At 66.3% G+C, this 55,258-nt stretch carries 53 protein-coding genes and 1 riboswitch (2 of these 54 only partly in view); of the genes, 31 read left to right on the top strand and 22 right to left on the bottom strand.

What is annotated here, in order from left to right:
• Both GBZ48_RS16455 and GBZ48_RS16450 read right to left on the bottom strand, forming a co-directional pair.
• Positions 1 to 168: the 5' portion of a hypothetical protein gene (locus GBZ48_RS16455; RefSeq protein ID WP_174471994.1), read on the bottom strand. 75 nt of this gene lie to the left of the window's left edge; the window shows 168 of its 243 coding nt (coding positions 1-168); it begins with the start codon at positions 166 to 168; the stop codon falls past the left edge of the window.
• A gap of 69 nt (positions 169 to 237) precedes the next feature.
• Positions 238 to 417, bottom strand: a complete 180-nt coding sequence (locus tag GBZ48_RS16450; RefSeq protein ID WP_098739756.1) for a hypothetical protein — start codon at positions 415 to 417, stop codon at positions 238 to 240.
• A gap of 227 nt (positions 418 to 644) precedes the next feature.
• Between GBZ48_RS16450 and GBZ48_RS16445 the strand changes: the two genes are divergently transcribed.
• The 8 genes from GBZ48_RS16445 (at position 645) to GBZ48_RS16410 (ending at position 6,615) form a co-directional block, all read left to right on the top strand.
• A complete protein-coding gene (locus GBZ48_RS16445) occupies positions 645 to 1,673 on the top strand; it encodes a S1C family serine protease (RefSeq protein ID WP_174471993.1) in 1,029 nt (342 codons plus the stop codon).
• Positions 1,674 to 1,771: 98 nt separating this feature from the next.
• A complete protein-coding gene (locus GBZ48_RS16440; RefSeq protein WP_174471992.1) occupies positions 1,772 to 2,383 on the top strand; it encodes an NUDIX domain-containing protein in 612 nt (203 codons plus the stop codon).
• 151 nt (positions 2,384 to 2,534) lie between these two features.
• Complete coding sequence (locus GBZ48_RS16435) at positions 2,535 to 3,536, top strand: cysteine synthase A (protein WP_109446393.1); 1,002 nt, start codon at positions 2,535 to 2,537, stop codon at positions 3,534 to 3,536.
• Between the two features lie 17 nt (positions 3,537 to 3,553).
• Positions 3,554 to 4,261 carry an alanyl-tRNA editing protein gene (locus tag GBZ48_RS16430; protein ID WP_174471991.1) on the top strand — a complete coding sequence of 236 codons (708 nt, stop codon included), beginning with the start codon at positions 3,554 to 3,556 and terminating at the stop codon, positions 4,259 to 4,261.
• Positions 4,262 to 4,314: 53 nt separating this feature from the next.
• Entirely contained in the window at positions 4,315 to 5,202 is an 888-nt protein-coding gene (locus GBZ48_RS16425) for a sulfurtransferase (protein ID WP_174471990.1), read from the top strand.
• The gene (locus GBZ48_RS16420) at positions 5,199 to 5,633 is read left to right on the top strand and encodes a GNAT family acetyltransferase (RefSeq protein ID WP_209798142.1); all 435 of its coding nucleotides are present in this window, start codon (positions 5,199 to 5,201) and stop codon (positions 5,631 to 5,633) included. The genes GBZ48_RS16425 and GBZ48_RS16420 overlap by 4 nt, the downstream gene beginning before the upstream one ends.
• Complete coding sequence (locus GBZ48_RS16415) at positions 5,609 to 6,226, top strand: GNAT family N-acetyltransferase (protein WP_174471988.1); 618 nt, start codon at positions 5,609 to 5,611, stop codon at positions 6,224 to 6,226. Before GBZ48_RS16420 ends, GBZ48_RS16415 begins: the two co-directional genes overlap by 25 nt.
• Positions 6,227 to 6,372: 146 nt before the next feature.
• Entirely contained in the window at positions 6,373 to 6,615 is a 243-nt protein-coding gene (locus GBZ48_RS16410; protein WP_246307237.1) for a hypothetical protein, read from the top strand.
• 320 nt (positions 6,616 to 6,935) lie between these two features.
• Here the strand turns inward: GBZ48_RS16410 and GBZ48_RS16405 are convergent, their stop codons facing one another.
• The 5 genes from GBZ48_RS16405 to GBZ48_RS16385 form a co-directional block, all read right to left on the bottom strand.
• A complete protein-coding gene (locus tag GBZ48_RS16405; protein WP_174471987.1) occupies positions 6,936 to 8,021 on the bottom strand; it encodes a pyridoxal phosphate-dependent aminotransferase in 1,086 nt (361 codons plus the stop codon).
• A gap of 162 nt (positions 8,022 to 8,183) precedes the next feature.
• Positions 8,184 to 8,969 (bottom strand): amino acid ABC transporter ATP-binding protein, encoded by a 786-nt coding sequence (locus GBZ48_RS16400; RefSeq protein ID WP_098739765.1) that lies wholly within the window; start codon positions 8,967 to 8,969, stop codon positions 8,184 to 8,186.
• A 92-nt stretch (positions 8,970 to 9,061) separates the two neighbouring features.
• A complete protein-coding gene (locus GBZ48_RS16395; protein ID WP_174471986.1) occupies positions 9,062 to 10,168 on the bottom strand; it encodes an amino acid ABC transporter permease in 1,107 nt (368 codons plus the stop codon).
• Between the two features lie 5 nt (positions 10,169 to 10,173).
• Positions 10,174 to 11,373: an ABC transporter permease subunit gene (locus tag GBZ48_RS16390; RefSeq protein ID WP_174471985.1), complete on the bottom strand. Its 1,200-nt coding sequence runs from the start codon at positions 11,371 to 11,373 to the stop codon at positions 10,174 to 10,176.
• A 215-nt stretch (positions 11,374 to 11,588) separates the two neighbouring features.
• Complete coding sequence (locus GBZ48_RS16385; RefSeq protein ID WP_174471984.1) at positions 11,589 to 12,608, bottom strand: amino acid ABC transporter substrate-binding protein; 1,020 nt, start codon at positions 12,606 to 12,608, stop codon at positions 11,589 to 11,591.
• A 403-nt stretch (positions 12,609 to 13,011) separates the two neighbouring features.
• Between GBZ48_RS16385 and metC the strand changes: the two genes are divergently transcribed.
• The 4 genes from metC (at position 13,012) to GBZ48_RS16365 (ending at position 16,535) form a co-directional block, all read left to right on the top strand.
• Positions 13,012 to 14,190 (top strand): cystathionine beta-lyase, encoded by a 1,179-nt coding sequence (gene metC, locus GBZ48_RS16380; RefSeq protein WP_174471983.1) that lies wholly within the window; start codon positions 13,012 to 13,014, stop codon positions 14,188 to 14,190.
• Positions 14,191 to 14,220: 30 nt separating this feature from the next.
• Positions 14,221 to 14,655 carry a phosphoribosyl-AMP cyclohydrolase gene (hisI, locus tag GBZ48_RS16375; RefSeq protein WP_174471982.1) on the top strand — a complete coding sequence of 145 codons (435 nt, stop codon included), beginning with the start codon at positions 14,221 to 14,223 and terminating at the stop codon, positions 14,653 to 14,655.
• Between the two features lie 573 nt (positions 14,656 to 15,228).
• Positions 15,229 to 15,912 (top strand): calcium-binding protein, encoded by a 684-nt coding sequence (locus GBZ48_RS16370; protein ID WP_174471981.1) that lies wholly within the window; start codon positions 15,229 to 15,231, stop codon positions 15,910 to 15,912.
• Between the two features lie 137 nt (positions 15,913 to 16,049).
• Positions 16,050 to 16,535: a PRC-barrel domain-containing protein gene (locus GBZ48_RS16365; RefSeq protein WP_174471980.1), complete on the top strand. Its 486-nt coding sequence runs from the start codon at positions 16,050 to 16,052 to the stop codon at positions 16,533 to 16,535.
• Between the two features lie 101 nt (positions 16,536 to 16,636).
• On the opposite strand, the gene GBZ48_RS16360 is transcribed toward GBZ48_RS16365, so the two are convergent.
• A complete protein-coding gene (locus tag GBZ48_RS16360; RefSeq protein WP_174471979.1) occupies positions 16,637 to 18,148 on the bottom strand; it encodes a TRAP transporter large permease in 1,512 nt (503 codons plus the stop codon).
• Between the two features lie 20 nt (positions 18,149 to 18,168).
• Positions 18,169 to 18,708, bottom strand: coding sequence for a TRAP transporter small permease subunit (locus tag GBZ48_RS16355; RefSeq protein WP_174471978.1), 540 nt, complete (start codon positions 18,706 to 18,708; stop codon positions 18,169 to 18,171).
• A gap of 509 nt (positions 18,709 to 19,217) precedes the next feature.
• On the opposite strand from GBZ48_RS16355, the gene GBZ48_RS16350 reads away from it, so the two are divergent.
• Positions 19,218 to 20,909, top strand: coding sequence for a methyl-accepting chemotaxis protein (locus GBZ48_RS16350; protein ID WP_174471977.1), 1,692 nt, complete (start codon positions 19,218 to 19,220; stop codon positions 20,907 to 20,909).
• A 49-nt stretch (positions 20,910 to 20,958) separates the two neighbouring features.
• Here GBZ48_RS16350 and GBZ48_RS16345 read toward each other — a convergent pair whose 3' ends face one another.
• The 4 genes from GBZ48_RS16345 to GBZ48_RS16330 all read right to left on the bottom strand — a co-directional run bounded on the left by GBZ48_RS16345 (position 20,959) and on the right by GBZ48_RS16330 (position 25,560).
• The gene (locus GBZ48_RS16345) at positions 20,959 to 21,708 is read right to left on the bottom strand and encodes an arginyltransferase (RefSeq protein WP_098739687.1); all 750 of its coding nucleotides are present in this window, start codon (positions 21,706 to 21,708) and stop codon (positions 20,959 to 20,961) included.
• Positions 21,709 to 21,778: 70 nt separating this feature from the next.
• Entirely contained in the window at positions 21,779 to 22,756 is a 978-nt protein-coding gene (locus tag GBZ48_RS16340) for an alpha-E domain-containing protein (protein ID WP_174471976.1), read from the bottom strand.
• Positions 22,753 to 24,135 (bottom strand): circularly permuted type 2 ATP-grasp protein, encoded by a 1,383-nt coding sequence (locus GBZ48_RS16335; RefSeq protein ID WP_246307243.1) that lies wholly within the window; start codon positions 24,133 to 24,135, stop codon positions 22,753 to 22,755. The genes GBZ48_RS16340 and GBZ48_RS16335 overlap by 4 nt, the downstream gene beginning before the upstream one ends.
• Before the next feature lie 288 nt (positions 24,136 to 24,423).
• Entirely contained in the window at positions 24,424 to 25,560 is a 1,137-nt protein-coding gene (locus GBZ48_RS16330) for a flagellar motor protein MotB (protein WP_174471975.1), read from the bottom strand.
• Between the two features lie 331 nt (positions 25,561 to 25,891).
• Between GBZ48_RS16330 and GBZ48_RS16325 the strand changes: the two genes are divergently transcribed.
• On the top strand, positions 25,892 to 26,383 hold the full coding sequence (locus GBZ48_RS16325; protein WP_174471974.1) for a flavin reductase family protein: 492 nt from the start codon (positions 25,892 to 25,894) through the stop codon (positions 26,381 to 26,383).
• A 22-nt stretch (positions 26,384 to 26,405) separates the two neighbouring features.
• On the opposite strand, the gene GBZ48_RS16320 is transcribed toward GBZ48_RS16325, so the two are convergent.
• From GBZ48_RS16320 to GBZ48_RS16310, 3 genes are read right to left on the bottom strand one after another with little or no spacing between them, the layout of a single operon-like run.
• On the bottom strand, positions 26,406 to 26,690 hold the full coding sequence (locus GBZ48_RS16320) for a DUF1488 family protein (RefSeq protein ID WP_109047522.1): 285 nt from the start codon (positions 26,688 to 26,690) through the stop codon (positions 26,406 to 26,408).
• A gap of 21 nt (positions 26,691 to 26,711) precedes the next feature.
• Entirely contained in the window at positions 26,712 to 27,368 is a 657-nt protein-coding gene (locus GBZ48_RS16315; protein ID WP_174471973.1) for a DUF6134 family protein, read from the bottom strand.
• Positions 27,369 to 27,413: 45 nt separating this feature from the next.
• Positions 27,414 to 27,716: an SCP2 sterol-binding domain-containing protein gene (locus tag GBZ48_RS16310; RefSeq protein ID WP_174471972.1), complete on the bottom strand. Its 303-nt coding sequence runs from the start codon at positions 27,714 to 27,716 to the stop codon at positions 27,414 to 27,416.
• A 170-nt stretch (positions 27,717 to 27,886) separates the two neighbouring features.
• Here GBZ48_RS16310 and GBZ48_RS16305 point away from each other — a divergent pair, with 170 nt between their 5' ends.
• From GBZ48_RS16305 to GBZ48_RS16275, 7 genes are all read left to right on the top strand, one after another.
• A complete protein-coding gene (locus GBZ48_RS16305) occupies positions 27,887 to 29,632 on the top strand; it encodes a long-chain-fatty-acid--CoA ligase (RefSeq protein ID WP_174471971.1) in 1,746 nt (581 codons plus the stop codon).
• Between the two features lie 114 nt (positions 29,633 to 29,746).
• The gene (locus tag GBZ48_RS16300; protein WP_174471970.1) at positions 29,747 to 30,139 is read left to right on the top strand and encodes a MerR family transcriptional regulator; all 393 of its coding nucleotides are present in this window, start codon (positions 29,747 to 29,749) and stop codon (positions 30,137 to 30,139) included.
• Positions 30,140 to 30,273: 134 nt separating this feature from the next.
• Positions 30,274 to 30,804, top strand: a complete 531-nt coding sequence (locus GBZ48_RS16295) for a thioesterase family protein (protein WP_174471969.1) — start codon at positions 30,274 to 30,276, stop codon at positions 30,802 to 30,804.
• Positions 30,805 to 30,843: 39 nt separating this feature from the next.
• Positions 30,844 to 31,593: an electron transfer flavoprotein subunit beta/FixA family protein gene (locus tag GBZ48_RS16290; RefSeq protein ID WP_174471968.1), complete on the top strand. Its 750-nt coding sequence runs from the start codon at positions 30,844 to 30,846 to the stop codon at positions 31,591 to 31,593.
• Between the two features lie 16 nt (positions 31,594 to 31,609).
• Entirely contained in the window at positions 31,610 to 32,548 is a 939-nt protein-coding gene (locus GBZ48_RS16285; protein ID WP_174471967.1) for an electron transfer flavoprotein subunit alpha/FixB family protein, read from the top strand.
• Between the two features lie 106 nt (positions 32,549 to 32,654).
• A complete protein-coding gene (locus tag GBZ48_RS16280) occupies positions 32,655 to 33,545 on the top strand; it encodes a VOC family protein (protein ID WP_174471966.1) in 891 nt (296 codons plus the stop codon).
• Positions 33,546 to 33,652: 107 nt separating this feature from the next.
• Positions 33,653 to 35,596, top strand: coding sequence for a PAS domain-containing protein (locus GBZ48_RS16275; RefSeq protein ID WP_246307236.1), 1,944 nt, complete (start codon positions 33,653 to 33,655; stop codon positions 35,594 to 35,596).
• Between the two features lie 23 nt (positions 35,597 to 35,619).
• Here GBZ48_RS16275 and GBZ48_RS16270 read toward each other — a convergent pair whose 3' ends face one another.
• Complete coding sequence (locus GBZ48_RS16270; RefSeq protein WP_343049560.1) at positions 35,620 to 38,109, bottom strand: hybrid sensor histidine kinase/response regulator; 2,490 nt, start codon at positions 38,107 to 38,109, stop codon at positions 35,620 to 35,622.
• Between the two features lie 302 nt (positions 38,110 to 38,411).
• Between GBZ48_RS16270 and murJ the strand changes: the two genes are divergently transcribed.
• Positions 38,412 to 39,986, top strand: coding sequence for a murein biosynthesis integral membrane protein MurJ (gene murJ, locus GBZ48_RS16265; RefSeq protein ID WP_174471965.1), 1,575 nt, complete (start codon positions 38,412 to 38,414; stop codon positions 39,984 to 39,986).
• A 51-nt stretch (positions 39,987 to 40,037) separates the two neighbouring features.
• Here murJ and GBZ48_RS16260 read toward each other — a convergent pair whose 3' ends face one another.
• Positions 40,038 to 40,895, bottom strand: coding sequence for an AraC family transcriptional regulator (locus GBZ48_RS16260; RefSeq protein WP_174471964.1), 858 nt, complete (start codon positions 40,893 to 40,895; stop codon positions 40,038 to 40,040).
• Between the two features lie 173 nt (positions 40,896 to 41,068).
• A riboswitch (SAM riboswitch) is annotated at positions 41,069 to 41,148 on the top strand.
• Between the two features lie 79 nt (positions 41,149 to 41,227).
• Here GBZ48_RS16260 and metZ point away from each other — a divergent pair.
• Together metZ and GBZ48_RS16250 are read left to right on the top strand one after the other, a co-directional pair.
• Positions 41,228 to 42,436, top strand: coding sequence for an O-succinylhomoserine sulfhydrylase (gene metZ, locus GBZ48_RS16255; protein WP_174471963.1), 1,209 nt, complete (start codon positions 41,228 to 41,230; stop codon positions 42,434 to 42,436).
• 85 nt (positions 42,437 to 42,521) lie between these two features.
• On the top strand, positions 42,522 to 43,037 hold the full coding sequence (locus tag GBZ48_RS16250; protein ID WP_174471962.1) for a phasin family protein: 516 nt from the start codon (positions 42,522 to 42,524) through the stop codon (positions 43,035 to 43,037).
• 4 nt (positions 43,038 to 43,041) lie between these two features.
• On the opposite strand, the gene GBZ48_RS16245 is transcribed toward GBZ48_RS16250, so the two are convergent.
• Positions 43,042 to 43,995, bottom strand: coding sequence for a cation diffusion facilitator family transporter (locus GBZ48_RS16245; RefSeq protein ID WP_174471961.1), 954 nt, complete (start codon positions 43,993 to 43,995; stop codon positions 43,042 to 43,044).
• Between the two features lie 171 nt (positions 43,996 to 44,166).
• Here GBZ48_RS16245 and GBZ48_RS16240 point away from each other — a divergent pair, with 171 nt between their 5' ends.
• Together GBZ48_RS16240 and GBZ48_RS16235 are read left to right on the top strand one after the other, a co-directional pair.
• Positions 44,167 to 44,586, top strand: coding sequence for an OsmC family protein (locus GBZ48_RS16240; protein ID WP_174471960.1), 420 nt, complete (start codon positions 44,167 to 44,169; stop codon positions 44,584 to 44,586).
• An 87-nt stretch (positions 44,587 to 44,673) separates the two neighbouring features.
• Positions 44,674 to 46,746, top strand: a complete 2,073-nt coding sequence (locus GBZ48_RS16235; protein ID WP_174471959.1) for a YjbH domain-containing protein — start codon at positions 44,674 to 44,676, stop codon at positions 46,744 to 46,746.
• 1 nt (position 46,747) lies between these two features.
• On the opposite strand, the gene GBZ48_RS16230 is transcribed toward GBZ48_RS16235, so the two are convergent.
• Positions 46,748 to 47,167 carry a hypothetical protein gene (locus GBZ48_RS16230; protein ID WP_174471958.1) on the bottom strand — a complete coding sequence of 140 codons (420 nt, stop codon included), beginning with the start codon at positions 47,165 to 47,167 and terminating at the stop codon, positions 46,748 to 46,750.
• Positions 47,168 to 47,511: 344 nt separating this feature from the next.
• On the opposite strand from GBZ48_RS16230, the gene GBZ48_RS16225 reads away from it, so the two are divergent.
• The gene (locus GBZ48_RS16225) at positions 47,512 to 47,676 is read left to right on the top strand and encodes a DUF1328 domain-containing protein (protein ID WP_085090676.1); all 165 of its coding nucleotides are present in this window, start codon (positions 47,512 to 47,514) and stop codon (positions 47,674 to 47,676) included.
• Positions 47,677 to 48,007: 331 nt separating this feature from the next.
• Here GBZ48_RS16225 and GBZ48_RS35975 read toward each other — a convergent pair whose 3' ends face one another.
• On the bottom strand, positions 48,008 to 48,823 hold the full coding sequence (locus GBZ48_RS35975; RefSeq protein ID WP_211105781.1) for an RNA polymerase sigma factor: 816 nt from the start codon (positions 48,821 to 48,823) through the stop codon (positions 48,008 to 48,010).
• A 666-nt stretch (positions 48,824 to 49,489) separates the two neighbouring features.
• Between GBZ48_RS35975 and GBZ48_RS16215 the strand changes: the two genes are divergently transcribed.
• The 4 genes from GBZ48_RS16215 (at position 49,490) to GBZ48_RS16200 (ending at position 52,287) form a co-directional block, all read left to right on the top strand.
• Complete coding sequence (locus GBZ48_RS16215; RefSeq protein ID WP_246307235.1) at positions 49,490 to 50,416, top strand: lytic transglycosylase domain-containing protein; 927 nt, start codon at positions 49,490 to 49,492, stop codon at positions 50,414 to 50,416.
• Between the two features lie 201 nt (positions 50,417 to 50,617).
• Positions 50,618 to 50,953 (top strand): hypothetical protein, encoded by a 336-nt coding sequence (locus tag GBZ48_RS16210; protein WP_174471957.1) that lies wholly within the window; start codon positions 50,618 to 50,620, stop codon positions 50,951 to 50,953.
• 129 nt (positions 50,954 to 51,082) lie between these two features.
• Positions 51,083 to 51,394 (top strand): hypothetical protein, encoded by a 312-nt coding sequence (locus tag GBZ48_RS16205; RefSeq protein WP_246307234.1) that lies wholly within the window; start codon positions 51,083 to 51,085, stop codon positions 51,392 to 51,394.
• A 71-nt stretch (positions 51,395 to 51,465) separates the two neighbouring features.
• A complete protein-coding gene (locus GBZ48_RS16200; RefSeq protein ID WP_174471955.1) occupies positions 51,466 to 52,287 on the top strand; it encodes a class I SAM-dependent methyltransferase in 822 nt (273 codons plus the stop codon).
• Positions 52,288 to 52,305: 18 nt separating this feature from the next.
• On the opposite strand, the gene GBZ48_RS16195 is transcribed toward GBZ48_RS16200, so the two are convergent.
• Positions 52,306 to 55,258 carry the 3' portion of a translocation/assembly module TamB domain-containing protein gene (locus GBZ48_RS16195; protein WP_174471954.1) on the bottom strand. The gene runs 1,400 nt beyond the window's last position, so only the last 2,953 of its 4,353 coding nucleotides appear in the window; its start codon lies off the right edge, out of view; the stop codon is at positions 52,306 to 52,308.

Raw genomic sequence — 55,258 nt, 5'->3', positions numbered from 1 at the left:
CTTCCATTCCCCACACCAGTCGGTGGACAGGGTGATCGGGAAGTCGCCTTCCGGGCTGCGCGGGGTCACCACCGGCGGGTAGCGCCGGCAGGTTCCCTTCGGCCCGCGCTGGCGGAGCCCCTGCCCCTCCCAGAAGCGGCAGGTGTAGCAGGTGTCGAGTCGCTTCATCGCGGACCGCTCTCCTTAATGATGGCCGGCTTTACGTCGGTCGGCCACGCGGACCCGCTTCCCCCTCCGTCAGCCGGTGGAGGGCGGCTTGGCAGGCCGCATCGTGTCTGCGCATCTGGCGTAGTACGACTTGATGTCCGCGTCCAGAACGCTGCGGCGGCGGCCCTCCTCGGACCCCTCCGGTGCGTCGCTCAGGCGCTGGAACTCCTGGACGGCCTGTTCCAGCTCCTGTTCGCTTTCGATGGGCATGCTGTCACCTTTCCCCTTTGATTGCGGGACCCGGACAAGACAACAACGGCCGACGGCGGTATGTTTCCATCACCATGGTCGCGCTCGTGGTGGACGACCGCGCGATGACGGCTTGATGAGCCGCGACTCGAACGCAATGTCATGCTTGTGTCACCCGAGTCGCGACGGACAGGGCCGCGCGGCACCGGGGGTGCCCTTGGCCCTGCCTTGCGCGGGAGTGCGGCGTCATGCGGGTCGTCTCAACACCGGTTGTGCCGCGTCTGGCGGCGACCGTCCTTCTCCTGATCGGCCTGCAATTGGCCGTCCCCGGCGTTGATCCGGCCAAAGCGGCGGAGTCTGAGCAGCTCGACCCGGAGCGTGTCGTCCGTTCCGTCGTCGGCATCACCGCAACCGTGCCGGCGGACAGCCAGAGCGCCCGCACCCTGGGCACCGACCGCGAGGGCAGCGGGGTCGTCATCGACGGTTCCGGCCTGATCCTGACCATCGGCTATACGGTGATGGAGGCGTCGCAGATTCAGGTCATTGCCGCCGACGGACGCAATTATCCCGCCAACATGGTGGCCTACGACCCCGTCAGCGGCTTCGGTCTGCTGCGGGCGGAGATGGGGTTTTCAGCTCCCTGGCTGCGTCTGGCCGGTCCAGGGGCCGTGAAGGAGGGCGACACCCTGCTGGCGCTCAGCGGCGGCGGCAATCGCGGAGCCACCGCCGTGAAGGTGGTCGGCAAGCGGGAATTCGCCGGCTATTGGGAATATCTGCTGGATGAGGCGCTGTTCACCTTCCCGCCAATCCGCGCCTTCAACGGCGCCGCCCTGGTCAACCGCGAGGGCCGGCTGGTCGGCATCGGATCGCTGCTGGTGGCGGAGGCAGTGGAGGGGCGCAGCCTGCCCGGCAACATGTTCGTCCCCGTTTCGGCGCTTGAGCCGATTCTGGCCGACCTTCTGGCTTACGGGCGACGGCAGGAACCGGCCCGTCCCTGGCTGGGCGTCACCCTGCGCGAAGAGATGGGGCGGCTGCTGGTGGAAAAGGTGTCGCCACGCAGCCCAGCCGAATCGGCCGGCCTGCGCCCCGGCGATTGGATCGTCGGCGTCGGTGGCCAGCGCTTCAATGGACTGGCGGATTTCTACCGCAAGCTCTGGGGGCTGGGACCGGCCGGCATCGTCATTCCGCTCGAGGTGATGCGCGGTTCCACCTTGACCCCGGTTCCCGTGACCTCGGCCGACCGCGTGCGGTTCCTGAGGCTGAACCCGACGCTGTGATGCCTGCCCCAACAGCCGGTTACCTTCCCGGGCGCTTGTGAACGGCGTGCCGGCATAGCACCCTGTGGGGAACAGCCATCCATGGACTCACGCCGATCATGAACCATCCCGACATCGAGATTCTCGACAAGAAGACCCCCTACAAGGGCTTTCTGACCATCGACGTCTACCGCCTGCGCCACAAGAAGTTCGACGGCACCTGGACCGACGTGCTGCCCCCCCGCGAGGTGTGCGACCGCGGGGCCGCGGTGGGCGTCCTGCTCTACGATCCCGATCTCGACACCGTGGTGATGATCGAGCAGTTCCGCGTCGGCTCCGCGGCAGCCGGCGGCCCGGCCTGGATGACCGAGATCGTCGCCGGCATGGTCGGCGAAGGCGAGAGCCCGGAGGAGGTTGCGCGCCGCGAATCGATGGAGGAGGCCGGCTGCGCCATCCAGGAGATCGAGCAGATCTGCGATTATTACGTCAGCCCGGGTGCCTTCACCGAGGTCGTCACCGTCTTCTGCGGCCGGGTCGACAGCCGCAACCTCGCCGCGACCGGCGGCCTGGAGGAGGAACATGAGGACATCCGCATCATGGCCCTGCCGGCCGACGAGGCGATCAGCATGATGGACGAGAACCGCCTGCGCAACTCCGTCGCCATCATCGCCATCGGCTGGCTGGCCCGCCACCGCGAGTCCCTGCGCAAGCGCTGGCTGAGTCAGGGGTAAGGTACGGAGAGTCTCCGATTCCAGGTTCCGCAACTTATTTCACGTACCATTCACGTTCAATGCAGCATTTCACACTCCCTGCCTTGAAACCGCGGCCCTGCACGCTGATAGTATCGGCAGCAATCCACATCTGACTTTGGGAGTACCCGCCTTGGACATCCGCAACGGCTTCATCGGCGCAATCGGCAACACGCCGCTGATTCGCCTGGAAGGGCCATCGAAGGCGACGGGCTGCGAGATCCTGGGCAAGGCGGAGTTCCTGAACCCCGGCGGGTCGGTGAAGGACCGCGCCGCTCTCGCCATCGTCCGCGACGCGGAAGAGCGCGGGTTGCTGCGCCCCGGCGGCACAATCGTCGAGGGCACGGCGGGCAACACCGGCATCGGGCTGGCGCTGGTCGGCAACGCGCTCGGCTATCGCACCGTCATCGTCATGCCCGAGACGCAGAGCCAGGAAAAGAAGGACATGCTGCGCCTGATCGGCGCCGACCTGCGGCTGGTCCCGGCAGTCCCCTATTCCAACCCCGACAATTACGTCCGCTATTCCGGCCGTCTGGCCGAGGAACTGGCGAAGACCGAGCCGAACGGCGTCGTCTGGGCCAACCAGTTCGACAACACCGCCAACCGCGAAGGCCACCGCACCACCACCGGCCCGGAAATCTGGGACCAGACCGGCGGCAAACTCGACGCCTTCACCTGTGCGGTGGGCAGCGGCGGCACGCTGGCCGGCATCGCGCTGGCCCTGAAGGAGCGGAACCCGAACATCCGCATCACGCTGGCCGACCCGATGGGCGCCGCCCTGTTCAGCTACTACACCAACGGTGAGCTGAAGTCGGAAGGCAGTTCGATCACCGAGGGCATCGGCCAGGGCCGCATCACCGCCAATCTGGAAGACGCGCCGATCGACGACGCCGTGCAGATTCCCGATGAAGAGGCGCTGCCGATCGTCTTCGACCTGATCAAGACCCAGGGTCTGGTGCTGGGCGGCTCGTCGGGCATCAACATCGCCGCCGCCATGCGGGTGGCACGCGACCTCGGCCCCGGCCACACGGTGGTGACCATCCTGTGCGACGGGGGGCAGCGTTACCAATCGAAGCTCTTCAATCCTGACTTCCTCCGTGAGAAGAATCTTCCTGTGCCAGACTGGCTGGCCTGACTCTCTTCGAGGGGGATATGGACGCGCTTTTCCGTGAGGACGCCTACGCCCGCAACTGCGTCGCCACCGTCATGACGGTGGACGAGCGTGGCATCCGGCTCGACCGCACCGTCTTCTATCCGACCGGCGGCGGCCAGCCGGGCGACACCGGCGTCCTGCGCTTCGACGGCTTCGAAGTCCGCATCAAGGACACGGTGAAGGGCGATGGCGGCCCCGACGACGTCATCCATGTGCCGGAAGACGGGCAGGAGCTGCCCAGCCCCGGCACCGCGGTGGAGGCGGAGATCGATTGGGACCGCCGCCATCGCCACATGCGCATGCACACCGCGCTGCATTTGCTGTGTGCGGTGGTGCCGGGGTCGGTCACCGGCGGGCAGATCGGCGCGGACAAGAGCCGGCTGGACTTTAATGTCCCTGCCGAATCGCTGGACAAGGACGCCATCACCGAGGCGGTGAACCGGTTGATCGCCGCCGACACTCCCGTCGGCACCCGCTGGATCACCGACGACGAGATGGCAGCGCAGCCGGAACTGGTGCGCACCATGTCGGTGAAACCGCCGACCGGCAGTGGCCGGGTGCGTCTTCTGGATGTGGAGGGCGTCGATTTGCAACCGTGCGGCGGCACCCACGTGGCCCGCACCGGCGAGATCGGCGGAATCGAGGTGACGAAGATCGAAAACAAGGGCAAGCAGAACCGGCGCGTCGTCATCGCGCTGAGGGACTGAAGCCGTTTCGCCGATCCGTTCCCCGACAGCCCCTATTCTCAAGGACGCGCAGCATGAGCGACAGCATTGTTGAAGCGCTGACCGGCCCCGTCGTATCCACCGACTGGCTGGCCCGCAATCTCGGCCGGACGGGGCTGAAAATCCTCGACGGGTCCTGGCACATGCCGGCCCTGAAGCGCGACATCCGGGCGGAGTTCGCGGAGTCCCACATCCCCGGCGCGCGCCTGTGCGACGTCGATGAGGTGGCGGCGCCGAACACCGCCCCCCTGCCCCACATGGTCCCGGACGAGGAAACCTTCGCTGCGAAGATCGGCGCACTGGGGATCGGCGACGGCGACACTGTCGTCGTCTATGACAGCGCCGGCATGGCAACGGCGGCGGCACGTGTCTGGTGGCTGTTCCGCCTGTTCGGTTTCGACCGGGTGGCGGTTCTGGACGGCGGCCTGCCAAAGTGGCTGGCGGAAGGCCGCCCGACCGAATCTGGAGAAGCCGCTCCGGTCCAGCCGGCGGTCTTCACGGCGCGCAAGCGGCCGGAGCTGATCCGCAGCGCCGATCAGGTGCTCACCAACATCAACGCCCGCACCGATCAGGTGACCGACGCCCGTGCCCAGCCGCGCTTCGAGGGTGCTGTGGCCGAGCCCTGGCCCGGACGGCGCAGCGGCCGCATTCCCGGCAGCTTCAACCTGCCCCACACCGACCTGATCGACGCCGACAGCAAAACCCTGCTGCCACCGGACATCATCGTTCAGAAGGCGCGCGCGGCGGGGCTGGACCTTGGTCGTCCGGTGGTCGCCTCCTGCGGCAGCGGCATCACCGCCTGCGTCATCGCGCTGGGCCTCGCCACCGCCGGCAAGCCGGACGTGGCGATCTATGACGGCTCCTGGGCCGAATGGGGCCTGCGGGCGGATCTGCCGCTGGAGACGGGGACCCGACAGCCGTGAGCGGCTCCGTGATTGTCCGGCCCTGCACGGCGGAAGACTGCGACGCCGTCGTCTCGCTGTGGAAGGCCTGCGGGCTGGTGGTGCCATGGAACGACCCGGCGGCCGACTTCGCACTGGCACTGTCGAAGAGCAGTTCGACGGTGCTGGCCGCCATCGAGGACGGGCGGATCGTCGCCACCGCCATGGTCGGGCAGGACGGGCATCGCGGCTGGATCTATTACGTCGCCGTCGATCCGGCCCTGCAAGGCCGGGGACTCGGCCGCCGGATGGTGGCGGAGGCGGAGGATTGGCTGGCCGCAGCCGGCATGCCCAAGGTCCAGTTGCTCGTCCGCGAGACCAACCAACGGGTGCTGGCCTTCTATGAGAGGTTGGGCTATGCCAAATCGCCCGTTACGATGATGCAGAAATGGCTGACCAACCCTTCTCCCTGACCCGCCCCGCCGTGCCCACCGCCAGCCGGCCGGGCTATCTGCCGGTAATCGTCACCTATCTGGAGATGACGGCGCCGCCCGCCCATGCGCCGGTGCGCCAGCCGTCCGGCAACCTCACGCTGGTGCGGTCCAATCCGCCGAACTGGTCCTTCTACCGCTATCTCTACGACACGGTGGGTGAGCCCTGGCTGTGGCATGAACGCCGCCGCATGCCGCGCAAGGAGCTGGAGCGCTCGATCCTCGACCCGCGGGTGGAGGTGTGGGTGCTGTATGTCGATGGTACGCCCGCCGGTTACGGCGAGCTGGACCGGCGGACACAGGAAACCGACCTTGCCTATTTCGGGCTGATCCCCGACTTCATCGGCCACAAGCTGGGCCCCTGGCTGCTCGACACCATCATCCGCAAGGCGTGGGACGGCGGCGCGACGAAGCTGGTCGTCAACACCTGCACCTTCGACCATCCCAAGGCCCTGCCGCTCTACCAGAGCATGGGTTTCGTTCCCACCCGCCATGTCGCCCGCGAGGTCCGCGACCCGCGGCTGGACGGTGTGCTGCCGCGCAGCTCGGGGGATCATATTCCGCTGGCGGGGTGAGGCCGGGGAAGCCGGCACATCTCTCCCCTTGACCACCCCGACCACCGCGCCCCATCTACCGCGGAACGCCGGAACCCCGTGACGGACCGGCGCGTTCCTTCAGACAGGCGGAAGCTCCGCCATGACGAGCGTGAGGTGGGGCCTTGATGGGTTGGATCATTCGGACGCTGGTGTTGTGCTTCATCGTCGGCTTCGTGCTGTCGTTCCTGCGCATCGATCCGGCCAGCATCCTGACGAACAGCTGGCAGACGGTGCAGGACATCGCGGCACTGGTCATCGAAGCCGGGAGCTGGGCCCTGCCCTACATCCTGATCGGCGCGGTCGTGGTGGTGCCGCTGTCGCTGATCGGGCTGGTCATGCGCTGGAACCGCTCGCGCCCGCCTTCCTGAATCCGGACAAAAAAACAGGAGGCACCGGAACCGGAGCCTCCTGTGAAACAGGGAGGGTTAGAGACAGTCATAGGTCTACGCCCGATCACCTCTTCCTGCGTTGATGCAGGTCAACTGACCGGCATTTTCCCGGACCCTGGCTGAAACTTCCAGACGGAAAAGAAAAAGCCGGAGCCATCCATGCGGATGCTCCGGCTCAGTGATACAGGGAGGTTTAGAGACAAGACGGACCTTATGTCGAAACGCATAGGCTGTTCGTTGATCTGAATCAAAATCCCTGAAATTTTCTGCAAGCCACCCGCATCGTCCACTCACTATTCTCAGCCGAGAATCTCCGCCAGTGCCACCACCAGCGCCTTGTTCTCCTCCTCGCGGCCGACGGTGATGCGCAGGCAGTCCGACAGACCATATTCGGTCACCGCCTTCACCAGGATGCCACGGTGGGCGAGATGGTCGATGACCGCCTGGGTGCCCAGCGATGGGTCGGTCGGCACGCGCGCCAGCACGAAATTGCAGACGCTGGGATAGACGCGCAGCCCGACCCGTTCCAGTTCGCGCGACAGCCAGGGCAGCCATTGCGCATTGTGGGCGAAGGTCGCCTCCTCATGCCCGGCGTCGCTCAGCGCGGCGGCGGCGGTCAGTTGTGCGGGAAGCGAGACGTTGAAGGTGCCCCGGATGGCGTTCACCGCCTCGATCACCGTCGCCGGACCATAGCCCCAGCCGACCCGCAAGCCGGCCAAGCCATGCATCTTGGAGAAGGTGCGGATCAGCATGACGTTGTCGGAATTCTCGACAATCTCCGTCCCGTCGCTGTAGTCCGGCAGGCGGCAGTAATCGGCATAGGCCGAATCCAGAACCAGCAGCGTGTGCGGCGGCAGCCCGGCGCGCAGCCGCTGCACCGCATCGGCCGGGATGTAGGTGCCGGTCGGGTTGTTGGGGTTGGCGAGGAAGCAGATTTTGGTGCGCTCGCTGGCGCGGTCGATCAGCGCTTCGACATCCACCACCATGTCGCGTTCCGCCGCAACGACCGCAGCGGCACCGGCGGCACGGATCGCCTTGAGGAAGCCGCGATAGCCACGCTCGTGGCACAGCACCTCGTCACCGGGCCCGGCGAAGGCCTGCGCGACCAGATGGATCAGTTCCTCCGATCCTGCGGTGCAGACGATGTGATCGACGTCGATGGAATGGCGGCGTGCGATGGCGTGGCGCAGCGGTTCCTGATCCCAGTCGGGATAGCAGTGGATGCGGGTCGCCGCCTCGCAATAAGCGTCCAGCGCCAGCGGGCTCGGGCCGAGCGGATTGTGGGTCAGCGAGAGGTCGATCCACCGGCGGCCGTCGCGTGGAGGGCGAGCGGGACGGTACGGCTTGATCTGGCCAACGCTGGGACGGGGGCTGAGCAGGTCCATAACCTCGGTCTCCGGTAGCGGGTCGGTCGAACAGCACGTCAGGCGACCGATTGAACCGCAAACCGGTGCGCGACGCCACAGGACATTGCGCCGCGCACCCTAAGTCGAGGTGTTTTGTTTCCGGATGGCAGGCCGAACGGAACCGCCAGCCTGCCGACCGTCTCAGTGGTTTAGAATTTGGCTGAGGAAGAGTCGCGTGCGGTCCGATTTCGGATTGGAGAAGAACGCGTCCGGCGTGTCCTGCTCCACGATCTCGCCGCGATCCATGAAGATCACGCGGTCGGCGACCGACTTGGCGAAGCCCATCTCGTGCGTCACGCACAGCATGGTCATGCCGTCCTCGGCCAGGCCGATCATGACGTCCAACACCTCCTTGACCATTTCTGGGTCGAGCGCGGAGGTCGGCTCGTCGAACAGCATCACTTTCGGGCTCATGCACAGCGACCGCGCGATGGCGACGCGCTGCTGCTGGCCGCCCGACAACTGGCCGGGATACTTCTTGGCCTGCTCGGCGATGCGAACCCGCTTCAGGTAGCTCATCGCCCGTTCTTCCGCTTCCGCCTTCGGCATCTTGCGGACCCAGATGGGGGCCAGGGTGCAGTTTTCCAGCACGGTCAGGTGTGGGAACAGGTTGAAGTGCTGGAACACCATGCCGACTTCGCGGCGGACCAGTTCGATGTTCTTGAGGTTGTTGGTCAGCTCGATTCCGTCGATGACGATCGTGCCCTTCTGATGCTCCTCAAGCCGGTTCAGGCAGCGGATCATCGTCGATTTGCCCGACCCGGACGGGCCGCAGACGACGATGCGCTCGCCCTTCTGGACGCTGAGGTTGATGTTCTTCAGGACGTGGAACTCGCCGTACCACTTGTTGACGCCCGTGCAGCGGATGATTTCCTCGCCGCTGAGGGCGTGCTTCGGCTTGGCTGCCTGGGACATGGCCTGGGACATGGGTTCTCGTGTCTCCCTTGACGGCGATACTATCTTCACTTCTTGCGATCGGATTCACGCTTCAAATCGATTTCGATTTTGCGCGATCCGATCTATCGGCGGTGGCCGCGATTGAGATCGCGTTCGAGCTTCTGGCTGTACTTCGACATGCTGAAGCAGAAGATCCAGTAGATCACGCCGATGAACAGATAGGCCTCGCGGTAGAAACCGCGCCAGGACGGATCGGACAGCGCGGCCTTTGCCGTGCCGAGCAGATCGTACAGGCCGATGATGATGACCAGCGAAGTGTCCTTGAAGAAGCTGATGAAGGTGTTCACCAGCGGAGGGATGGCGACGGCCAGTGCCTGCGGAAGGATGATCTTGCGCATCTTCTGCCAATAGCCGAGCCCCAGCCCGTCCGCCGCCTCATACTGCCCCTTCGGGATCGCCTGCAGGCCGCCGCGGATCGCTTCCGCCATATATGCGGCGGCGAACATGATGAAGGCGATCTGCGCGCGCAGCAGCTTGTCGATGGACACGCCGTTCGGCAGGAACAGCGGCAGCATCACCGACGCCATGAACAGCAGGCTGATCAGCGGCACGCCGCGGATCAGCTCGATGTAGGTGACGCACAGCACCTTGACCGCCGGCATGTTCGACCGGCGGCCCAGCGCCAGCAGGATCGACACCGGAAAGGCCACGGCCAGACCGATCACCGACAGGATGATGGTCAGCGGCAGGCCGCCCCATAGCGTGTTCTCGACATAGGTCAGGCCGAAGACGCCGCCCCACATCAGGACCGCCACCAGCGCCAGCCCGGCGGCCCAGACCAGCCCGAACCACGGCTTCCAGAAGCGGCGGTCGCAGCTGGCGACCAGCAGGGCGATGAAGACGGCGATGGTCACCAGCGGCCGCCACTGCTGTTCCCACGGGAACATGCCGAACATGATGAAGCGCAGCTTCTCGCTGATGAAGCCCCAGCAGGCGCCGCCGGCATCCTGCCGGCAGACGGTTGAGGTCGCGTCGAAGCCGTGGGCGCGGAACAGCAGCCAGTTCATGAAAGGCGGAATCGCCGACGCTAGCAACCCCAGGACCAGAATGGTCAGGATGGCGTTGTACCAGCTGTTGAACAGGTTCTTGCGCAGCCACGCAATCGGGCCGACGGTGTTGGCCGGCGGACGTTCGTCCGGCAAGCCGACGCTTTGCACGTTGTCGGTCATGGCCGTTACCGCTCCACCAGCGCGATGCGCTTGTTGTACCAGTTCATGAAGATCGAGATGCTGAGGCTGATGACCAGATAGGTGCCCATGATCATCGTCACGCCTTCGATGGCCTGACCGGTCTGGTTCAGCGTCGTGTTGGCGATGGACACCAGATCGGGATAGCCGATTGCCAGCGCCAGCGAGCTGTTCTTCGTCAGGTTGAGATACTGGCTGGTCAGCGGCGGCACGATCACCCGCAGCGCCTGGGGCAGGATCACCAGACGCAGCGTCGGGCTGCCCGGCAGGCCGAGGGCACGGGCCGCCTCGGTCTGGCCCCAGTTGACCGCCTTGATGCCGCTGCGCACCACCTCGGCGATGAAGGCCGCGGTGTAGAGCGTCAGACCGGTCAGGATGGCGAAGAATTCCGGGGAAATGGAGGCGCCACCGGTGAAGTTGAAGCCGGCCAGCTTCGGCACGTCCATCGCGAGCGGCGCGCCGCCGGCGAGCCAGGTCAGGATGGGCAGCCCGACGATCAGGCCGAGACCGGCCCAGCCCGCCGGGAACGGCTGCCCGGTGCGCGCCTGCCGTGCCCTGGCCCAGCGCGACACGCCCCAGGCGGCGACGATGCCGACCAGCAGGGCGATGCCCATGTTGGTCCAGACCGGATCGGGGGCGGGCACCGGCACGCGCAGGCCGCGCTGCGACAGGAAGACGCCCGGGATCGGGTTCAGCGCCTGACGGACCGGCGGCAGCCCATCGGACACCAGCGCGTACCAGAAGAACAGCTGCAGCAGCGGCGGGATGTTGCGGATGATCTCGACATAGGTCGAGGCCAGCTTGGCGATCAGCCAGTTGCTGGACAGGCGGGCGACGCCGATGATCGTGCCGATGATCGTCGCCAGGATGACGCCGATGATCGACACCTTCAGCGTGTTCAGCACGCCAACCAGGAAGGCCCGGCCATAGGTGTCCTTCGGCGAATAGTCGATCAGCGATTCGCCGATGCCGAAGGCCGCTTCACGCTCCAGGAAATGATACCCGGTCGCGATCGAGCGCCGCGCGAGGTTGTCGAGCGTGTTTGAAATCAAGAACCAGCCGACCAGGACGACCGCGCCGACCACCAATATCTGGTAGACGATGGCGCGGAACGTCGGGTCGCTGAGGGAAAACGATACGCCACCCGGCGGCGGAGCGCCTTGGGTGGTCCGGGTCTCGGTCGCCACGGACTACTCTCCCCCAACCATCGCGCCCCATACGGTGCCCACGCGGTCCCGGACGTTCTTCCGGGCATTTCCCACACCGTAGGGAATGCGACATGTCTCCCAAATGCGGTCCCCTGCGCAGGCGCTTCGCTGGCGCCCTTCGCGACCGCTCCCAAAAGAACCGGAAGGCCGCCCCCGGCAACGGGCTGCGGGCGGCCTTCAGACGGTGACGTGCCTTACCGGAACGGCTGCGCGTACATCAGGCCGCCCTTGGTCCACAGCGCGTTCAGGCCGCGCTCCAGCTTCAGCGGGGTGCCCGGGCCGACGTTGCGGTCGAAGATCTCGGCATAGTTGCCGACCTTCTTCACGACGTTGTAGGCCCACTTCTCATCCAGGCCCAGGGCCTTGCCCATGCCCGGCGAGGTGCCGAGGAAGCGCTGGATGTCCGGGTTCTTCGAGTTGGTGAACTCGTCGACATTCTTGGAGGTGATGCCGAACTCTTCCGCCTGGATGGTGGCGAAGATGGTCCACTTCACGATGTCGAACCACTGGTCGTCGCCATGGCGCACGGCCGGGGCCAGCGGCTCCTTGGAGATGACTTCCGGCAGGATGACATGGTCGTCCGGAACCGGGGCGACACCGGCGCGGGTGCCGGCCAGACCGGACACGTCGGTCGTCAGCACGTCGCAGCGGCCGGCGAAGTAGGCGGCGTTCACCTCGTCGTTCGACTCGATGACGACCGGGTTGTAGGTCATGTTGTTGGCGCGGAAATAGTCCGCGAGGTTCAGTTCGGTCGTGGTGCCGGACTGGACGCAGACGGTGGCGCCATTCAGCTCCTTGGCGCTCTTCACGCCCAGCTTCTTCGGAACCATGAAGCCCTGGCCGTCGTAATAGGTGACGGGGGCGAAGTTCAGGCCGACCGAGGTGTCACGGGTCAGCGTGGCGGTGGTGTTGCGCGACAGCAGGTCGACTTCGCCCGACTGGATGGCGGGGAAGCGCTGCTGTGCGGACAGCGGGGTGAACTTGACCTTGTTGGCGTCGCCGAAGATGGCGACGGCGACGGCACGGCAGTAATCGACGTCCAGGCCGGTCCAGTTGCCGGCGCTGTCGGGGTTGCCGAAGCCCGGAAGGCCGGCGTTCACGCCGCACTGCACGAAGCCGCGCTGCTTGACGGTGTCCAGCGTGGCAGCGCCGGCGACGGCGCTGGCGGAAACGACCACGGCCGCTGCGGCGGCGGCCAGGAACCCTGACTTCATATTATGAACTCCACCCTGTTCTTGCGTTCTTCGCTTTGAGCGGTCTGATGACGCGCTTGGTCACGCCGGCTCCATAATCCAACCGGAACGACCCTGCCGGATCGATCCGCCTGACAATCCGGCAGACCGATCCCCATTGGACCCGTCCTGTGAGGATCGCGACGCAGCCATGCGCGTGGGACAAGAGTGTATCAACTTGATCCGGCTTGTCGAATCCTCTGTGCATTGGTGGTGTTACCAGAACATCCCGTCCGCTGACGGTCGTTGCGCGCAATCCGCGATGGCGGCTGGGCGTCCGGGGTGACACAATGTTCGGCCGCGCCCGCACCGCCCGCACCTGGGTTCTCCCGGCCAGGGCGGACTCGGACGGGCCGGATTGCCGCTCCAGCCAAACGGACAGTCGATGAAGGACGTCACCAAGGACACGATTCTCGTGCATGCCGGCCGCGACCCGCGGAACAACCACGGCATCGTCAACCCGCCGGTCTATCATTGCTCGACCGTTCTGTTCCCGACTTTGGACGCGCTGGAGGAAAGCGACCGCAACACGCTGGAAGGCGTGCATTACGGTCGCATGGGCACGCCCACCACCTTCGCCTTCGAAGAGGCGGCGGCTGAACTTGAAGGCGGCTACAAGTCGGTGAACACGGGCTCAGGCCTCGCCGCCATCGCCGTTGCGCTATCGGCCTTCACCAAGGCCGGCGACCATGTGCTGATCACCGACAGCGCCTATGGCCCCACTCGCCGCTTCGCCAAGGAGACGCTGATCCCCTTTGGCGTGGAGGTGGAGTTCTACGATCCCTGCATCGGTGCCGGCATTTCCGCCCTACTGCGGCCCAACACCAGCGTGGTCTTCCTCGAATCGCCGGGCTCCCTGACCTTCGAGGTGCAGGACGTTCCGGCCATCGCCGCCGCCGCCAAGACGGTCGGCGCCACGGTGATGATCGACAACACCTGGGCGACCCCGCTGTTCTTCCGCCCCTTCGACCATGGCGTCGATCTGTCGATCCACGCCGCGACCAAGTACATGGTCGGCCATGCCGATGCGATGCTGGGCGTCGTCACCTGCCGCGACGAGGAAAGCTGGACCGCGGTCAAGAAGACCGCCACCCGTTTCGGCGTCTGCGGCGGGCCGGACGACCTCTATCTCGGCCTGCGCGGCCTGCGCACCCTGTCGGTGCGCATGCGCCAGCACCAGGAGAGCGCGCTGGCGCTCGCCGACTGGCTGGCGGCCCGGCCGGAGGTGACACGGGTGCTGCATCCCGCCCGTCCCGACTTCCCCGGCTACGAGTTGTGGAAGCGCGACTTCACCGGGTCCAGCGGCCTGTTCTCGGTGATCGTCAATCAGGTTCCGCGCAAGGCGCTGGCGGCGATGCTGGACGGGATGGAGCTGTTCGGCATGGGCTACAGTTGGGGCGGCTTCGAGAGCCTGATCCTGCCGACACGGCCGGCGGCGGTGCGCTCCGCCACCCGCTGGACCGATCCGGGCCAGGTTCTGCGCCTGCACGCCGGGCTTGAGAGCCCCGACGACCTGATCCGCGATCTTGAGGCCGGCTTCCGGCGGATGTCCGCCGCCCTTTGAACGCGGCGGACAGTTGAGGAGTGATTTGTCATGACGGAAACACCGTCGACCGAGCCCGGCCCCTTTGAAGAGGTGCTGGCCGCCATCCGCTTCACCCCCGATGGGCTGGTGCCCGCCATCGCCCAGGCCGATGGCAGCGGCGAGATCCTGATGATGGCCTGGATGAACCGCGATGCGGTGGTCGAAACCCTGTCTACCGGCCGCGTCTGCTACTGGTCCCGGTCGCGCGGCGGGCTGTGGCGCAAGGGAGAGACCTCCGGACAGGTGCAGCGGCTGAGGGATTTCCGGGTGGATTGCGACGGCGACACCCTGCTGCTGATTGTCGAGCAGGACGGCGTCGCCTGTCACACCGGCCGGCGCAGTTGCTTCTATCGTGCTTGGCGCGACGGAAAGCTGGAGACGATCCAGGCGGTCGAAACCGATCCGTCCATCCTCTATGGCGGCCATTCGCACAGCCACGGCTGAGAGACCCGATTTGGAGAGGGGCTGGAAGGAAGCCGATTCGCCACGCGGGTGCTTTTGTTGATCCACATCAAAGCGGCACCTCCGCCGAAGGGTATACACACCTTCTTGTCTCTAACCCTCCCTGTATATGACTGCACCGGGCGTTCCTTTGGACGCCCGGTTATTTTTTGCCTTAAGGGCTGCATCCGAAACTTCGGACAGCGCCCGGCGCGTTTGCGCCCTGGAACCTCTTTCGGATTGTCCGCTCCGGCAGCCCGTTTGGCCGGTGGCCTACCGCCTCGCCTGCCCGCGCATCGCCTTGGTCAGCCGAGCCTGTGCCGTTCCGCAGCTCAAAACCTACCCATATGGGAGAGAAAGTCTTGATTCAGTCACAGAAAGATCCTGCTTTCGGCCACAAAAAAGACGAATGAAGAAACAATTCATTTTCTTAATTCGATCAAGTTTCAGTTATCTGTGTCATCTCATCCGACCCCCTTTGTATTGCCCCTTTATCGCTTTTCGACCGCCCGAGACCCATGGTTAACATCTGGTTAATCGTTAACAGCACGTTAACGACACTGATGGAGAGACGCCATGCGCCAGTTTTGGGGGACTTCGAACAACGACGCCATGACCGGCACCGCCTTTGATGACCGTCTCGACGGTCTGGATGGCGACGACCGCATCAACGGCGCCGGCGGAAACGACCAGCTGTATGGCGAACGGGGAAATGACTCGCTGATCGGCGGCCTGGGCAACGACCAGCTGCATGGCGGCGACGGCAACGACTGGCTCGGCGACCCCTATGGCGGCAACGAGGCCGGCAACGATTCGATGTGGGGCGATGCCGGCAACGACCAGCTGTTCGGCGGCGACGGCAACGACTGGCTGGACGGCGGCACCGGCGACGACATCCTGAAGGGGATGCGCGGCGACGACACCATGATCGGCGGCGCCGGCAACGACACGCTGTATGACAGCTATCGCGACGGCGGTGCCGACCTGTTCCGTCCGGGCATCGGCGACGACACGATGGTCAGCTACACCGACGGGCAGGTCGACCGCTTCCTGATGGAGCAGGCGACCGGCGGCTTCGGTCACGACACCATCAATTATTTCGAGCGGGGGATCGACCAGATCGAGTTCCATGGCTACACCGCGGGCCAGATGTCGCTGACCTCCAGCGGCTTCCAGTCGACCTTCACCTTCGCCGACGGCTCGTCACTGACCGTCGATCAGGTTGGGCTGACCGCCGGCCACGACTTCATCTTCACCTGACCTGACCGGCCCCCCTGTCCGGAAGGAGAGCTCCCGTGGGCAATGGGGTCACCCCGTCGGCGCGGGGGACCTCCGGCCATGCTCGTGCTGTTGTAGGAGCGGACATTTCCGCGCCGTCAGCAAAAAGGCCAAGAACGATGGACCACCGCCGCCTTTCCCTGCGCATGTTCTTCCCCGCCTTGCCGGCCCTGGCTCTCCTGCCGGTTCTGGCGTTGGGTGCCTGCGCCAGTTCCGACATGGGCGGCGTCCCGTCGGCAGAGGTCGCGACCCAGCCTCCGGTGGAACTGGTCGGGCTGACCGTGCAGACGCCGGATGGCCGCCGCATCCTCGGCAACGTCACCGACCTAGTGATCGGGCCGACCAACCGGGTGGAGCAGGCGATCATCACCGTCGGCGCGCCCCGTTTCCCGAACGAGCACAAGGTGACGGTCGCCAGCGACAATCTGCGCTATGCCCGCAACCGTCAGGCGGTGATCCTCACCGGCATGACGGCGGAACAGTTCGCAGCACTGCCGCCGGTCGCCGGAAGCGACCGCATGGTGTCGCTCGGCAACAGCGGGGTGGTCCTGCCCGCCGGCACCGCCCCGACCAATTGGGCCGGGGCAACGACCCCGACGCGCTGACCCTTTCCCCACCGAAAGCGCACCAATAAGAAAGGGGGCCGGACGAACCGGCCCCCTTTTTCTGCCCAGATTATACTGTCTGGCTTTTGCAACGCTTCCTATTACTTGCCCTGAAGCTGCTTCATGATATCGTCCGCCGGGCTCTGCTCCGATTGACCCGGAGCGCCGAAGGGCGGAGCCACATCCTGATTGTCGAAGGCCGGAATCTCGATCTTCACGTCGTTCAGGTTGATCGCCGGTCCCTTGTCGCGGCCGGCATCGACCAGCTGCGGGAAGCCGATGACGAGACCGACCATGATGATCTGGATGATCACGAAGGGCACCGCACCCCAGTAGATCTGGCCGGTGGTGATCTTCCCGATCTTCCTGCCGGTGACCTTGTCGATGTAGTCCATCTTCGGCGCCACCGACCGCAGGAAGAACAGCGCGAAGCCGAAGGGCGGGTGCATGAAGCTGGTCTGCATGTTGACGCCCAGCAGGACACCGAACCAGATCAGGTCGATGCCCAGCTTGTCCGCCACCGGTCCCAGCAGGGGGACGATGATGAAGGCCAGCTCGAAGAAATCGAGGAAGAAGGCCAGGACGAAGACCAGGATGTTGCAGACGATCAGGAAGCCCAGCTCGCCGCCCGGCAGGCCGATCAGCAGGTGTTCCACCCAGAGGTCGCCGTTGACGGCGCGGAACACCAGGCCGAACACGGTCGAGCCGATCAGGATGAACACCACGAAGGACGACAGCTTGGCGGTCGCGTCCATCGCCTGACGCATCAGGTCCCAGCCGAGCTGCCGCTTGGCGAGCGCCAGCAGGATTGCGCCGGCGGCACCCATGGCGCCGCCCTCCGTCGGGGTGGCGATGCCGATGAAGATGGTGCCCAGCACCAGGAAGATCAGCACCAGTGGCGGAACCAGCGAGGTGATGACCCGCAGCAGCAGCTTGCCGCCGCGCAGCGTGCGGGCTTCCGGCGGCAGGGCCGGCACCATCTCCGGCTTGATGATGCTGGTCAGCAGGATGTAGCCGGCATAGAGCGCAGTCAGCACCAGGCCGGGGATCAGGGCGCCAGCATACATGTCACCGACCGACCGGCCGAGCTGGTCGGCCAGCACGATCAGCACCAGTGACGGCGGGATGATCTGGGCCAGCGTGCCCGACGCCGCGATGACACCCGACGCGATCCGGCGGTCATAGCCGTAGCGCAGCATGATGGGCAGCGAGATCAGGCCCATGGAGATGACCGAGGCCGCGACCACGCCGGTGGTCGCCGCCAGCAGCGCGCCGACGAAGATCACCGCATAGGCCAGACCGCCGCGGATCGGACCGAACAGCTGCCCGATGGTGTCGAGCAGATCCTCGGCCATTCCGGATCGCTCCAGAATCAGGCCCATGAAGGTGAAGAAGGGAATCGCCAGCAGCGTGTCGTTGCGCATGATGCCGAACACGCGTTCCGGCAGCGCCTGCAACAGTGCCGGAGTCAGCAGACCCAGCTCGATGCCGATCAGTCCGAACACCAGACCGTTGGCCGCCAGCGCGAAGGCAACCGGAAATCCCATCAACAGGAACAGCACCAGGGCGCCGAACATGAGCGGCGCCATATTGGCGGATACGAACTCTACCATCTGGGGGGCGCTCCCGGTCCTTAGGAATGGCTGTGCATCTTCTCGCCGGGCTCGTCACGATGGCCGGTGAGAAAGGCGATGCGCTTGATCAGTTCCGACACACCCTGTGCGGTGAGCAGGAAGAAGCCGACCGGGATCAGAATCTTCGCGGGCCAGCGGATCAGGCCGCCGGCGTCGCTCGACATTTCATTGGTGTGGAAGCTGTCCCAGAACATCGGAATCGACAGCTTCAGGATCAGGATCGTCATCGGGAACATGAAGACCAGGATGCCGAAGATGTCGACCCAGGCCTGGACGCGGCGGGAGAAACGCCCCAGCACGATGTCGATGCGGATATGTTCGTTGCGCAGGAAGGTGTAGCCGGCGCACAGCAGGAACACCGCCGCGAACAGGTACCATTGCAGCTCCAGCCAGGCATTGGAGCTGATGTTGAACGCATAGCGGATGACCGCGTTGACCGAGCTGACCACCACGGCGACCAGCACGAGCCAGTAGGCGAGCTTTCCGATGCCTTCGTTCACGGCATCGATCAGCCCGCTTAGTCTGAGCAGACCTCTCAAAGGAGAAACCTCCCTGTTGCGGGGGCGCGGCCTTCGCCGTCCCCTTTTGCTTTTGTTGCAGCCGCATAGGCACGGCAGATCGCAACCCTCTCTCGTTCGGAGGGTATACCAAAAGATAGGATTTGAAGGGACTATTCCTTTCCCGCCATCCAGCGGCAAGGGCTACGTTGGAGCTACGTAGAATCCCGTAGATCCCTGTCTCCCATGTTGGGATCGGACCGGTCCAAGGCACGGAAGCCGTAAGCATTTTGCAAAATGCAATCCCCATATTGCCAAATCGCGACAGTCCAAAACGCATCCCGTGATCGAGGGAAACAGATAGAATATTGGATTCAAACAATATTTGATCCACAGGCATCGCAACGGCTTATGGCGCGCCTTTTGCTCAATTTGCGGAGAGGGTGAGCGCACATGCCTCATTTCCGTAAGGGGTGAGGAACCGGGCGAACCAGCACCCTTACCCGGATGAAATGCAGGTCGAGAGAAACCTCAGATCAGGAGCACCAGCCATGGCATGGATTTCGAACCTTTCAGTTAAGTCACGGACGCTTCTTGCGATCCTAACCCTTCTGCTGTGCACGGCTGGTCTCGGTGTCTTTTCCTTGATCAAACTCTCGACAATCAACGAAGAAGCCGCTGATGTGCGCGACAATTGGTTGCCGTCGGTCTCAGCAATTTCCAGACTTTACACTACCTTCGACTACTATCGCACATTGGAAGGCGCTCATCTAATCGCATCCACCGATGGAGATATTAGGAGCGAGGACAAAACGCTTCTGGAAATCGCCGACAGGATCGAACAGCGGCGGATGGATTACCAAAAGCTTTTGACACCGGGCTGGGAAACCGAGACCTACCAGAAATTCGTCACGAGCTATCAAGTCTACATGAAAATCAGCCGGGAGCAGCTTCTGCCGCTGTCGCGCAAGAATGACAATGATGGTGCCGGCGCCATATATCGTGGTTCGTCGCGGGATGAGTTCCGAACCTCCAAAGATCTTCTCCAGTCTCTGATGGACTTCAACGCCGCTGAAGGCAAACGTGCGGCCGACCGCGGTGAGCAGGTCTTCCAAACCAGCAAGCTGTGGGTCACCGCCATCCTGGCGCTGGTCGTTGCCATCTGCATGGGCGTGGCCTGGATGATCGTCAGCACAGTGATCCGGCCGATTCAGGCAATCACGTCGGTGATGGGGCGCCTTGCCGACCGTGACATGACGGTTTCCATCGACGGGACCGCCCGTGGCGACGAACTGGGCGCCATGGCCCGTGCGGTGCAAGTCTTCAAGGACAACATGATCGAGGCCGACCGCCTCGCCGCCGTCGAAGCCGCAGAGCAGCAGGCCAAGATGCGCCGCGCTCAAGCCATCGAACGGTTGCTCACCGGCTTCGAGAATTCATCGACCGCCGCCCTGCGCACCGTTGCCGCCGCCGCGTCGGAACTCGACGCCACCGCGCACAGCATGTCGGCGATGGCGCAGCAGACCAGCACCCAGGCCACCGTCGTTGCGTCGGCTGCCGAGCAGACCAGCGCCAACGTCCAGACCGTCGCCACCGCCACCGAAGAAATGGCCAGTTCGATCCGCGAGATCGGCACCCAGATCGCCCGCTCCGCCGACATCGCCGGCAAGGCGGTGAGCGAGGCCAGCCAAACCAGCGACGCGGTCCGCAGCCTCGCCGAAGCCGCGCAGAAAATTGGCGAGGTGGTCGGCCTGATCACCGACATCGCCAGCCAGACCAACCTGCTGGCGCTGAACGCCACCATCGAAGCGGCCCGTGCGGGTGAGGCCGGCAAGGGCTTCGCCGTGGTCGCCAGCGAGGTGAAGAGCCTTGCCGGCCAGACGGCCAAGGCGACGGAGGAGATCGCCAGCCAGATCGGCGCCATCCAGCAGACGACGCAGGGCGTGGTGACGGCGATCACCGGCATCGGCGGCACCATCGGCAGCATCAACGACATCACCACCGCCATCGCCGCCGCCATCGAAGAGCAGGGTGCCGCAACCAACGAGATCTCCCGCAACGTCCAGCAGGCCGCGACCGGCACGCAGGAGGTCACGACCAGCATCGTCCAGGTGACGCAGGCGGCAGGCGAGGCCGGCAATGCCGCCGGTCAGGTGCTGACCGCCGCCGGCGAGTTGTCCCGGCAGGCCGAACTGATGCGCCGGGATGTCGAAACCTTCCTGGGCGACATCAAGGCAGCCTGACAAAAGGCATCAAAGGGCGTCGCCGCCGGAACGGACGGTGGCGATGTCCTTACTCCGCGTCGCCGTCAGGCACGATGTCGGCTCGGCGCCAGCCATCCTCACCCAGGCATTCCAGCGGGTGGAACTTCGCCTTGTAGGCCATCTTGCGGCTGTGGGCGATCCAATAGCCCAGATAGACATAGGGCATGCCAGCCAGCCGCGCCCGCTCGATCAGGCCCAGGATCAGGAAGGTGCCCAGGCTGCGGCGATCCTGGGCCGCGTCGTAGAAGCTGTAGACTGCCGAATACCCGTCCGACAGCCGGTCGGTCAACATGCAGCCGACCAACTGCCCACGCTCATCGCGTGCTTCCAGCAGGTTGGTATCCGCCCTGCCCTCGTCGACCATGGCGGCGAAATCGCCCATCGCCATGCGGGCCATGTCCGAGTCGCCATGGCGGGAATTCTGGTACAGCGAGAACAGCCGGTACTGCTCCGACGTGGCGTAGGCCGGCCGTTCGCTCAGCGTCACCCCGTCGTTCAGCTTCAGGACCCGGCGCTGCGACCGCGTCGGCACGAAATCCGCGACCGGCACGCGCACCGGCACGCAGGCTTGGCAGTTGGGGCAGACCGGGCGATAGACGATGTCGTGGCTGCGGCGGAAACCGGCCCGCGACAGGGTGGAGTTCACCTCGGTCGCATAGGGACCGATCAGGCGGGTGAACAGCTTGCGCTCCACACGTCCGGGCAGATAGGGACAGGGCATCGGCCCCGACCGGAAGAATTGCTGCAATGGACGCTGCGGCGGCTGGATGACCGACATTCTGAGCGACAACCACCACGACAGTGACGAGGGGGCGGAGGAGTGCGATTCCCCTCCGCCGGACCCGAGCTTACTGCGACTGGCTCTGAACTGCCAGAGGAGGCTGGACACCGAAGAAGGCTTGCGCAATCTCGGTAGTGATGATGTTCAGCTGCAGCTGTATCCAGTCGAGATACTCGTGCAGCCCGTCGCGCAGCACCGCGTCGATCGGACGGGACAGCAGGGCGGCCAGCAGCTCGTCCACCCGCTCCATCGCCGCGGACCCGCCTCGCAGATCGTAGCGCGAGCGCATCCGCGTCAACACGCCGTCGATCTGCCGCACGCACATCACCACCGACCGCGGGAACCCCTCGTTGTACAGCATGAAGCCGGCGACGGTGGCCGGCGACATGCCGCGGGGATAGACACGGCGGAAGGCGTGATAGCCGGCCGTGCAGCGCAGCACCGTCGTCCACTGGCTGACATCCAGCGTGGAACCGACCTCCACCGGTGACGGCAGCAGCGTGTGGTACTTGATGTCGAGCAGGCGGGTGGTCTGGTCCGCCCGCTCGATGTACTTGCCCATCTGGTAGAAGTACCAGCCCTGGTCGCGGTAGAACGTGCCCTCGGTGATGCCGGTGTGGGTCTGGCATTCTTCCTTAATCCAGGTGCAGACCTTGGACAGGTTCTGGGCCGCCACGTCCTTGACCGACATCTCCAGCAGCTTGTTGTGGAACACGTTGATCTGCGTCCACATCTCCGTCGAGATCCAGGGGCGCAGCGTCCGCGCGTTCTCCCGCGCCATCCGCAGCATCGACAGCAGCGAATTATGGTTCTGGCTGTCGAACATGTAATAGTGGACCACCGCCTCCGCCGTCGGACGGTCGTGGCGGCTGAAGAAGTCCTTCTCGTCGGCGTTCAGCTGGACGATGGAGAACCAGTTGGTGGCCCCGCGGGTGTCGCGCGCGAAGGTCTCGTGCACGTCGAGGATGCGAGCGAGATTCTCGGCCCGCTCCATGTAGCGGGCCATCCAGAAAATGCACTCGGCGTAACGGGACAGCAGGTTCATGCCGCACCACCTTCCAGAACCCAGGTGTCCTTCGAGCCGCCGCCCTGGGACGAATTGACGATCAGCGTGCCCTTCTTCAACGCCACGCGCGACAGGCCGCCGGGCAGGACCCAACTGCTCTTGCCGGTGATGGCGAAGGGACGGAGATCGACATGGCGCGGTTCGATGGCATCGTCGCAGACGGTCGGGCAGACCGACAGGTCGACGACCGGCTGGCTGATGTAGTTGGACGGATCGGCCAGCAGCTTGGCCCGGCAATCCTCCAGTTCCGCCTTGCTGGCGCGCGGGCCGATGGTGATGCCGTAGCCGCCGGCCTCGCCCACCGGCTTCACCACCAGATCGGCCAGATTGTCGAGCGTGTATTGCAGCGCGTCCGGCTCGCGGCAGATGCGGGTGTCGACGTTGGGGATGATCGGATCCTGGTCCAGGTAATATTTGATCATCCGCGGGACATAGCAGTAGACCGCCTTGTCGTCGGCGACGCCGGTGCCGATGGCGTTCGCCAGCGCCACGTTGCCCTTACGGTAGGCCTCCAGGATGCCGGGCACGCCCAGCAGGCTGTCGGGATTGAAGGCCTTGGGATCGAGGAAGGCATCGTCCAGCCGGCGGTAGATCGAATGGACCGGGGCCAAGCCGTTGGTCGTCTTCATGAAGACGCGGTCGTTGTCGACCACGAGGTCGCGGCCTTCGACCAGCGGCACGCCCATCTCGCGCGCCAGGAAGATGTGCTCGAAATAGGCGGAGTTGTAGGTGCCCGGCGACAGCAGGACCACCTGCGGATCGTCGACCGGCGCGATCTCCACCATGGCGTCCAGCAGCTTGTGGCCGTAATTGTCCACCGGCCGGATGCCGATGTCCTGCATCAGGTCGGGAAAGACCCGCTGCATCATGTGGCGGTTCTCCACGACATAGGAGACGCCGGACGGAACGCGGCCGTTGTCCTCCAGCACGCGGAAGGTCCCAAAGCGGTCGCGCACCAGATCGGTGCCCATGATGTGGATGTAGGTGTTGAAGGGAACGTCCAGCCCGATCATCTGCGGGCGGAAATTATGGTTCCCTTCGACCAGATCCCGGGGGATCACCCCGTCCTTCAGGATCTTCTGGTCGTGATAGATATCGTGTAGGAACAGGTTCAGCGCGGTGACCCGCTGCTTGACGCCCGCCTCCAGATGCTTCCATTCCGGTGCGGAGATCACCCGCGGGATGACGTCGAACGGCAGAATGCGGTCGACGGCGTCCTTGTCGGAATAGACGATGAAGGTGATGCCGAGATTGTAAAGCTCCCGCTCCGCATCCTGCGCGCGGCGGCGCAGTTCATCGAAATCGAGTGCGGCCAGCCTTTGGCGGATGAGCGCCGTATGTTCGGCCGGCAAATCCATGGCTCCGAACAGCTCGTCGAAGTACAGGCCAGGATTGTAGGATGACAATAGGTCGGACGGTTTGCCCTCGGGTACGCTCACAGACTCCCCCGCGCTTGTATCTGACCGATCATCGCGGGCCGGGCGGCATCGCCCCGGCCATGTCGCATTGTGCAGGAAGTATGACGCATCGCCGCGCGCTTTGAACAGGGCAAACGCGCGCCCCGTTGTGCGACGCAGTGACAAAGCAAGAATTCGGACGCGGGTGCTTCTGGAAATTAGCGCCAAAGTACCGGCAGCGCAGAAGTCTTATCGTGCTTTGGTGGGGGCGCCACCGCCGCCGGACTGGCCGCCGGCCGAAGGCGCCGCCTGGGTCTCGCGCAGCAGGACCATGGTGATGCGGCGGTTGCGGGGGCTGTTGGGCTGATCGGCGACAAGCGGATCGCGGTCGGCCTTGCCGACGACGTCCTGGATTCGCGTCGGGTCGATGCCACCGGCCAGCAGGGCGCGGCGGGTGGCGTTTGCCCGCTCGGTCGACAGATCCCAGTTGTCGCGGCCGGAGCCGGCAGGGAACGGCGAACTGTCGGTGTGGCCGCTGATCGACAGCTTGTTGGGCAGCTTGGACAGCGCCTTCGCCACCTGCTGCACCAGCTGGCGGGTCTGCGGGTACATCTGGCCGGAACCGCCGGGGAACATCGACACGCGATCCTGATCGACAATCTGGATGCGCAGCCCCTCCGGAGTCTGGTCGATCATCAGGTTCTGCGCCAGAGGCTCGAGTTCCGGCACCGACTGGATGGCCTGCCGGATCTCGGTGGCGGCCTGCTGGAACTGGCGGGCCTCCTTGGCAGCACCCTGGAGGCTGTCCATCGCCTCCTTCACCCGCTCGCCGAAGTCGGACAGCTTCTCGCCGGGCTTCTGGCCGGGGATGCCCAACTGCTTGGCCATGTCCTCCATGCGCTTCTGGAACTCGGCGCGCGTCTCGCTCGGCTTCTGGTCGGCGACGTCGGCGTCGGGTGCCGCGCCGCTGGCCGGCTTTCCAGGACCGGTGCCCTGGCCGGGACCGGAGGTCGATTCGGTCGGGTCGTCGGCATCCTCGGTCTGCTGCGCCGAATAGCCCGGCGGCCCCGACACCGGCACGTCCGCCGACATCGGCGAGCTGGGGGAGACCTGCGCGCCCGGCACGGTGATGGTCTTGCCGCCCAGCATGCCGCCGGAGCCGGACTGTTCACGGCTGACCGAGACCGGCGAGAAATAGTCGGCGATGCCCTTGCGCTGGTCCGAGGTGGTGACGTTCAGCAGCCACAGCAGCAGGAAGAAGGCCATCATCGCGGTCACGAAGTCGGCATAGGCCACCTTCCACGCGCCACCATGGTGGCCGCCGTGCCCGCCCTTTTTCTTCTTGATGATGATCGGCCGCTCGTCGCCGCCGGAATTCCCGCTCATGCCCTGGCCGTGGCGAATGGTTCACAGCCCGAAGGCCGATTTCCCGTATGCGATTTCTGGGCGCGGCGCCGCGGTGAAAGCAGCGGCCGACCACTGCGGCAGAACCCTGACCGGGTTTCATTAAGATCCGTTTAACGACGTTGTCGGGCTGGGGAGACAGCGGAGATGCAACGGCGATGGGGTGGAGATGCGGCTTGCGCCGGGTGGCGTGCTGGATTAATTCCCGGTATTTCCTACCTTGTGTGTCACCTTCACCGCCACCGGAGGGCGTGTGACCCACGCCGGCCCTCCCGCCCACCCTGCCCCATCCAGGCCCACACGACAGGACGTCATGATCACCGACCAGCCGATCGATCCCCTTGCGTTCCGTTCCGCCCTCGGCTGCTTCGCGACCGGGATCGCCGTCATCACGACCGTCGCGCCCGACGGGCTGCCGCTGGGGGTCACGGTGAATTCCTTCTCGTCCGTGTCGCTCGACCCGCCGCTGGTACAGTTCTGCCTGGGCCGCGCCGCGATGTCCTTCGAGGCCTTCAAGCTCGCTCCGCACTTCGCGGTGAACATCCTGGCCGCCGATCAGGAAGAACTGTCCAACCGATTCTCCCGCCGCGACCTGCAGGAGCGCTGGACCGGTCTGGAGACGAGCACGGGCCGCGGCGGCGTGCGCCTGCTGACCGGCTGCCTCGCCACGTTGGAATGCGACCGCGAGCATCTGTTGGACGGCGGCGACCATGTCATCGTGCTGGGCCGCGTCCGCAAGCTGACCTCGCGCGACAGCGGCGACCCGCTGCTGTATTTCCGCGGCCGCTACGCCCGCCTGGGCTGAGCGCGTCTCAGCCGGCCGCAACCTACCCCGCCGCGCGGTGAAGGTCGCGGCCGGTCAGGTGGATGTTGGCATCGGGGTCGAGCGCGCGGGCCATGATGCGCTGCTCGGCCGCCCGTTCGAACAGCGGCCGGTTCATGCAGACCTGCTGAACCGCCTCATCCGGCTTGGGCGTGTGGCCGACGATGCCCTGCAAGGTGCGGCGGGTGACGAGGACCCGGCCCTGATATTCCCCGACCTGCACCGGGAACTCCACGGCGTCGGCCTCCTCGTTCCAGATGGGATCGTCAGGAAACAGGAAAATGGGCATCGGGTCCTCAATCGGCGTGAATCACTTCAGGACATAGGTGATATCATAGCCGCTGCGTTTGAAGCGCGTCTTCAGCAGTGTGCCGTCCGCCGCATACCAAAGATCGCGTTCCACATCGCCCTCGATGCGGTGATGGGCGGCCTCCAGCGCCTTGCCGCCAGCTTCCACCGTCTCCGCCCCGACTTTGCGCGCCGCCACCTTGTAGGGTGCCGCGTCGATCACCGACAGCAACTCCCTGTGCTTCAGCACGTCCGGCGTCCACAGGGTCAGTGGCAGGACGCTTGCCGAGGCCTGCTGGGCCTTGCCGTCCACCGTCAGGCGGTAGCCGCCGGCATCGCGCGCCATCTCGATCTTGTGCGGCGTGCCGTCATCGTCGGTGGTGGCAATCATCGATTCGAGCACCCCGCCCTTCCACATCTCCTCCCGCTTGTGGTCGTAGCGGAAGTTGATGAACAGCACCTTCACCCGCGTGGTGGCGGTGACGGTGACCTTGGTGCGGTCGCCCTGCGGCTCGATCTTCACCTGCTCGCTGCCGATGGGGTCCTCGCCCATCAGGATTTGGTAATTCAGCGTGCGCGCTGCCCCCTGTGCCGCGGCGGAACCCGGCAGCCCGGCGATCAGCGTGGCCGCCATCAGGGCAGCGGACAGGGTGGCGCAAGCGTTGCGCATCATCGGCATGTACGTTTCCTCCCGGTTGGTTCTTCTGGCGGCTCTTCCGGCCGCTCAGTCGTCCAGCAGCTGCGCCAGCTTCATCGCGACGCCCATCGAGCCCTCGACCTTCAGCTTGCCCATGGTGAAGGCCAGCATCGGGTTCAGCTTGCCGTTGATGAGCTTTTGCAGGTTCTCCGGCGAAATGCGGATGGTGCAGTCGGCCTCGGCATCCTCGCGGCTGATGCTGATCGGGCTGGCACGGCCATCGACCCGGATCACCTCGCCCTCCTTGCCCAGCAGGAAGCGGACCGAGGCGTTGAGCGAGCGCAGATCGCCGCTGCGGCTGCGCAGTTCCTGCAGAATGTCGTCGACCATGAAAGCGTGCCCTCAGGATTGTTCGTAGGACTGGCCTTGACAGTAGGTGCGCATTACGTTTACGTCAACGTCATAACGAAAGCGTTTCTGACGCCCGCCGCCACGGTTGCCGCCTTTCGGTACAGGCTGCCAGGTGATCCGGAACGCGCCACCGCCAAGGGGAGCGAAACATGCCCGAGCCGCTTGCGCAGAGCGCCAACCCGTCCACCGCCGCCGTAAACGTTGCCGCCGATGATGCCGCCCATCCCTGGCTGACGCACTATCCGAACGGGATCGCCTGGGACCAGCAGTTCACGCCGATGCCGCTGCACATGCTGTTCGAAGAGGCGGCCGGGCGCTATGCTGATCGTCCTTGCCTGGACTTCCTGGGCCGCCGCTACAGCTATGCCGAGGTTCTGGATCTGGTGAACCGCGCGGCCCGCGGCTTCCAGGATCTGGGCGTCGGACCGGGGGTACGGGTGGGCCTGTGCCTGCCGAACTGCCCGACCTACGTCATTTCCTATTTCGCGGTGCTGAAGGCCGGCGGGACCGTCGTCAACTACAACCCGCTCTATGTCGAGCGGGAACTGGAGCACCAGATCACCGACTCGCAGACCGAGATCATGGTGACGCTGGACCTGAAGCAGATCTACCCGCGCGTCGCCGCGATGCTGGCGCGCACGCCGATGAAGCGCATCGTCGTCTGCCGCATGGCGACCATCCTGCCGGCGGTGAAGAAGGCGCTGTTCAGCGTGCTGAAGCGCAGCGAGCTTGCCGCCGTGCCGCGCGACGACCGCCATGTCGACTTCGGCAGCCTGCTGGCCAATGACGGCAAACTGCGCCCGGTGCGCATCGACGGGCTGCGCGACGTCGCCGTGCTGCAATACACCGGCGGCACCACCGGCGTGCCGAAGGGCGCGATGCTGACCCACCACAACCTGCTGTCCAACGCCCGGCAGGTGCAGGCCTGGTTCCCCACCGTGGCGCTGGGCCAGGAGCGCATGCTCGCCGTGCTGCCCTTCTTCCATGTATTCGCCATGACGGTGGTGCTGAACATGGGTCTGGCCTGCGGCGCAGAACTGATCATGCTCCCGCGCTTCGAGACCGAACAGGTTCTGAAGACCATCGCCAAGCGCAAGCCGACGCTCGTCCCCGGCGTGCCCACCATGTACAAGGCGCTGCTGGGCCACCCGCAGGTCGCCCGCTATCCGATGACCTCGATCCGCTACTGCATCTCCGGCGGCGCCCCGCTGCCGATGGAGCTGAAGCGCCAGTTCGAGACGGCGACCGGCTGTGTGCTGATCGAAGGCTACGGCCTGTCGGAAGCCTCGCCCGTCTGCGCCGCCAACCCGCTGAGCGGCGTCAACAAGGAAGGGTCGATCGGCCTGCCGCTGCCCGGCATCTCCATCGAGATCCGCGATCTCGAGGACCCGACCCGCAAGCTCGGCATCGGCGAGAAGGGGCAGGTGGCAATTGCCGGCCCCAACGTGATGGCCGGCTATTGGGGCCGGGCGGAGGAAAGCGACCGCACCGTCATCGACGGCTTCCTGCTGACCGGCGATGTCGGGACGATGGACGAGGACGGCTACGTCTTCCTGCTCGACCGGCTGAAGGACCTGATCATCTGCAGCGGCTACAACGTTTATCCGCGCATGATCGAGGAAGCGATCTACCAGCACCCCGATGTGGTTGCCGCCTGCGTCATCGGCCTGCCCGACGATTACCGCGGGCAGACGCCGAAGGCCTTCGTGCAGTTGAAGCCGGGCGCTAGCATGACGGTGGAGGCGCTGCGCGACTTCCTGCGCGACAAGATCTCCCGCATCGAGATGCCGACGGCCATCGAGTTCCGCGAGGAGCTGCCGAAGACCGCCGTAGGCAAGCTGTCGAAGAAGGAACTGATCGCCGAGGCTCGGCAGGCTCTATCGAACGGGGGATGACCCGAAGTCATCACCCTCACCCGGACGTAAAGGGAAGCCTTATCACGCGACGGCAGCTGTGCTACCAAACGGAAGGCGCATTGTGCCGAACACGAACAAAAGGTCTTCCCAGGGATGGAACAGCTTTACACGGTCAACCAGCTTGCGGAGGAGCTGGGCATCACTCCGCGGGCCCTGCGTTTCTACGAGGTCAAGGGACTGCTGGCGCCCAACCGCGTCGGCAACAACCGGGTCTATACGAAGCGCGACCGCGCCAGGCTGAAGCTGATCCTGCGGGGCAAGCGCCTGGGCTTCTCGCTGGCGGAAATCCGTGAATATCTCGACCTCTACAACGTCAATGGCGGGGTCGAGCAGCAGAAGAACCTGTTGAAGCGCGTGCAGAAGCGGCTGAAGGACCTCGCCCAGCAGCGCGAGGATTTGGAAGCCACCGTACAGGAACTGCGCGACATCGAAGAGCAGGTCAACAACACCCTGGCGGAGCAGAAGTCCGCCGCGAAGGACAGCTGACCGGTCGGGCGCCCCCGGCGCTCCGGTCGGCCCTATGAGGGGGATCGGAGCATGATGGGACAACAATGGCTGCGGGCGGCCTGCGATGCAGTCGGGATGAAGGGCGGGGTGAAGGGCGGAACGGGAGATGGGGCATGAACCTGATCTTCCGCCTGCTGACGGTTGCCGTCGCCGCCATCGTCGCCGCATGGCGCGGCCGCCGCGCCGGGCTGCTGGATCCGTCGGCGCTGCGGTTCCGGGTCTGGCCGACCGACCTCGACATCAACCTGCACATGACCAACGCGCGCTATTTCAGCGTGATGGATCTGGGCCGCACCGATCTGATGATCCGGGTCGGACTGGGTCCGGCGATCCTGCGCAACCGCTGGCAGCCGGTGCTGGGCGGAGCGACCATCCGCTACCGCCGCTCTCTGCGGCCGTTCCAGCGCTTCACCCTGGTCAGCCGGGTCCTTTGCTGGGACGACAAGTATATTTTCATCGAACACCGCATGGAAACGCGGGGCGGGCTGGCGGCGCTGGCCGTCGTCCAGGGTGCCTTCTTGGGCGCCAAAGGCGTGGTCACACCGGCCGAGGTGCTGGCCGCACTCGGCACCACGGTTTCCTCCCCGCCGATCCCCGATGCGGTCGCGGCCTTGCGTGGACAGGCCCTGTCCGCTGTCGCCTGAGCCTTAACAAGAACACCATCCGAGAGGAGACACTCCATCATGAAGGTGCTGGTGCCCGTAAAGCGGGTCGTCGACTACAACGTGAAGATCCGCGTCAAGGCGGATGGCAGCGGCGTCGAGACCGCCAACGTGAAGATGAGCATGAACCCCTTCGACGAGATCGCCGTCGAGGAAGCGGTTCGTCTCAAGGAAGCCGGCACGGCGACCGAGATCGTGGTGGTGTCCGTCGGCCCGACCCAGGCCCAGGAGACGCTGCGCACGGCACTCGCCATGGGCGCCGACCGCGCCATCCTGGTGCAGACCGACGTGACAACCGAACCGCTGGCCGTCGCCAAGGTCCTCAAGGCGCTGGTCGGGAAGGAGGCCCCCGGCCTCGTCATCCTCGGCAAGCAGGCCATCGACGACGACTGCAACCAGACCGGCCAGATGCTGGCGGCGCTGCTGGGCTGGGGCCAGGGCACCTTCGCCTCCAAGATCACCGCCGGTGACGGCACGGTCGCGGTGACCCGCGAGATCGACGGCGGGCTGGAGACGGTGGAACTCAAGCTGCCGGCGGTGGTGACCGCCGACCTGCGCCTGAACGAGCCGCGCTATGCCTCGCTGCCCAACATCATGAAGGCGAAGAAGAAGCCGCTGGAGACCGTCACGCCGGACAGCCTGGGCGTCGACGTCACGCCGCGCCTGAAGACCGTGAAAGTCGCCGAGCCGCCGAAGCGCCAGGCCGGCATCAAGGTGCCGGACGTCGCTACCCTGGTGGACAAGCTCAAGACCGAAGCCCGCGTGATCTGAGGGGAATGAACTGACCATGGCCAACATTCTCGTCATCGCCGACCACGACGGCGCCTCGCTGAAGCCCGCCACGCTGAACGCTGTCACCGCTGCGTCCAAGATTGGCGGCGATGTCCATATCCTGGTCGCCGGCAAGGGCGCGCAGGCTGCTGCCGATGCCGCCGCCAAGGTAGCCGGTGTCGCCAAGGTGCTGCTGGCCGACGATTCGGCTTACGAGCATCAGCTGCCGGAAGACGTCGCCCCGCTGGTGGTGTCCACCGTCACGGGCGGCGGCTACGGCCATGTGCTGGCCGGCGCCACCTCGGTCGGCAAGAACCTTCTGCCGCGCGTCGCCGCGCTGCTGGACGTCGCTGCCATCTCCGACATCACCGCCGTGGTTTCCGCCGACACGTTCGAGCGGCCGATCTACGCCGGCAACGCGATTGCCACCGTGCAGTCGGCCGATGCGGTGAAGGTGATCACCGTCCGCACCACCGCCTTCGAGACCGCAGCATCCGAAGGCGGTTCGGCCGCCGTCGAGGCGGTGGCGGGCGCCGGTGCCGCCGGGCTGTCGAGCTTCGTCTCGGCCGAGCTGACCAAGTCGGAGCGTCCGGAGCTGACCGCCGCCCGCGTGGTGGTGTCGGGCGGGCGCGGCATGCAGTCGGGCGAAAACTTCCCGCTGCTGGAGGCCCTGGCCGACAAGCTGGGTGCCGCGGTGGGTGCGTCGCGCGCCGCCGTGGACGCGGGGTTCGTGCCGAACGACTATCAGGTCGGGCAAACCGGCAAGATCGTGGCGCCGGAGCTGTACATCGCCGTCGGCATCTCGGGTGCGATCCAGCATCTGGCCGGCATGAAGGACAGCAAGGTCATCGTCGCGATCAACAAGGATGAGGAAGCGCCCATCTTCCAGGTCGCCGATTACGGCCTCGTCGCGGACCTCTTCAAGGCCGTGCCGGAGCTGCAGCAGGCGCTGTGACCGAAGGGCCGGGCTTCCGCACGGAAGCCCGGCCGCTTCGCGCTTGCCGCGGCGGGCCGGCTGTTCTATCGCTGGCGGCACAGAAACCCGACAGCGGCAGGACGCCATGAGCATCGACGGCATCACCGGACTGGACCATCTGGTCATCGCGACCCGCGACCTGAACGCGGCGCGCGACGCCTACGCCCGGCTTGGCTTCACCGTGACGCCGCGCGGCCACCACACCCAGCTGAAATCCGCCAACCACACCATCCTGTTCCCGACCGGCACCTATCTTGAGTTGCTGGGCATCGAGGAGCAGCGGCCGGCCAACGCTCATTACTCCGCTTTTCTGCGTCAGCGCGAGGGCATCGCCGCCATCGCGCTGAAGACGCCGGACGCCCGCGCCGCCGTCGAGCCGCTGACCGCCGCCGGCTTCCCGGTTTCGGAGCCCGTCGATTTCGGCCGGCCGGTGGAGTTGCCGGGAGGCAGCCGCGATGCGACTTTCACCATCACCCAGATCGACCCGGCATCCACCCCGGCCGGCCGCGTCTTCCTGTGCCAGCATCACACGCCCGATCTGGTCTGGCGTCCCGACCAGCTGGAGCATGCCAACAGCGCCACCGGGCTGGAGGCGCTGGTCATCGCCACCGCCGATCCCGATGCGGTCGCCGCGACCTATGCCACACTGCTGGGTGGCACCGTTACCGACCGCGGCTCCGCCCGCGTGGTGGAGCCGGTCGGGCCCGGCGACGGTCAGGTGCCCGTGCTGATTGCCACGCCCGACCGCCTGCATTGGGCCTGGACCGCAGATCCCGCCTTCGCGACGGCCACCCTGCCCTTCTTCGCCGGCTTCGTCGTGCGCGTCGCCGATCCGGTGAAGACCCAGCAGGTATTGCAGAAAAGCAAGTTCCCGACGGTGGTCGGAGAAGGCGTGATGCGGGTCGGATCGGGCAGCGCCTGCGGCGCCATGATCGCCTTCGCCCAGGACTTCGACCTCAACAGCCTGATACCCTGAAATTCGCGACGATTTGCGCCGAATTGGGCATAGGTCCCGCTGAATTGCTTGTGTAGTGTCCGCCGACAGTTGCGCCCGTGGATCGGGCGCGGACTGTGGAGATGCACATGACGACAGCGGGTCAGGCAATGGACGTGACGGGGGCTCCGGGGCAGGAGACCGGTTCCGTACCGGCGGCGCCCGCCCCATCCTCCGAGCCCCCGCTTTTCGATGCCCTGCCCGTCGCCGCCCTGCTCCGTGAGCCCGACGGGCGGCTGCGCGGCAATCGCCGCTTTCTCGACCGCTACGGCAGCGCCGACGCCTTCACTGCCAACCTTTCCGATGCCGTCCCCGGCACCGAACGGGAAGTCACCATCCAGTCAGCCACCGGCGAGCCCCGCGACCTGCTGGTCCGCGTCGGCGGTCCGCCCTGGATCGCGACGGTGGAGGATGTCACCGAGCAGCGCCGCACCACCCGCAGGCTGGAGCTGGCGACCGAGAATCTCGAAGAGGCCTATCACACCGCCAAGCTCGGTTACTGGGAATATGGCATCCAATCCGGCGAACTGGTGCTGAGCGACGCCGGGCTGGCGGTGCTGGGCCATGAGCGAGGCCGCTTCGCCGGAGGGTTCGACGGACTGCTGGGCATCCTGCACCCCGACGACCGGCCGCGCTTCGGCAACATGCTGGAAAGCGTGGTCGGCAATCCCCAGCGCGTCTATGTCGAATACCGCGTCCACGACCGTGACGGCCGGGTCCGCTATGTCTCCGCCTCCTGCGCACCGCGGCTGGATGCGGAGCAGCGGCTGACCCACGTCTTCGGCGTGCTGATGGACAGCACCGAGCGGGCAGAGGCCGCGGCCCAGCTCGAGGCCGCCAAGCAGCGGCTGGAGGAGGCTTACCGCACCGGCCATCTCGGCTATTGGGAGTACGGCATCCACAGCGGCACGCTGGTGTGGAACCGCGAGGCCTTCGGCATCTACGGCCAGGACCCTGACCGGTTCGAGCCGACCTTCGACAATCTGCTGGGCATCCTGCACCCCGATGACCGCATGTCCTTCGGCAACATGCTGGAAAGCGTGATCGGCAATTCCCGCCGCGTCTATGTCGAATACCGGGTGATCGATCCGGCGGGAGAGGTCCGCTATGTCTCCTCCTCCTGCGCGCCGCGCTTCGATCTGGACGGGCGGCTGACACACCTGTTCGGCGTCATGCTGGACACCACGGAGCGGGCGCGAGCCGCCGACGCCCTGCGTGCGGCCAAGGACCGGGTGGAGCAGGCCTATCGCGAGTTGCAGGCCGCCCAGGACAGTCTGGTTCAGACCGAGAAGATGGCATCCCTCGGCCAGCTCGTCGCCGGCGTGGCGCACGAGGTGAACGGGCCGGTCGGCGTGGCGCTGACCACCGCCTCCCACCTGCTGAGCCGTGCGGAGGACGTGAAGCGCCAGTTCGCCGCCAACGCCCTGACCCGCTCGGCCCTGGCCGGTTTCCTGGAGGTGGCGCAGGAGGCCGGGCAACTGCTGGTCGGCAACACCGAACGCATCGCCGCGCTGGTCCACATGTTCAAGCAGGTGGCGGCCGACCAGACCGGCGACGAGCGCCGCACCTTCTACCTGCGCGAATACACCGAGGACGTGCTGCTGAGCCTGCACACCCAGATCGGCTCCTCAGGCCATCGGGTGGAGCTGGCCTGTCCGGAGGCGCTGCAACTGGAAAGCTTCCCCGGCGCCTTCGCCCGCGTGCTGACCCATCTTGTGCGCAATTCACTGACGCATGCCTTCCGGCCGGAACAGAGCGGCCGGATCACCATCGACATCCATGCCGACGGCGACGACTGGATCGAGGTGGTTCACAGCGACGATGGGCAAGGAATCCTGGAGGCCGACCTGCCGCGGATCTTCGACCCCTTCTTCACCACCGCGCGCCATGCCGGCTGCGTCGGGCTGGGGCTTCACATCGCCTACAATCTGGCGACACAGACGCTCGGCGGCCAGTTGAGCGTCCGCAACGACCCCGGCCACGGCGCCGTCTTCACCCTGCGGGTGCCGCGGCAGGCACCGGACCTCGGCTGACCCCGGCCGCCACCCGCCGCCGGTCAGGCGACGGTCTGGCGTTCGTGCCGCAGCGCTTCCAGCGCATCAGCCACCGCACGGCGCAGATCGGCGGCGATCACCGGCTTGTGCATCACGCGGAAATTGCCGGCCTCCGCCTCCTGCACGCGGGCGGGGGCGGTGTCGCCGGTGACGAGGATGCCCGGCAGGATGCGGCCCAGGGCGAGCCGCACCTCGCGGATCGCTTCCGTTCCGGTGCGGCCGTCGCGCAGGCGGTAATCGGCGACGATCAGGTCGGGAGCCGGCCCGCGGTTGGCGAGGTCCAGGGCCTCGGCGCAGGATTCGGCGGCCATGACGCCATAGCCCCACTCTGCCAGCATGGCCCGCAGCCCTTCACGGACGATCATGTCGTCCTCGATCACCAGCACCGTGGTGGCGAAGGCGGGACGAGGAGAGCACGGAGCGGGCGCCGGTTTCGCCGCCGGGGGATCGGCAACGGGAAGCTCGACCGCAAAGACCGACCCTTCGCCGGGTGTCGATCGCACCGTCACCTGATGGCCCAGCATGACCGACAGCCGCCGCACCACCGCCAGCCCGAGCCCCAGCCCCTGGTCGCGGTTGCGGCTGGCGTTGCCGACCTGCACGAACTCCTGGAAGATGTCCTCCTGCTGGTCGGCGGGAATGCCGATGCCGGTGTCCCACACCTCGATGCGCAGCATGTGGCCGCGGCGGCGGCAGCCGATCAGGATGCGGCCCTTGTCGGTATAGCGCAGGGCGTTTTCCACCAGATTCTGCAGGATGCGGCCGAGCAGCATCGGGTCGCTGCGCACATGGACGCTGCTCGGCACGATGTGCAGGAGCAGCCCCTTCTGGACGGCGACCGGCCGGCTGTTGGCGGCGACGCGGTCCATCACCTCCGCCAGCGCAAAGACTTCGACCTCCGGCACCACCGCACCCGCTTCCAGCCGGGAGACGTCCAGCAGCCCGTCGAGCAGCATCTTCAAGGCGCCGAGCGCCCGCTCCATCGTGCCCAGGACATTGCGGGTCATGGGGTCGCTGACGCGGCTCGACAGCACCTCCATCAGCAGCATCAGCGACTGTACCGGCTGGCGCAAATCATGGCTGGCGGCGGCCAGGAACTTGGACTTGGCGACATTCGCCCGGTCGGCCTCCCGCCTCGCGTCGGTCAGCGCCGCCTGGGCACGCTTGTGTTCGGAGATGTCGCGGACGGTGGCGATCAGGCTGACCAGCCGGTTGTCGTGATCGCGGACCGGCGACGCGCTCAGTTCCAGGCAGCGCGACCCATTCGGGTCCACCCTCTCCTCATCGGGGTCGGACCGGGTCAGCTCCACCCGCGCATCGCGTCCGACGACGATGGCGTCGCGCAAGGGCTGCAAGGCCGCACGGTCCTTGGTCGCCCGCTCCAGCGCGGTCAGGGCGCCGCTGCCCATCAGGGCGGAAATCGGCGCACCCAGCAGCTGTTCGAGCGCCGGATTGACATAGACGATGGGCATGCCCGGCTGGGTGGCGTCGGCGATCATGATGCCGTCGTTGCTCCAGGCCAACGCCCTGTTGCGCACCCGCAGTGCCCGGTCGGTGTGCCGGCGCCATTGCAGCTCGACGATGAAGGCGATGACGAACAGCAGGATCACCACCGTGGTGGCGACCGCCCATCCGATGTAAAGGCGAGCATTGTCGCGCCAGGGACCGAACACCGTCTCCACCGATTCGCCGACGATGGCGACCACCGGATAGTCGGGCGCCGACCGGAAGGCGGTGATCCGTTCCACCCCGTCGACCGGACTGATCATGCGGATGTGGCCGACAGGATGCTGCCTGATCGCCTGCCACAGTTCGTTGTTGGTGGTTCCCCGCCCCGTAACGCTGCTGGCCCCTGCGTTGCGGGCGATGATGACGCCGTCGGTCCGCAGCAGCGTCGCCGCCCCGTCGGCGGGCAAACCGAGCACGCGGTAATAGCGGGCGAAGGATTCGACCGGAATGTCGGCGACGGCGATCCCCGCGAATGTGCCGTCGGCATTCTCCAGCCGGCGCGAAACCGGGATCAGCGGATCTTGCGTTTCGGACGATGCGTAGGGCATGCCGATCACCAGCCCGCGCGGCGCGGCGTCGCGGGCTATGCGGAACTCGTCGCGGTCGGTGACGGCCCCCTGGAAGGTGGCCCGCCCCCCGCCCATGGTCAGCAGGCCCGACGAGTCATAGACGCGAACCCCGACCACCAGACCTTCTTCGAAGGCCCGCCGGGAATCCAGGCGCATGGAGCGGTTACGCTCGGTGTTGGCGATGAGGTCCAGCAGCAGGTCGTCGACGCGGCGGAAGGTGGAAACCGCATGCTCCTCCACCAGACGGGCGACGACGGCGGTCTTCTCATGGGCGGTCAGGTCGAGCAGACGCTCTTCCCGATGAAGGCGGTCGAGCAGAATCCACCACAGGGCGGCGATGGCCAGCGCGACTGCCAGGGCGGGCAGGACCAGACGCCCGCCGAAACCGGAAAAAAGCCAGAGCGCCCGCTTCACGTATACCCCGAACGCAGTGGATCGTCCGCCGGCCGTGTCCATCGCCAGGAAAGCGGGCAGCCGGCGGCAGGCGGACGCAAGAATGCCGCAACGCAGATGCGGACGCAACGCCGTAACCGGCAAGGTGGCACCGGCGGACAGTTGCTCCACCCATGCAGACCACTGCTCCTTTCCTCTCGTCCACAGCGTTCCGAGAGACGCTCCGGCGCACCGGACCGCAGGGGCGCTGGGCGCGCTCGGCGGTGTCAACTGCGCCGAAAAGCCGGCTTTGCCGCGCGGCTGCAGCCGGCTATACCGCCGCGATGAGCTTTGCACGCGCCATCGCCACCGTCGGCGGACTGACCCTGCTGAGCCGGCTGGCCGGCTTCGTACGCGACATTTTGACCGCGGCGGTGCTGGGCGCCGGCCCGGTGGCCGACGCCTTCTTCGTCGCGCTGAAGCTGCCCAACCTGTTCCGCCGTCTCTTCGCGGAGGGTGCCTTCGGCGTCGCCTTCGTCCCGCTGTTCGCCGCCGAGCTTCAGACCCGCGGACGCAGCGCCGCCATCCGTTTCGCGGAGGAGGCGCTGGCAATGCTGCTGGCGATGCTGCTGCCTTTCACGCTGGCGGCCATCGTCGCCATGCCCTGGCTGATGCACGGGCTCGCCCCCGGCTTCGTCGACGAACCGGCCAAGTTCACCCTGGCGGTGGATATGGCACGGCTGACCTTTCCCTATCTGGCGCTGATCTCGCTGGTGGCGCTGCTGGGCGGTGTGCTGAACGCGCTCGACCGTTTCGGACCGTTCGCCGCGGCGCCCATCGCCTTCAACCTGACGCTGGTCGCCGCCCTGCTGATCGCCCCGCGGCTGGGGCTGGAACCCGGCACCGCCATGGCGGCGGCGGTGACGCTGTCGGGGGTGGTTCAGGTCGCCTGGATGGCCTGGGCCTGTGCCAAGGCGGGGGTGGTGCTGACGCTACGCCCGCTGCGGATGACGGAGGGGATGCGGCGGCTCTTCCGGCTGATCGGACCGGGCGCCATCGGTGCCGGGGTCATGCAGATCAACCTGTTCCTGAACATCGTGCTTGCCTCGCTGCTGCCGTCGGGCGCGGTGTCCTTCCTCTATTATGCCGACCGGCTGAACCAGATGCCGCTGGGCATCATCGGCATCGCCATCGGCACCGCCCTTCTGCCGGTGCTGGCCCGCCATGTCGCCGCCGGGGACGAGCGGATGGTCCGCCATTACCTGAGCCGCGCGCTCGAGTTCAGCCTGCTGCTCGGCCTGCCGGCGGCGGTCGCGCTCGGCGTGGCGGGGACGCCCATCGTCGCCGTGCTGTTCCAGCGCGGCGCCTTCGGTCCGCAGGAGGCGCACGCCACCGCGACGGCCCTCGCCGCCTACGCCATCGGCATCCCGGCCTATGTGATCGTGAAGTCGCTGAACGCCGCCTTCTTTGCCCGCCACGACACGGTGACCCCGGTGCGGGTCGCCGTCATCGTGACGGTGGCGACCGCCCTGCTGGCGCTGCTGCTGATGCCCTGGCTGGGCCATGTCGGCATCGCGCTTTCCACCGGGCTGACGGCCTGGCTGGATGTCGCGCTGCTGGTGGCGGCGATGCGCAAGCGCGGCCTGTTCGATCTGGACGACCGGCTGAAGCGCCGCGCTCCCCGGATCGCGGCGGCTGCGGCCGGCATGGGAGCTGCACTCCTGGCTGGCGGGCATGTGCTGACGCCCTGGCTGGACGCGCCCTCCACCGCAGTGCGGTTCCTGGCGCTGGCCTTGCTTGTCGCCGGTGGCGCTGCAGCTTTCGGCGCGCTGGCAACGCTGCTGGGCGGGGCAAATTTCGGAGACGTCAAAGGAATGCTGTCGAAGTCGGCGCAATCCGGCAAAGAGCAGATCGGCTGATCACGACCGTCGGAAGCGGCGCCACTTCCGGGTCCTGTTGATCGTCTTTGATTACTTTAGGGGCAGATACACATCGGTCAGAAGATCATGTTCCGCCGTTTCCCCAATGAAGTTCAGATAATGGAAATAAACCGGGAAATCACGAAGCTCCTCGCCGCTTTCCGGCATCCATCGGCCATACAGAAACCTCACCACCTCGCCGATCTGCTCATGCGAACCCCGGTGCCTGACCACGGCGCAACGTCCGCCGGGGATGAGCTTCTTCACAACCCCTTGCGGATTTTCCGGCACCTCGCCATCGATCTCTCCACAGATGTCGAACCGGAAGTCGGCCGGCTCGGTGGTTTCCGGATTGTCGAACGCGATGCCGAAGGTCCGGAACCGGTCGCGCGGCGACAGACCGCTGGTCTTCCGCCAGTCGATGAAGATGCGAACCGAGTCATTCACGTCTTCGATCGGTCCCCGATGACAGTAAGCCGCCACCTGGACAGGCGCGAAGTCGACGATTGATACATCCATAGTCCTGATCCTTTTCCTTTTGATATGACGATAACGGTCGTGCCATTGCCGCCATTCCGGAGTTTTCCTGAATTCGGACGGGGTCTGGCCGAACGTCTTCCTGAAAGCGCGGGAGAAAGACTCCGGTGTCTCGAAGCCGGCATCCAGCGCTATGTCGATGACCTTGTCGGCCGGATAGAAGGCCAGCCGGAACGACGCCCGCTTCAACCGCGCAAGCTGGATGTATTTCCCGACGCTGATGTCAAAATGAGCCGAAAAGAGACGGTGAAAGTGGAACTTCGAGAGACAGGCGACATCGCTCAGTCTGTCGAGCGACAGGTCTCCTTCCAGATTCTGGTCGATATAGTCGAACAGCCTGGAAAACCTTTCATCGTACTCCTGCCTGCTCATCGTCTGTCCGGCCTGCACGGTTGATGGGAGAGACCATAAGCCGGTGGTTCGACGGCCGTCCTGGCACATCTTGCTGAATATCGGCCGTGATTTCGGATCGGCGGGACGCGCGGATTACGGAGAAAAGATTGCGGTGCTACCCCTCTTGACGGCGGTCATAGGCAGTCGTACAAGCGGATCCACGTGGTGATTTGGTCGACCGGCTTGCGGGCCACGTAAAACAATCCGCTAAAAAGGTCCGAGCCGCGTCCGCGCCTCGACCCGATCGGTCGGGGCTTTTTTGTTTGCGGCCGGCCTTGCCCCACCGGCGATCATCAGGGGAGAGTCGCGGAATGTCGCGCACCGATCATCGCAATCCGAACGTCGCGGGGCTGCGCCCCCGCTCCAAGCTGGTCCATGGCGGCATTCGCCGCTCGCAATTCGACGAAACCTGCGAGGCGCTGTACCAGACCTCCGGCTTCGTCTACGGCTCGGCGGAAGAGGCGGAGAACGCCTTCGCCAACGACGGTGCGCGCCACGTCTATTCGCGCTTCCGCAACCCGACCTCGGCGATGTTCGAGGACCGTCTGGCCGAATATGAGGGGGCGGAATGGGCCTATGCCACCTCCAGCGGCATGGCCGCCGTGCATGGCGCTTTGATGAGCGGCCTGCGCACCGGCGACCGGGTGGTGGCACCGCGGGCGCTCTTCATCTCCTGCTACTGGATCCTGAAGGAGCTGTGTAGCCGCTACGGCATCGAAACCGTGTTCGTCGACGGCACCAATCTGGCCGAGTGGGAAGAGGCGCTGTCCAAGCCGGCCAAGGCGGTCTTCCTGGAAACCCCGTCCAACCCCGGGCTCGAGGTCGTCGATCTCCAGGCCGTCTGCGATCTCGCCCACAAGGCGGGCGCGGTGGTCGTGGTCGACAACGCCTTCGCCACGCCGGTGCTCCAGCGTCCGTTCGACTTCGGCGCCGACGTCATCATCTATTCGGCGACCAAGCACATCGACGGCCAGGGCCGCTGCCTGGGCGGCGTCATCCTCGCCAAGGACAAGAAATACGCCTCGGAGGTCATCCATCCCTTCCTGCGCAACACCGGCCCGACCATCTCCCCCTTCAATTCCTGGCTGCTGCTGAAGGGGATGGAGACGCTGGAGCTGCGCGTGCAGGCCCAGTCGGCGGCCGGGCTCCAGGTCGCGGAGTTCCTGGAAAGCCATCCGAAGGTGGCCCAGGTGCTGTACCCGTTGCTGCCCAGCCATCCGCAATACGATCTGGTGCGCAAGCAGATGACCGGCGGCGGCAACATGCTGTCGGTCTTCCTCAAGGGCGGCAAGACCGAGGCGTTCAACACGCTGAACGGCCTGCGGATGGTGATGATCTCCAACAATCTGGGCGATTCGAAGAGCTTGGTCACCCACCCCGCCACCACCACCCATTGCAAGCTGACGGACGAGGAGAAGGCCGCCGCCCGGATTGAACCCGGCCTGCTGCGCCTGTCCGTTGGTCTAGAGGACCCGCAGGACATCATCGAAGATCTCGACCGCGCGCTCGCCGAGGCGTAAAGATCGTGCCGGAACTTATGCTGCAGTGCAGCGTTGACCCCGCAGTCAGGTTCCGGCAACGATTTCTAAGAGAGAGGCGACGCCCATGTCACGAGAGAATGCCGGCAACGGCCACCCCACCGACAGGCTGATGGCGGTGGCGGGCCAGATCACCAAGACCGGCCTTCGCGGTGGCGAAATGGGCGTCGCAGCGGCACAGACCATCGGCTATCGCACGGCGATGATGACTGCGGCGCTGTCGAACCCCATCGACTTCGCCAATCCGGAATTCATCCGCATGGGCGCGGAGAAGGTGGAAGCGGCGGTGGAAGCCTTCCATGCGGTCGCCACCGGCCTCGGCGAGTTCGGACAGGCCTGGATCACCATGATCACCAAGCAGACCCAGGCGGTCGCCACCACCATCGGCGGCCTCGCCACCTGCAAGAACCCGGCGGAGATCGTCGACGTCCAGCAGCGTTTGCTGGCCGATGCCGTCGACGCCGGCATCCATGCCAACCTGCGCCTGATCGAGGCGACGGCCTCCCTCGCCGCCGCAGGCATGAACCCCGCCTACCGCAAGGTGCGCGCCAACGCCCGTCGCCTTGCCCGCGAACAGGCCTGACCGATCAAACCACGTCCGCGGGAGCAAGGCGGCAGCAGCTGCCGTCATGCTCCACCTGGATGGTGGCGTGGCCGATGCCGAAGCGGTCTCTCAGCACCGTCGATATGTCCAGCAGCAGCGCGTCGTCCTGATCCATGCCGGGACGGACGAGATGGGCGGTCAGGGCGGTTTCTGTCGTGCTGATCGGCCATATGTGCAGGTCATGCACGGCGGTGACGCCGGGCAGTCCGGCCAGATAGCGCTCCACCCCCGTCCGGTCGACGCCGTCCGGCACCGCGCCCATCGCCAAGCGCACTGAATCGCGCAGCAATCCCCAGGTGCCGGCGACAATGACCAGGGCGATGAGGATGCTGGTCACCGGATCCAGCCACAGCCAGCCGGTGAAGCGGATTACCAGCGCCGCCGCCACCACGCCCAGCGACACCGCCGCGTCGGCCGCCATGTGCAGATAGGCACCCCGCAGGTTGATGTCGTGCTTCTGCCCGCCCATGAACAGCCAGGCGGTCCAGCCGTTGATGACGATGCCGATCGTCGCCACCGCCATCACCGTCGTTTCCCCGACCGGTTCCGGATCGGCGAGGCGGTTGACCGCCTCCAGCAGGATGGCGCCGACGGCGATCAGCAGGATCATGGCATTCAGCAACGACGCCAGGATCGAGGCGTTGCCGAAGCCGTAAGTATAGCGTCCCTGCGGGATTCGCCGCCCGAGCCACACTGCTCCCCAGGCCAGCAGCAACCCCATCACGTCGCTGAGATTGTGCCCGGCATCGGCGATCAGGGCGGTGGAGTTGGCGATCAGCCCATAGACCGCCTCCACCACCACGAAGCCGATGTTCAGCAGCGCCCCCAGCGCGAAGGAGCGGTCATAGCGCACCGGCCCATGATGGTGATGGCCGGCATGGCTGTGATCGGAATGGTCGAGGTGGGTGGAACCGCCATGAGAATGGCTGTGCGGCATGGTGGTAGGTCTCGCCAACGGATTGTGCATCGCAGCGCACCGGACTCTGGGCACACCGCTGCGGTTGGACAAGTCTGACATTGGACGGCGTAGCGCCCCCTTGCGCCGATCCGTCGCGGCGCCTAGCTTCGCGCGGTCACTCACGATCAACAGTGAACGAAGGAAATGGTCATGAAGGCGCGCGTCACCTGGGTGGACGGCAAGATGTTCGTCGGCGAATCCGGCAGCGGCCATGCCGTGGTGATGGATGGCGCCGTGGAAGCCGGTGGCCGCAATGCCGGTATCCGGCCGATGGAAATGCTGCTGATCGGCATGGGCGGCTGCACCTGCTTCGACGTGGTGATGATCCTGGAGAAGGGCCGCCAGCAGATCACCGATTGCGTCGCCGCCATCGAGGCGGAGCGGGCGGACACCGATCCGAAGGTCTTCACCAAGATCCACGTCCACTTCACCGTGACCGGCCGCAAGCTGGACCCGGCGAAGGTCGAGCGCGCCATCGCTCTGTCGGCGGAAAAATACTGTTCGGCCTCCATCATGCTGGGCCAGACCGCGACCATCACCCACGACTTCGAATTGGTCGAGGCGCCGTAACAGGGTGGCTCCATAGCTTTTCAGTTGCATCCATACGCATGACTCGCGAAGGATCGGACACTCCCTCCGAACTTTCGCGATCATCGCGTGCGCTCTCTCGTTATCGCTTCCCTTCTTCCAATCCTCACCTCCCCCGCTTTCGCCGGAGAGGCAAGGGTCAGCCTGTCCGACTGGGGCGGGATCGGGCTGTTGCAGATGCCGAACGCCCGGATGGCGCCCGACGGGTCGATGAGCGGCGGGCTGACCGCGCTCGGCGACCTGCACCGCCATTACACCATCTCTGCCCAGCCGCTGCCCTGGCTGGAGGTCACCGGGCGCAACAGCGCCTATCCCGGCTATTACGGGCTCAGCGAACCCGGCCTCGACCTGAAGCTCCGCCTGCGGCAGGAGGACGAGCATGGACCGGCAATCGTGGTCGGCGGACGCGACGTCACCGGGTCGGGGCTGGATCTGCCAGGCAAGGGCCGCTTCGCCGGCGAATACATCGCCCTGTCACGCTGTTGGTGGGATGTGGACCTGACATTGGGCATGGGATGGGGGGCGCTGGGAGAAGCCGGCCAGCTGCGCAATCCGTTGCGTTTCCTGGGCGGCCGGTTCCGCCGCGACCGCGATCCCTCCGCTTGGCCAACCACCCGCGGCCCAAAGGCATGGTTCAGCGGCGAGCGGGTGGCGCTGTTCGGCGGTGCGGAGTGGCACCTGCCGGTCGACGGTCTGAGCCTGAAACTGGAATCCGCCGGCGACCGCTTCCGCGCCCAGCGGCAGGATGAGCCGGGCTTCGATCCCGGCAGCCGCTACAGCCTGGGCCTGTCCTGGCGCCCCACCTCCTGGGCCGATCTGGGCGCGGCCTACGAGCAGGGACGCCGGTTGATGCTGCGGCTGTCGGTTCGCTTCGATCCGGCGGTGGATGCCGACAAGCCCGACCGCCCTCCCCCGACCATCGGCCCGCGCCCCTCCGCCGGATCTGCCTTGTCCGCCGATGCCATCGCCCTGGTGGCCCGAAGCCGGGGCCTGCCCGTCCGCTCTGCCCGGATCGAGGGGGAACTGGCGACCCTGTGGCTCGACCCCGCCGGGGGCGGGCGGATGCCGGTGGCGCGCGAGGTTGGCGATGCCGCCCGCCTGCTCGCCGACCTCGCTCCCCCCGGAGTCGAGCGGCTTCGCATCGTCACCGGCGCCGCAGGTCTCGACGCGGCGGCCGTGACCCTGCTCCGCCGCGACCTGGAACGGGCCGTAAACCATCGCGGCAGCGCCGAGGAGATCTGGCAAACCATGCAACTCGCCCCGGCAGCCGAACCGCCGCCCGACTGGCGCCCCTCCCTCGATCTCACAACCCGGCTCGTCACCACCTTCGATCTGGCCGAATTGGGAACTCCATTGGCCCAGCGCACCCACACGGACGTGATGCTGCGGGCGGAGCCGATGCGCGGGCTGGTGCTGGGCGGCGGGCTGCGCATCAACGCGCCGAGCGATCTGGAACTGCTGGACACCAATGCCCTGCCGGCGGCACAGCCCGTGCGCAGCGATCTGCCGCGCTACGCCGACCGTCAGATGTCGCTCGACCACGCCTATGGGGCATGGCTCGCCCGTCCGGCGGACGGCCTGACCACCCGGCTGTCCGCCGGCCATCTGGAGGAGATGTATGGCGGCATCGGTGCCGAGGCGCTGGTGCAGCCGCTCACCGCCCGCTGGGCGCTGGGCCTCGACCTCAACCATGTGTGGAAGCGGCGGCCGGACAGCCTGCTCGGCTTCGACCGCACCGATGCCCGCGGCACCGGCCATGCCAGCGTCTATTGGGAATCGCCGGGGGCCGACACCACGACCGCATTTCGGCTCGGCCGCTATCTCGGCGGCGACTGGGGCGGCACGGTGGAGGTGATGCGCCGCTTCGACGGCGGCATCGGCCTGACCGCCCATGCCACCTGGACCGAAGGGCCGGACGGTGCGCAAAGCCGGTTCGGCGGGAGGATGGACTGGGGTTTGGCGCTGGTGGTGCCTATCGCCGCATCGGGGTGGCTGCCGGTCGGCGGCACGGTGGAGACGGCGGTGCGCACGCTGGGCCGCGATGCCGGACAGCGTTTGCAGCAGCCGCTTCCGCTCTACGATCTCCGTGTGCCGGGAGGCGTCGGCCGCCTCACCGGCACATGGTCGCGATTGCTCAACTGAATCAACGGACCGGCTTGCTGCCCGGCGTTACGACGGACGTGGTGGCCCGTGTCGTCGAGGAGTTGCGCGGGTCGAGCACCACCGTCGTCCACTGCCCCTGCGGGGTCATGGCGTTGGCGACATAGCGGTCGCCTTCCTTGCGGAAGTCGCGCACCGAGACATAGCCGGCGGCGCTGAGCTGGTTGAGCAGCGTCGTCTGTTGCAACTCGACCGGTTTCTGCCCCCGGCCGCGGCGCCCGGCGAGATCGGAGGAGGTTACTCCAGCGGATCCGGTCAGGCCGGAAAGATCGCCGCCGGTGCTGCCCGAATGGTTCTGGCTCGAATAAGTGGAATAGCCTTGCGAATAGGTCTGCTGCGCCATCGCCGCCGGAACCATCGCGACTGAGGCGGCCATTGCCGCCAGGATCAATCCGGTCTTCATCGGGTCCTCGCTCGTTGTCGTCCCCCATGGCCGGCGGATGCCGGACCTCTCAGGAAGCGGAAACGCGCAGACAGCCCCATTGTTGCATAAATGCCAGTCCGCACCAGCCCTGCGGCGCTCCGACACTCCGGCCGATCAGGAACAGGGAACATCACGCTCACGGCGTTGTTCTGATCTTCGAATGCCGCCGCACCGGCTGTGCTTACCGTCACCCCGCCCCGGCTTGCATCGCCAAGCAGAGGCCAGGAGATGGAGGCGACGGGACGGCGGATGCGGCCACGACTTGTCTCATGCGTGACGCCGGCAGTCCTTGGTGACTATTCGGCCGAGCGAGGGAGGGTATGATGCTCTATTGGGCTCTCGTTTTCTTCGTCATCGCGCTGATCGCCGGCGCGCTCGGGTTCGGTGGAATTGCGTCGGCCAGCTCCGGCATCGCGCAGATCCTGTTCTTCCTGTTCCTGATCCTTTTCGCCATCAGCCTGATCATGGGTCTGGTCCGGCGACGCTAGGCAGGCGCCAAACCGGCCGGCCTACGGTTCCGGCGGGACGGAACCCCCTTCGGGGCCGGCCGGTTGATCGCAATGTCTCCTGAGGCTGCAAGACTCTCTCTCCTCCAGAGATGCCGTCGGCACCGGTTGCCCTGACGGCGTCTCGATCGTCCCCGCCTCCGGCGGCGTCCGTACGGGCGCCGCCGTTCTTTTTTGTCTGCGGTCTTCCGTAGGCGGCCGAAAGCGATGGACGCACATGGAAACGGGGCGCCCGGTCACCGGGCGCCCCGCGGAAATCATCACTTGACGGCACTCGCCGGACACGCACCCGCTGCGATCAGGCGTCAGGCAATCAGGCGTCTGCGGCGTCCGACGGGCTTTCCCCTTCCATCAGCAGGCGGAGGGCCCGGCGGCCGCGCGACAGGCGCGACTTTACCGTACCGATGGAAATCCCCAGGATGTCGGCCGCCTCGTTGTAGGAAATCCCTTCCAGCCCGATCAGCAGAACCACCTCGCGCTGCTCGTTCGGCAGCAGGGCCAGCGCCCGGCGGAGGTCGCGCAGTTCCATCCGCACGAACTGCGATCCGGGAGCGGCACCGATGGCGGCCTGCGCCTCGGCGTCGATATCGACGACCGGCTGGCGGCGGCGCACACCGTTGATGTGCAGGTTGCGCAGGATGGTGAACAGCCAAGCCCGCAGATTGGTGCCGGGGCGCCACAGATGCAGGCGCGACAGGGCGCGCTCAAGACATTCCTGCACCAGATCGTCGGCCAGGGTGGCGTCGCGCACCATCGCACGGGCGAAACGGCGCAGGCGTGGGATTTCCTCTTCGATCTGGCGGATCACCGCCGGGTCGGGCGGTGCGTTGGGATCGGGGTGGAAGTCGTCCTCCGCAGCGGCCTGGACAACCGTGTCGGCGGCGTCGGCAAGATCGGCATCGGTATCGACATCGGCCGGGGCTTCGTCGATTTCGGTGCTGGCTTCGGCCATCTCGGCCTCCGCATGGGCAGTCAAATGGGTCTCCATCCCGGCATCGGCGGTGTCTTGGTCAAGATACGTCGGCAGGCGGTCCGAACGGGTCCGGCCAACGGCCTCGGCGCCGAAGGGCACCGGCTCGGCCGGGATGCGCTGTCGGTGGCTCAAGGTGGTCGCGACGTGGTTCGCCATCGGTGAAACGATGCCTCCTTCAATGCCGTTCGCCACGGCGGCTCTCCGCGTCTTGGTGCGGATGGCTTTGCCGGGGCCTCCGGCGCGACGGCCCCGGACAATGGAGAGTCTCCGTCGTCCGGGGCCGTCGAATTCACAGCCGATTATCTGGCCCGATCCGTACTTAATGAGCGCACAAAGGAGCTGCCAGTTGGGAAAAAGGCTAGTGAGTCATACAATGGAGACAGTTAACCCCTAGAGTACCCCTGCTATTCCACGCCAATCACCGTTCGGGCATTGGCTTAAAACATGGTCGTTCGTTATTTCTCCAACTCGATTGGAGGACGCATGACCAACGCGAAAAGAAAAAGACCGACCGACACCAGTCGATCGGCCTATGTATTTTTTATTGGCGGCGCCGCATCAACCTCTTACGGTGATGTAATCTCCGGCAGCCGGCCTTCCGTTTTGGCTTATGCCGCTATGCGTGGTACCCGGCCAGTTGGGTGCCACGGCGTCCTCCCTGAAAACTCTGCTTCCGACCTTTTGATGGTCTCCGAAAGCTCGAAGAAAATCATACAGGGGGGTCCGGTGGAAGACCACACGAACCTTTGCGGTACACCGTCCGCGTTTCGCGCCCCATCAACCTTGCAGGGCAACGCCAAGCGGCGAACCCGCGGGGCGCGCATGTCGGCGTTTGCCGCAGCGGCACTGCTGCCTTGCCTGCTGGCATCGGCACCGGCCAGCGCCGGCATTGCAGAGAAAACCGTCGCCGCGCTGGAGGCGTTGGCCAACAAGGGCAGCGCCCGCGCCCAGTATGAACTGGCACAGCATTACGAACGTGCCGACGGGGTGAAGGCCGATCCGCGGCTGGCCTTATCCCTTTATTGCCGGGCTGCCCGCCAGGACTACTCCGACGCAGCGCTGATGGCCGGGCGCATGCACATGGCCGGCCTGGGCGGCGTATCCAAGGACGCCGACCTCGGCCGTGCCTGGCTGCGCAAGGCCGCAGCACTGGGCAACGAGCAGGCGGAGCGTCTGGTCGGCAGCGCCGGGGGAACGGTGAAGACGCCGGACCGCTGCGAGCCGCCCAACCTGCGCTGGGGCATCATCCGCAAGCCGCCGGCGGAAATCCGCGCGATGGTTCAGAAGATGGCGCCGACCTACGGCCTCGATCCCGATCTGGTGCTCGCCGTCATCGCGGTGGAATCCGGCTATCGCGTCGATGTCGTCTCGAACAAGAACGCCCAGGGGCTGATGCAGCTGATCCCGGAGACGGCGGAGCGCTTCGGCGTGTCCGACCCCTTCAACGCGGAACAGAATATGCGCGGCGGCATGAAGTACCTGCGCTGGCTGCTGGCCTACTTCAACGGCAACGTCGCCTATGCGCTGGCGGGATACAACGCCGGCGAAGGCGCCGTGCTGCAATACAAGGGCATCCCGCCCTACCGCGAGACGCAGGATTACGTGACCAAGATCCGCGGGATCTACGCACAGACCTATCATCCGTTCAACCGCGACATCGTGCAGTCGGCCGGCCTCGTCAGCAGCGCGCGAGAGGAAGTGGCCGAACTGTCGCTTTCGACCAAGGCGCGCAGCGGCGGAAAACGATGAGAACGGAAGATTGCGACTCGGAAAAATGCGACTCGAGCGACTCGGGCGGCGTTTGGTTAACACTTTGGTTATAAACTGACGATTACCCTCGGGGAACGACGGATTTCGCAAGCGTTGGCGCCCTTCGGGACGCCTTCCCGCGTCACCCGCCAGCGTCTCACCCGCAACGTTTCATCCGAACGTTTCCCGAGGACCTGCCCGATGCCCATGGCCGCCGACGTCGACACCATCGAACGCACCTCCATCGTCGCCTACACGCTGCTGAACGAGCTTCATGAAGTCCTGGCCCTGCCCAAGGCTCCGGACGACGTCACGCTGGGCATCCTGATGGGCATGGCCATGTTCCTCGACGACAAGGTTGGCCCGATGCGCGCCAAGCGCCTGATGGCCGAGGCGCCGACCATCGTGCTGAAGACGGATGCCCACGTCACCGCCGACCAGACCCAGCGGATCATGCCGGTCCTGCGCGCCTTCGGCGATCACCTGAAGGAACTGCGCATGAAGACGGAACGCCCGGTCACCGGCACCGTCGGCTGACCGCAGCAGCCTCCCCGGTTGTTTCTTCGACAGCGTGGACCCGGCGCCCAGTTCGGCGCCGGGTCCGCTGCGTTCATGGATTGTCAGGCCGCTTGACCATCGGGTGAAATGGGCGGAAGCTTCGCGCCCATGGACTGGTTCACCGGGATCAGCATCGTCGCCATTGCGGCCGGCGTGACCATCAGCCTTGTCGTGCTGGTGGCCGTCGGATCGATCCGCCGCAGCCAGAACGAGGCGGCGGCCCGCCAGTCCCAGCAAATCCGCAAGCTGACGGAGACGGTGGCGACGCTGTCCCAGCAGCAGCAGGCGGCGCAGACCCGCATCCAACAATTGACCGACGCCAACCGCAAGCTGTCCGACGAGCTGTCGGCCCTGGGCAAGCGGCTGAGCGATGCCGACACGATCCAGCGCGTGGCCGGCGCGGCGAGGCTTCTCCATTGACCGCAACCACCCGTCCCGACACCGCACATGCGGATGCCGCCCCAACCGATGCTGCCCCGCCCGATGGCGCTATGCCTGATGCCGGCCGCGAGCGCGACCGCTGGGCCGCCAGCGCCGACGCCTGGGACCGCTGGGCCGATCCGATGGCCGATCTGGCCGACAAGCTGAACCGCCCGCTGCTCGACGCGGCGGGGCTGGTCGAGGGTCACCGCTTGCTCGACCTTGCATCCGGCGCGGGTGAGCCCGCCTTGAGTGCCGCGCACCGGGCCGGTCCGGACGGGCTGGTGGTCGGAAGCGATCTGGTCCCCGGCATGATGGCCGGCGCCGTCCGCCGCGCCCGGAGCGTGAAGGGGCCGGCTCCCGCCTTCATCGCCGCCGACATGACCGCCCTGCCTTTCGCCGACGCCGCTTTCGATGGGGTGACCTGCCGCTTCGGCATCATGTTCGTGCCGGCGGTTGAAACCGCGCTGCGCGAGGTGCGACGTGTCCTGCGTCCCGGCGGCAAGGCCGCCTTTATGGTTTGGGGATCGCGCGCCGGGAATGGCCTGTTCGCGGAGATCGGTGACGCGGTGGCCAACCATCTCGGCGAGGATGGCAGCCTGGATCCGTTGTTCCGCTTCGCGCCACCGCAACTTCTGTCCGACCGGATGCGCGCCGCCGGCTTTGCGGAGACATGGGAGACCGACCTGACCCCGGTCCGCAAGGCGCCGGCCGGCCAGCCCTTCTGGCGTGCCGCCCTCGACATGAGCTTCGGCCATAGGCTCGGCGGATTGACTGCCGGGCAGCGAAAGGCGCTGGAGGCCGACATCGCCCGGCGGTTCGACGCCAGGGCGGTGGACGGCATCGTGCCGGTGCCGTCGCATGCGCGGATCGTGGTCGGAATGGCGGGTTAGCGCCGCCCCACCACCCCGTCAGTAATCCTTCTCGTACACCACGCCGAACTTCGTCTCGGAATTGGCGCCGACGGATGCCGTACCCTTGAGGTTCTTGGTGATATCGACCTCGACTTTCGCCCGGCTCTGGTTGGCGCCGATTCCCTGTTCGACGCCGACATAGACGCGGTCGCTGACATAGCGGCCGGCCTGCACCGCCCCGCCCTTGCCGTTCTCACCCTGGGTGAAGTCCAGCCGGTCGACACCAAGGCCGCGGCGCACCGTGTCCAGGATGCCGCCACCTCCTCCGCCGACACCGGCCAAAGCCGCCGCGGACTGGGCAAGCTGCACCGCCTCCGCCGCGCTCAGGTCGCCCACCGACTTGCCGAACAGCACGCCGGCCAATACCTCGTCCTGCGGCAGCCCCTGGGGGGAGGTCAACTCGATCTTCGGCTGGCGGGCGGTGCCGCTGACCACCACGTCGGCGGTGATGCCGTTGGCTGTCGCCTCCGCCAACAGGTCGAGCCGCGGGTCGATGGGCTGGGTACCGTCGAAGTCGAAGATCCCGCGCTTGAACTCGAAATTCTTGGCCAGCAGGTTCAGGCTGCCTTTCAGGATGTTGAAACGGCCCGTCACCTCCGGTGCCGCAGCGGTTCCCTTGACGCGCAAATTGCCGGCAAGCTCTGCATCCAACCCACGGCCGCGGACGAAGATCTGGTTCGGCGCATTCACCGTCATGTCCAGCGCCAGGACGAAGGGTGTCGCAGCCGGCGGGGCGTCGGCCGGTTGGGGCACACGGCGGGTGCCGCCTGCGGTGGACACCTGGGTCGTCCCGCGGGCGCGACGGCCCTTGCCGACCTCGGTCACCTTCAGATCGACGACGTTTGCCGGCATGCGGTCGGGCACCTGAATCTCGGCGCGGCGGATGTCCAACGGACCGGCAAGCCGGGCGTTGGCGAAACCGCCGGTCAGGGTCAGATTCGCCCCGATCTCCGCCGTCACCAGATCGATCTCCACCAGCCGGGCGTTGTCGGCCTGGAGGGCGATGTCCAACTGCCGGTCGGCAGGGGCGCTTGGACGGATGACGCCGCTGGCGCTGATCGCGCCGCCGTTGCGCGTCCGGCCGCGAAAGCTCTGAATGGTGAAGACGTCGCCGTCGCCGACCAGCCGCGCCTCGATGTTGGTGATCACCGCACCCGACGCCCGGTTCTCATAGCGCCCGTTCGCCAGCACCACAGACCCGCCGAGCGCCGGCTTGCCCACCGTCCCGCCGGCGCGCACGTCGAGCCGCAGCGATCCACGCGCCCGGTCGCCGGAGGCGGCGAGCAGGTCGTTCGCCAGCGACAGATCCACCGTGCCGTTCACCGCCGCCTCAAGCGCCCCGTTGGGCGGTACGCTGACGGCATAGCTGTCGGGGTTCATCACCAGCGGAAGCGCAGCGTTGGCGGTCAGCGTGCCGGCATTCTTCGGCATGGCGATCCGGCTGTTCAGCGACAGCCGGCGGTCGCGCCATTGTGCGTCCAGCGTCGCGTCGATGCCCGGCAGACCGGCCTGAGCGGTCTGCTGCGCCTTCAACCCGCTGACCCGCAGGGTGGCGTCGGCACGCGGGTTGCGCAGGGTGCCGCCCAGCGACGCCCGCGCGTTGGCAACGCCGTCCAATGCCAGCGTCGGGCTGGCCAGCTTCGCCAGCGCCAGCGGCAGGCGGTCGATGGTCAGCTCGCCGCTCAGCCGGTCGCCGTTCAGGCCGAGGTCGGCGGCCAGCCGGGCATTGCCTGAGGACAGCCGCAACTCCTTCACCTCATACCGGCGGTCGGCCAGCAGGATGGTCGCCGGGGCGGTGGTCCGCAGATCCTCTCCGGCATAGCGCGCCTGCAGGCGGTCGAGCCGGATGCGCGTCACCTGCCCTTCCCGCGTCAAATTGCCGGCGAGGTCCAACGCGACCGGCTGGGCGCCCGCTCCGGCGGCATTGGCCTGGAAACCGGCCTTCGCCAGAGACCCATCGACCGAGGCCGTGACGTTGCGCAGTTCGGTGCCGGCGGCGTTGCCGTCGGTCATCTCCACCCGCGCCTTGCCGCTGGGAGTGCCGAGCGCATCGGCCAAGTCGGCCTTGACCGTCAGGCGGCGGGCGGTGAGCAGCGGTCCGCCTTCCCCCTCGACCCGCAGATCGCTGGCGTCGGCGGTCAGGTTGGCCGCCTGCTTGCCACCCTTGCCGTCGAGCGCCAGGGTGAAGCTCGCCCCGCCGCCCAGCGGCATCCCCGCCAACGCCGACAGGCCGTTCAGGTTGGGCAGCTTTCCCTCCAGCCGCCCGGTGGCGAGCAGCGTGTCGAGCGCCACCTGCGCCTGCCCGGTGATGCGGTTGTTCCCGTTGGCGATGGTCAGCCCATCCAGCCGCAGCGTCTGTTCCTGCAAGGCATAGCGCCCGTCCACCGACAGCGGAGTCTTGTCCAGGTTGGTCCGCGCCGAGACCGCGCCGTTCGGCGTCGCCGGCAGGCCGGCGGCGGTCGCCTTCAGCTCCGTGGCGCCCAGCCGGCGGCCCTGCACCACGAGGTCGCGGGCATTCAGCGTCGCCTGCGCCTCGATGGCGTCGAGCGGGCCGCGGGCGGTCGCCTCCAGCGTCGCCGCTCCCTCCATCGGCGTGCCGAGCGCGCTGCCCAGCGGCTCCAGCTTCGCCACGGTCAAGGTGGTGTGGGCATCGACCTTGTTGTCGGCCAGCGCCGCGTTACCGGTCAGCTTGCCGTTGCGGCCATCGACCGTCAGGTCGGTCAACCGCATGGCGCCGTCCGGCTCCATCCTGGCGGCCAGCTTCAGCGTCGCCTTGTCGCCCAGCACCGCATCGGCAGGTGTGCCGGTGGACAGCCGGTCGAGGCTGCCGGTCAGCTCGGCGGTCAGCGTGCCATCGGCCCCGCGCTTCACCGGCCCCGCCAGCTCCACGGCACCGGCCAGCGGCCGGCCGGCGAGGCCGGACAGTGGCGCGAGGTCGTCGGCGTTCGCG

Origin of the sequence: Azospirillum melinis, assembly GCF_013340935.1 — a bacterium.
In the GTDB taxonomy this organism is placed as follows: Bacteria; Pseudomonadota; Alphaproteobacteria; order Azospirillales; family Azospirillaceae; genus Azospirillum; species Azospirillum melinis.
This window is presented reverse-complemented; position numbering and strand designations above follow the sequence as displayed.

What these genes read in the sequence shown, in the direction of transcription:
- GBZ48_RS16450 (WP_098739756.1), bottom strand. Translation starts at nt 417, where the DNA reads ATGCCCATCGAAAGCGAACAGGAGCTGGAACAGGCCGTCCAGGAGTTC.
- GBZ48_RS16445 (WP_174471993.1), top strand. Translation starts at nt 645, where the DNA reads ATGCGGGTCGTCTCAACACCGGTTGTGCCGCGTCTGGCGGCGACCGTC.
- GBZ48_RS16440 (WP_174471992.1), top strand. Translation starts at nt 1,772, where the DNA reads ATGAACCATCCCGACATCGAGATTCTCGACAAGAAGACCCCCTACAAG.
- GBZ48_RS16430 (WP_174471991.1), top strand. Translation starts at nt 3,554, where the DNA reads ATGGACGCGCTTTTCCGTGAGGACGCCTACGCCCGCAACTGCGTCGCC.
- GBZ48_RS16425 (WP_174471990.1), top strand. Translation starts at nt 4,315, where the DNA reads ATGAGCGACAGCATTGTTGAAGCGCTGACCGGCCCCGTCGTATCCACC.
- GBZ48_RS16415 (WP_174471988.1), top strand. Translation starts at nt 5,609, where the DNA reads ATGGCTGACCAACCCTTCTCCCTGACCCGCCCCGCCGTGCCCACCGCC.
- GBZ48_RS16410 (WP_246307237.1), top strand. Translation starts at nt 6,373, where the DNA reads ATGGGTTGGATCATTCGGACGCTGGTGTTGTGCTTCATCGTCGGCTTC.
- GBZ48_RS16405 (WP_174471987.1), bottom strand. Translation starts at nt 8,021, where the DNA reads ATGGACCTGCTCAGCCCCCGTCCCAGCGTTGGCCAGATCAAGCCGTAC.
- GBZ48_RS16400 (WP_098739765.1), bottom strand. Translation starts at nt 8,969, where the DNA reads ATGTCCCAGGCCATGTCCCAGGCAGCCAAGCCGAAGCACGCCCTCAGC.
- GBZ48_RS16395 (WP_174471986.1), bottom strand. Translation starts at nt 10,168, where the DNA reads ATGACCGACAACGTGCAAAGCGTCGGCTTGCCGGACGAACGTCCGCCG.
- GBZ48_RS16385 (WP_174471984.1), bottom strand. Translation starts at nt 12,608, where the DNA reads ATGAAGTCAGGGTTCCTGGCCGCCGCCGCAGCGGCCGTGGTCGTTTCC.
- metC (WP_174471983.1), top strand. Translation starts at nt 13,012, where the DNA reads ATGAAGGACGTCACCAAGGACACGATTCTCGTGCATGCCGGCCGCGAC.
- hisI (WP_174471982.1), top strand. Translation starts at nt 14,221, where the DNA reads ATGACGGAAACACCGTCGACCGAGCCCGGCCCCTTTGAAGAGGTGCTG.
- GBZ48_RS16370 (WP_174471981.1), top strand. Translation starts at nt 15,229, where the DNA reads ATGCGCCAGTTTTGGGGGACTTCGAACAACGACGCCATGACCGGCACC.
- GBZ48_RS16365 (WP_174471980.1), top strand. Translation starts at nt 16,050, where the DNA reads ATGGACCACCGCCGCCTTTCCCTGCGCATGTTCTTCCCCGCCTTGCCG.
- GBZ48_RS16360 (WP_174471979.1), bottom strand. Translation starts at nt 18,148, where the DNA reads ATGGTAGAGTTCGTATCCGCCAATATGGCGCCGCTCATGTTCGGCGCC.
- GBZ48_RS16350 (WP_174471977.1), top strand. Translation starts at nt 19,218, where the DNA reads ATGGCATGGATTTCGAACCTTTCAGTTAAGTCACGGACGCTTCTTGCG.
- GBZ48_RS16345 (WP_098739687.1), bottom strand. Translation starts at nt 21,708, where the DNA reads ATGTCGGTCATCCAGCCGCCGCAGCGTCCATTGCAGCAATTCTTCCGG.
- GBZ48_RS16340 (WP_174471976.1), bottom strand. Translation starts at nt 22,756, where the DNA reads ATGAACCTGCTGTCCCGTTACGCCGAGTGCATTTTCTGGATGGCCCGC.
- GBZ48_RS16335 (WP_246307243.1), bottom strand. Translation starts at nt 24,135, where the DNA reads ATGGATTTGCCGGCCGAACATACGGCGCTCATCCGCCAAAGGCTGGCC.
- GBZ48_RS16330 (WP_174471975.1), bottom strand. Translation starts at nt 25,560, where the DNA reads ATGAGCGGGAATTCCGGCGGCGACGAGCGGCCGATCATCATCAAGAAG.
- GBZ48_RS16325 (WP_174471974.1), top strand. Translation starts at nt 25,892, where the DNA reads ATGATCACCGACCAGCCGATCGATCCCCTTGCGTTCCGTTCCGCCCTC.
- GBZ48_RS16320 (WP_109047522.1), bottom strand. Translation starts at nt 26,690, where the DNA reads ATGCCCATTTTCCTGTTTCCTGACGATCCCATCTGGAACGAGGAGGCC.
- GBZ48_RS16315 (WP_174471973.1), bottom strand. Translation starts at nt 27,368, where the DNA reads ATGCCGATGATGCGCAACGCTTGCGCCACCCTGTCCGCTGCCCTGATG.
- GBZ48_RS16310 (WP_174471972.1), bottom strand. Translation starts at nt 27,716, where the DNA reads ATGGTCGACGACATTCTGCAGGAACTGCGCAGCCGCAGCGGCGATCTG.
- GBZ48_RS16305 (WP_174471971.1), top strand. Translation starts at nt 27,887, where the DNA reads ATGCCCGAGCCGCTTGCGCAGAGCGCCAACCCGTCCACCGCCGCCGTA.
- GBZ48_RS16300 (WP_174471970.1), top strand. Translation starts at nt 29,747, where the DNA reads ATGGAACAGCTTTACACGGTCAACCAGCTTGCGGAGGAGCTGGGCATC.
- GBZ48_RS16295 (WP_174471969.1), top strand. Translation starts at nt 30,274, where the DNA reads ATGAACCTGATCTTCCGCCTGCTGACGGTTGCCGTCGCCGCCATCGTC.
- GBZ48_RS16290 (WP_174471968.1), top strand. Translation starts at nt 30,844, where the DNA reads ATGAAGGTGCTGGTGCCCGTAAAGCGGGTCGTCGACTACAACGTGAAG.
- GBZ48_RS16285 (WP_174471967.1), top strand. Translation starts at nt 31,610, where the DNA reads ATGGCCAACATTCTCGTCATCGCCGACCACGACGGCGCCTCGCTGAAG.
- GBZ48_RS16280 (WP_174471966.1), top strand. Translation starts at nt 32,655, where the DNA reads ATGAGCATCGACGGCATCACCGGACTGGACCATCTGGTCATCGCGACC.
- GBZ48_RS16275 (WP_246307236.1), top strand. Translation starts at nt 33,653, where the DNA reads ATGACGACAGCGGGTCAGGCAATGGACGTGACGGGGGCTCCGGGGCAG.
- murJ (WP_174471965.1), top strand. Translation starts at nt 38,412, where the DNA reads ATGAGCTTTGCACGCGCCATCGCCACCGTCGGCGGACTGACCCTGCTG.
- GBZ48_RS16260 (WP_174471964.1), bottom strand. Translation starts at nt 40,895, where the DNA reads ATGAGCAGGCAGGAGTACGATGAAAGGTTTTCCAGGCTGTTCGACTAT.
- metZ (WP_174471963.1), top strand. Translation starts at nt 41,228, where the DNA reads ATGTCGCGCACCGATCATCGCAATCCGAACGTCGCGGGGCTGCGCCCC.
- GBZ48_RS16250 (WP_174471962.1), top strand. Translation starts at nt 42,522, where the DNA reads ATGTCACGAGAGAATGCCGGCAACGGCCACCCCACCGACAGGCTGATG.
- GBZ48_RS16245 (WP_174471961.1), bottom strand. Translation starts at nt 43,995, where the DNA reads ATGCCGCACAGCCATTCTCATGGCGGTTCCACCCACCTCGACCATTCC.
- GBZ48_RS16240 (WP_174471960.1), top strand. Translation starts at nt 44,167, where the DNA reads ATGAAGGCGCGCGTCACCTGGGTGGACGGCAAGATGTTCGTCGGCGAA.
- GBZ48_RS16230 (WP_174471958.1), bottom strand. Translation starts at nt 47,167, where the DNA reads ATGAAGACCGGATTGATCCTGGCGGCAATGGCCGCCTCAGTCGCGATG.
- GBZ48_RS16225 (WP_085090676.1), top strand. Translation starts at nt 47,512, where the DNA reads ATGCTCTATTGGGCTCTCGTTTTCTTCGTCATCGCGCTGATCGCCGGC.
- GBZ48_RS35975 (WP_211105781.1), bottom strand. Translation starts at nt 48,823, where the DNA reads ATGGCGAACCACGTCGCGACCACCTTGAGCCACCGACAGCGCATCCCG.
- GBZ48_RS16215 (WP_246307235.1), top strand. Translation starts at nt 49,490, where the DNA reads ATGTCGGCGTTTGCCGCAGCGGCACTGCTGCCTTGCCTGCTGGCATCG.
- GBZ48_RS16210 (WP_174471957.1), top strand. Translation starts at nt 50,618, where the DNA reads ATGCCCATGGCCGCCGACGTCGACACCATCGAACGCACCTCCATCGTC.
- GBZ48_RS16205 (WP_246307234.1), top strand. Translation starts at nt 51,083, where the DNA reads ATGGACTGGTTCACCGGGATCAGCATCGTCGCCATTGCGGCCGGCGTG.
- GBZ48_RS16200 (WP_174471955.1), top strand. Translation starts at nt 51,466, where the DNA reads ATGCCTGATGCCGGCCGCGAGCGCGACCGCTGGGCCGCCAGCGCCGAC.